Origin of the sequence: Microbacterium capsulatum, from assembly GCF_030865425.1 — a bacterium.
In the GTDB taxonomy this organism is placed as follows: Bacteria; Actinomycetota; Actinomycetes; order Actinomycetales; family Microbacteriaceae; genus Microbacterium; species Microbacterium capsulatum.
This window is the reverse complement of record NZ_JAVFCB010000008.1, coordinates 34,465-91,926: the sequence shown is the minus strand read 5'-3', so window position 1 is coordinate 91,926 and position 57,462 is coordinate 34,465. Positions and strand designations below refer to the sequence as shown.

Annotated in this window: 48 protein-coding genes (1 of these 48 only partly in view); 27 read left to right on the top strand and 21 right to left on the bottom strand. The window is 71.6% G+C overall.

What is annotated here, in order from left to right:
- The 3 genes in view from RBR11_RS14010 to RBR11_RS14000 are tightly spaced (at most 1 nt apart) and all read left to right on the top strand, a layout consistent with a single transcriptional unit that may run on beyond the window.
- A protein-coding gene (locus tag RBR11_RS14010) for a sugar phosphate isomerase/epimerase family protein (protein ID WP_308489985.1) crosses the window boundary here: on the top strand, positions 1–976 show its 3' portion. 98 nt of this gene lie to the left of the window's left edge; only the last 976 of its 1,074 coding nucleotides appear in the window; the start codon falls outside the window, past its left edge; the stop codon is at positions 974–976.
- Positions 973–2,205, top strand: coding sequence for a M24 family metallopeptidase (locus RBR11_RS14005; protein ID WP_308489984.1), 1,233 nt, complete (start codon positions 973–975; stop codon positions 2,203–2,205). The genes RBR11_RS14010 and RBR11_RS14005 overlap by 4 nt, the downstream gene beginning before the upstream one ends.
- A 1-nt stretch (position 2,206) precedes the next feature.
- The gene (locus RBR11_RS14000; protein WP_308489983.1) at positions 2,207–2,929 is read left to right on the top strand and encodes an EthD domain-containing protein; all 723 of its coding nucleotides are present in this window, start codon (positions 2,207–2,209) and stop codon (positions 2,927–2,929) included.
- Between the two features lie 281 nt (positions 2,930–3,210).
- On the opposite strand, the gene RBR11_RS13995 is transcribed toward RBR11_RS14000, so the two are convergent.
- Positions 3,211–3,573, bottom strand: coding sequence for a zinc ribbon domain-containing protein YjdM (locus tag RBR11_RS13995; protein WP_308489982.1), 363 nt, complete (start codon positions 3,571–3,573; stop codon positions 3,211–3,213).
- Between the two features lie 38 nt (positions 3,574–3,611).
- Between RBR11_RS13995 and RBR11_RS13990 the strand changes: the two genes are divergently transcribed.
- Entirely contained in the window at positions 3,612–4,046 is a 435-nt protein-coding gene (locus RBR11_RS13990; protein ID WP_308489981.1) for an ArsR/SmtB family transcription factor, read from the top strand.
- Complete coding sequence (locus RBR11_RS13985) at positions 4,043–5,692, top strand: SulP family inorganic anion transporter (protein WP_308489979.1); 1,650 nt, start codon at positions 4,043–4,045, stop codon at positions 5,690–5,692. The genes RBR11_RS13990 and RBR11_RS13985 overlap by 4 nt, the downstream gene beginning before the upstream one ends.
- A gap of 202 nt (positions 5,693–5,894) precedes the next feature.
- On the opposite strand, the gene deoD is transcribed toward RBR11_RS13985, so the two are convergent.
- Positions 5,895–6,608, bottom strand: coding sequence for a purine-nucleoside phosphorylase (gene deoD, locus RBR11_RS13980; protein ID WP_308489978.1), 714 nt, complete (start codon positions 6,606–6,608; stop codon positions 5,895–5,897).
- Between the two features lie 295 nt (positions 6,609–6,903).
- Here deoD and RBR11_RS13975 point away from each other — a divergent pair, with 295 nt between their 5' ends.
- A complete protein-coding gene (locus RBR11_RS13975; RefSeq protein WP_308489977.1) occupies positions 6,904–7,344 on the top strand; it encodes a hypothetical protein in 441 nt (146 codons plus the stop codon).
- A gap of 9 nt (positions 7,345–7,353) precedes the next feature.
- Here the strand turns inward: RBR11_RS13975 and RBR11_RS13970 are convergent, their stop codons facing one another.
- Positions 7,354–8,016 (bottom strand): DNA alkylation repair protein, encoded by a 663-nt coding sequence (locus RBR11_RS13970; RefSeq protein WP_308489976.1) that lies wholly within the window; start codon positions 8,014–8,016, stop codon positions 7,354–7,356.
- Between the two features lie 171 nt (positions 8,017–8,187).
- Between RBR11_RS13970 and RBR11_RS13965 the strand changes: the two genes are divergently transcribed.
- The gene (locus tag RBR11_RS13965) at positions 8,188–9,942 is read left to right on the top strand and encodes a glycoside hydrolase family 35 protein (RefSeq protein ID WP_308489975.1); all 1,755 of its coding nucleotides are present in this window, start codon (positions 8,188–8,190) and stop codon (positions 9,940–9,942) included.
- Between the two features lie 161 nt (positions 9,943–10,103).
- Here the strand turns inward: RBR11_RS13965 and RBR11_RS13960 are convergent, their stop codons facing one another.
- Positions 10,104–11,141 carry an FUSC family protein gene (locus RBR11_RS13960; protein ID WP_308489974.1) on the bottom strand — a complete coding sequence of 346 codons (1,038 nt, stop codon included), beginning with the start codon at positions 11,139–11,141 and terminating at the stop codon, positions 10,104–10,106.
- Positions 11,142–11,324: 183 nt separating this feature from the next.
- Between RBR11_RS13960 and RBR11_RS13955 the strand changes: the two genes are divergently transcribed.
- Positions 11,325–11,645 (top strand): hypothetical protein, encoded by a 321-nt coding sequence (locus RBR11_RS13955; protein ID WP_308489973.1) that lies wholly within the window; start codon positions 11,325–11,327, stop codon positions 11,643–11,645.
- Between the two features lie 212 nt (positions 11,646–11,857).
- A complete protein-coding gene (locus tag RBR11_RS13950) occupies positions 11,858–14,695 on the top strand; it encodes a helix-turn-helix transcriptional regulator (RefSeq protein WP_308489972.1) in 2,838 nt (945 codons plus the stop codon).
- Between the two features lie 217 nt (positions 14,696–14,912).
- On the opposite strand, the gene RBR11_RS13945 is transcribed toward RBR11_RS13950, so the two are convergent.
- The 6 genes from RBR11_RS13945 to kdpF form a co-directional block, all read right to left on the bottom strand.
- Positions 14,913–15,590, bottom strand: coding sequence for a response regulator (locus tag RBR11_RS13945; protein WP_308489971.1), 678 nt, complete (start codon positions 15,588–15,590; stop codon positions 14,913–14,915).
- Positions 15,587–18,214, bottom strand: coding sequence for an ATP-binding protein (locus tag RBR11_RS13940; RefSeq protein ID WP_308490099.1), 2,628 nt, complete (start codon positions 18,212–18,214; stop codon positions 15,587–15,589). The genes RBR11_RS13945 and RBR11_RS13940 overlap by 4 nt, the downstream gene beginning before the upstream one ends.
- A 60-nt stretch (positions 18,215–18,274) precedes the next feature.
- Entirely contained in the window at positions 18,275–18,919 is a 645-nt protein-coding gene (gene kdpC / locus RBR11_RS13935) for a potassium-transporting ATPase subunit KdpC (protein ID WP_308489970.1), read from the bottom strand.
- Between the two features lie 147 nt (positions 18,920–19,066).
- The gene (gene kdpB, locus RBR11_RS13930; protein ID WP_308489969.1) at positions 19,067–21,358 is read right to left on the bottom strand and encodes a potassium-transporting ATPase subunit KdpB; all 2,292 of its coding nucleotides are present in this window, start codon (positions 21,356–21,358) and stop codon (positions 19,067–19,069) included.
- Complete coding sequence (kdpA, locus tag RBR11_RS13925; protein WP_308489968.1) at positions 21,355–23,040, bottom strand: potassium-transporting ATPase subunit KdpA; 1,686 nt, start codon at positions 23,038–23,040, stop codon at positions 21,355–21,357. Before kdpA ends, kdpB begins: the two co-directional genes overlap by 4 nt.
- Positions 23,040–23,129, bottom strand: coding sequence for a K(+)-transporting ATPase subunit F (gene kdpF, locus RBR11_RS13920; RefSeq protein ID WP_308489967.1), 90 nt, complete (start codon positions 23,127–23,129; stop codon positions 23,040–23,042). Before kdpF ends, kdpA begins: the two co-directional genes overlap by 1 nt.
- A 218-nt stretch (positions 23,130–23,347) precedes the next feature.
- On the opposite strand from kdpF, the gene RBR11_RS13915 reads away from it, so the two are divergent.
- Positions 23,348–23,575: a hypothetical protein gene (locus RBR11_RS13915; protein ID WP_308489966.1), complete on the top strand. Its 228-nt coding sequence runs from the start codon at positions 23,348–23,350 to the stop codon at positions 23,573–23,575.
- 15 nt (positions 23,576–23,590) lie between these two features.
- Here the strand turns inward: RBR11_RS13915 and RBR11_RS13910 are convergent, their stop codons facing one another.
- Positions 23,591–24,046, bottom strand: a complete 456-nt coding sequence (locus RBR11_RS13910) for a hypothetical protein (protein ID WP_308489965.1) — start codon at positions 24,044–24,046, stop codon at positions 23,591–23,593.
- Between the two features lie 506 nt (positions 24,047–24,552).
- Positions 24,553–26,637: an APC family permease gene (locus RBR11_RS13905; protein WP_308489964.1), complete on the bottom strand. Its 2,085-nt coding sequence runs from the start codon at positions 26,635–26,637 to the stop codon at positions 24,553–24,555.
- A 149-nt stretch (positions 26,638–26,786) separates the two neighbouring features.
- Between RBR11_RS13905 and RBR11_RS13900 the strand changes: the two genes are divergently transcribed.
- Positions 26,787–27,482 (top strand): GTP pyrophosphokinase, encoded by a 696-nt coding sequence (locus RBR11_RS13900; RefSeq protein ID WP_308489963.1) that lies wholly within the window; start codon positions 26,787–26,789, stop codon positions 27,480–27,482.
- 99 nt (positions 27,483–27,581) lie between these two features.
- Here the strand turns inward: RBR11_RS13900 and RBR11_RS13895 are convergent, their stop codons facing one another.
- Positions 27,582–28,796, bottom strand: a complete 1,215-nt coding sequence (locus tag RBR11_RS13895) for an amidohydrolase (protein WP_308489962.1) — start codon at positions 28,794–28,796, stop codon at positions 27,582–27,584.
- 108 nt (positions 28,797–28,904) lie between these two features.
- On the opposite strand from RBR11_RS13895, the gene RBR11_RS13890 reads away from it, so the two are divergent.
- The gene (locus tag RBR11_RS13890) at positions 28,905–30,128 is read left to right on the top strand and encodes an MFS transporter (RefSeq protein WP_308489961.1); all 1,224 of its coding nucleotides are present in this window, start codon (positions 28,905–28,907) and stop codon (positions 30,126–30,128) included.
- A gap of 111 nt (positions 30,129–30,239) precedes the next feature.
- Here RBR11_RS13890 and RBR11_RS13885 read toward each other — a convergent pair whose 3' ends face one another.
- From RBR11_RS13885 to RBR11_RS13870, 4 genes are all read right to left on the bottom strand, one after another.
- On the bottom strand, positions 30,240–31,901 hold the full coding sequence (locus RBR11_RS13885; protein WP_308489960.1) for a glycoside hydrolase family 13 protein: 1,662 nt from the start codon (positions 31,899–31,901) through the stop codon (positions 30,240–30,242).
- A gap of 143 nt (positions 31,902–32,044) precedes the next feature.
- The gene (locus tag RBR11_RS13880) at positions 32,045–33,727 is read right to left on the bottom strand and encodes an ABC transporter ATP-binding protein (RefSeq protein WP_308489959.1); all 1,683 of its coding nucleotides are present in this window, start codon (positions 33,725–33,727) and stop codon (positions 32,045–32,047) included.
- On the bottom strand, positions 33,708–34,877 hold the full coding sequence (locus tag RBR11_RS13875; RefSeq protein WP_308489958.1) for a P-loop NTPase family protein: 1,170 nt from the start codon (positions 34,875–34,877) through the stop codon (positions 33,708–33,710). Before RBR11_RS13875 ends, RBR11_RS13880 begins: the two co-directional genes overlap by 20 nt.
- 170 nt (positions 34,878–35,047) lie before the next feature.
- The gene (locus RBR11_RS13870) at positions 35,048–35,968 is read right to left on the bottom strand and encodes an NAD(P)-dependent oxidoreductase (RefSeq protein WP_308489957.1); all 921 of its coding nucleotides are present in this window, start codon (positions 35,966–35,968) and stop codon (positions 35,048–35,050) included.
- Positions 35,969–36,099: 131 nt separating this feature from the next.
- Here RBR11_RS13870 and RBR11_RS13865 point away from each other — a divergent pair, with 131 nt between their 5' ends.
- From RBR11_RS13865 to RBR11_RS13835, 7 genes are all read left to right on the top strand, one after another.
- A complete protein-coding gene (locus tag RBR11_RS13865; protein WP_308489956.1) occupies positions 36,100–37,407 on the top strand; it encodes an ABC transporter substrate-binding protein in 1,308 nt (435 codons plus the stop codon).
- Between the two features lie 2 nt (positions 37,408–37,409).
- The gene (locus tag RBR11_RS13860) at positions 37,410–38,363 is read left to right on the top strand and encodes a carbohydrate ABC transporter permease (protein WP_308489955.1); all 954 of its coding nucleotides are present in this window, start codon (positions 37,410–37,412) and stop codon (positions 38,361–38,363) included.
- Positions 38,360–39,301, top strand: coding sequence for a carbohydrate ABC transporter permease (locus RBR11_RS13855; RefSeq protein ID WP_308489954.1), 942 nt, complete (start codon positions 38,360–38,362; stop codon positions 39,299–39,301). The genes RBR11_RS13860 and RBR11_RS13855 overlap by 4 nt, the downstream gene beginning before the upstream one ends.
- 16 nt (positions 39,302–39,317) lie before the next feature.
- Positions 39,318–40,979, top strand: coding sequence for an amylo-alpha-1,6-glucosidase (locus RBR11_RS13850; RefSeq protein WP_308489953.1), 1,662 nt, complete (start codon positions 39,318–39,320; stop codon positions 40,977–40,979).
- Positions 40,980–41,187: 208 nt separating this feature from the next.
- Positions 41,188–42,510, top strand: a complete 1,323-nt coding sequence (locus RBR11_RS13845; RefSeq protein WP_308489952.1) for an ABC transporter substrate-binding protein — start codon at positions 41,188–41,190, stop codon at positions 42,508–42,510.
- Between the two features lies 1 nt (position 42,511).
- Positions 42,512–43,441 (top strand): carbohydrate ABC transporter permease, encoded by a 930-nt coding sequence (locus RBR11_RS13840; protein WP_308489951.1) that lies wholly within the window; start codon positions 42,512–42,514, stop codon positions 43,439–43,441.
- Complete coding sequence (locus tag RBR11_RS13835) at positions 43,438–44,346, top strand: carbohydrate ABC transporter permease (RefSeq protein ID WP_308489950.1); 909 nt, start codon at positions 43,438–43,440, stop codon at positions 44,344–44,346. Before RBR11_RS13840 ends, RBR11_RS13835 begins: the two co-directional genes overlap by 4 nt.
- 159 nt (positions 44,347–44,505) lie before the next feature.
- Here RBR11_RS13835 and RBR11_RS13830 read toward each other — a convergent pair whose 3' ends face one another.
- Positions 44,506–45,162, bottom strand: a complete 657-nt coding sequence (locus tag RBR11_RS13830; RefSeq protein WP_308489949.1) for a GntR family transcriptional regulator — start codon at positions 45,160–45,162, stop codon at positions 44,506–44,508.
- 124 nt (positions 45,163–45,286) lie between these two features.
- On the opposite strand from RBR11_RS13830, the gene RBR11_RS13825 reads away from it, so the two are divergent.
- The 8 genes from RBR11_RS13825 to RBR11_RS13790 all read left to right on the top strand — a co-directional run bounded on the left by RBR11_RS13825 (position 45,287) and on the right by RBR11_RS13790 (position 55,338).
- Positions 45,287–47,356, top strand: coding sequence for a beta-galactosidase (locus RBR11_RS13825; protein WP_308489948.1), 2,070 nt, complete (start codon positions 45,287–45,289; stop codon positions 47,354–47,356).
- Positions 47,357–47,382: 26 nt separating this feature from the next.
- Entirely contained in the window at positions 47,383–48,771 is a 1,389-nt protein-coding gene (gcvPA, locus tag RBR11_RS13820) for an aminomethyl-transferring glycine dehydrogenase subunit GcvPA (RefSeq protein ID WP_308489947.1), read from the top strand.
- On the top strand, positions 48,768–50,408 hold the full coding sequence (gene gcvPB / locus RBR11_RS13815) for an aminomethyl-transferring glycine dehydrogenase subunit GcvPB (RefSeq protein ID WP_308489946.1): 1,641 nt from the start codon (positions 48,768–48,770) through the stop codon (positions 50,406–50,408). Before gcvPA ends, gcvPB begins: the two co-directional genes overlap by 4 nt.
- A 4-nt stretch (positions 50,409–50,412) precedes the next feature.
- Positions 50,413–51,696, top strand: coding sequence for an ATP-NAD kinase family protein (locus RBR11_RS13810; protein ID WP_308489945.1), 1,284 nt, complete (start codon positions 50,413–50,415; stop codon positions 51,694–51,696).
- A gap of 48 nt (positions 51,697–51,744) precedes the next feature.
- Positions 51,745–52,503 carry an SDR family NAD(P)-dependent oxidoreductase gene (locus RBR11_RS13805; RefSeq protein WP_308489944.1) on the top strand — a complete coding sequence of 253 codons (759 nt, stop codon included), beginning with the start codon at positions 51,745–51,747 and terminating at the stop codon, positions 52,501–52,503.
- A gap of 207 nt (positions 52,504–52,710) precedes the next feature.
- Complete coding sequence (locus RBR11_RS13800; protein WP_308489943.1) at positions 52,711–54,240, top strand: SDR family NAD(P)-dependent oxidoreductase; 1,530 nt, start codon at positions 52,711–52,713, stop codon at positions 54,238–54,240.
- Positions 54,241–54,302: 62 nt separating this feature from the next.
- Complete coding sequence (locus RBR11_RS13795) at positions 54,303–54,743, top strand: hypothetical protein (protein WP_308489942.1); 441 nt, start codon at positions 54,303–54,305, stop codon at positions 54,741–54,743.
- Positions 54,744–54,909: 166 nt separating this feature from the next.
- Positions 54,910–55,338 carry a DUF1761 domain-containing protein gene (locus tag RBR11_RS13790; protein WP_308489941.1) on the top strand — a complete coding sequence of 143 codons (429 nt, stop codon included), beginning with the start codon at positions 54,910–54,912 and terminating at the stop codon, positions 55,336–55,338.
- A gap of 220 nt (positions 55,339–55,558) precedes the next feature.
- On the opposite strand, the gene RBR11_RS13785 is transcribed toward RBR11_RS13790, so the two are convergent.
- The 3 genes from RBR11_RS13785 to purS form a co-directional block, all read right to left on the bottom strand.
- Complete coding sequence (locus RBR11_RS13785; RefSeq protein ID WP_308489940.1) at positions 55,559–56,146, bottom strand: dihydrofolate reductase family protein; 588 nt, start codon at positions 56,144–56,146, stop codon at positions 55,559–55,561.
- A 207-nt stretch (positions 56,147–56,353) separates the two neighbouring features.
- On the bottom strand, positions 56,354–57,061 hold the full coding sequence (gene purQ / locus RBR11_RS13780) for a phosphoribosylformylglycinamidine synthase subunit PurQ (RefSeq protein WP_308489939.1): 708 nt from the start codon (positions 57,059–57,061) through the stop codon (positions 56,354–56,356).
- Positions 57,058–57,306 (bottom strand): phosphoribosylformylglycinamidine synthase subunit PurS, encoded by a 249-nt coding sequence (gene purS / locus RBR11_RS13775; protein WP_308489938.1) that lies wholly within the window; start codon positions 57,304–57,306, stop codon positions 57,058–57,060. The genes purQ and purS overlap by 4 nt, the downstream gene beginning before the upstream one ends.
- Between the last annotated feature and the right edge of the window lie 156 nt (positions 57,307–57,462).

Here is a 57,462-nt window from a genome sequence, read left to right as displayed (position 1 = left end):
GTACTTCCGCTCGGTGCTGGAGCTCAGCCCCACGCTCGACGAGGGAGAGGTGCGCGCCGCCGCGCAGTGCGCGGCGGACCTCGGGCTCACGCTCGAGGCGGGGGTCGGGAAGGTGAACCCGTTCTCGACCCCCGAGGCCCCGGCGATCCGTCGGCTCGGCGGGGACTACCGGGCCGGGATCGTGCGGATGATCGAGAGCTCGGCCGCAGCCGGGATCCACGAGCTGTGGAGCGCGCTGAGCAACTACCAGTTCCGGCTGGCGGAGAAGGGCCGCTTCGCGTTCGACCGGTTCCGCACCGACGTGGACTGGCCGGACCAGCTCGTCGCCACGGAGCGGTTCCTGCACAGCCTGGCGCCGGTGCTGCGCGCGCACGGCACGCACCTGAACATCGAGACGCACGAGGAGATCACCACGTACGAGCTCGTCCGCCTCGTCGAGGAGGTCGGGCCGGACGTGCTCGGGATCACCTTCGACAGCGCGAACGTGGTCGTGCGCGGGGAGGATCCTGTCGCCGCCGCCAGGCGGGTCTCCCCGTACCTGCGGGCGAGCCACATCCGCGACGTCGCCCTGATGTTCACCCCCGAGGGGCTCAGCCGGTTCCTCCTGCCGGTCGGCGACGGCGTGCTGGACTGGCCCGCGCTGCTCGCCGCGCTCGGTCCGCACCAGGACGTGATGCTCTCGATCGAGGGGATCATCTCCAACCGCGCCGAGATGGGCATCCACCTCTACGACGAGCAGTGGCGCGAGGGGCACCCCGACCTGTCCCTCGACGAGGTCGTCGAGCTCGTGCGGCTCGCCCGCGAGTATGAGCAGAAGGCCGCCCGCGGCGACGCCCTCTCCCTCGACGAGCTGCGCGCGCCCGCCGCCGAGGGGGCGGCCCTCGACTTCATCGTCCGCAGCGCCGTGCGGCTCCGCGAGGAGCTCGCCGCGCTCGGGAGCACCGAAACCGAAGCAGTAGTGAAGGAAGAGCAATGACCGACATCCTGACGACCACGTACCCGACGCTGAGCCTCGCCGAGCGCGACCGGCGCTGGGCGGCGATCCGCGGCCTCATCGCGAAGGAGGGGCTGGACGGCATCGCCGTGTTCGGCACCGGCCGCGACATCGCCGACTCGTACCTCACCAACGAGGGAAAGCGGGGAGTCGTGCTGCTCACCGCCACCGACGACCCGACGTACTTCATCGGCGACGTGCCCCTCGAGCGCTACGACGCGCAGGGCCACCGCTGGGAGCGCTGGGTGGAGGACTGGGTGCCCGGCAACGCGATCGCGAACCTCGCCGCGACGCTCAAGGAGCGCGGCATGGAGGACGCGCGCCTCGGCGTCGTCGGCCTCACCAGCCGCATGGTCTCGCAGTGGGCCGGAACCATCTCGCACCGGCAGTGGGAGAACGTGCTCGCCGCGATGCCGCACGTGAAATGGGTCGACGTGTCCGACCCGTACGAGTCGATCGTCATCATCAAGAGCCTCGAGGAGCGGGTGCTGCTGCGCAAGGCCGCGTCGCTCGGCGAGGCGGCGTGCGAGGCGTTCGTGGAGACCGCGCGCGCGGGGGGCAGCGAGCACGAGATCGCCGCCGCCGCGTTCCACGCGGTGATCGCGGGCGGCGGCTGGGTGCGCTGGCCGTTCATGCTGGAGCGCGCCGGCGAGAGCATGTTCGCCTGGTCGGTGCCGGAGTGGTTCGAGATGGGCGGCGCCCCGCGGATCCTGAAGACCGGCGACACGATCGCGGCCGAGATCTTCGCGTTCTACGGCGGCCAGGAGTCGCAGCAGCAGATCGACGTGTCGTTCGGCGAGCCGAGCCCGCTGCTGCGCGAGCTCGAGCAGGTCGCGGTGGACTCGTACCGGGCGGGCGTCGAGGCGCTCAAGCCGGGCATGCTGTTCTCCGAGCTCGCGGCGATCATGGAGGAGCCGCTGCACCGCTCGAAGACGTGGAACACCGGCCCGATGGTGCAGACCGTCTCGCCGATCTACAACAGCGCCACCCGCCTGAACCCGGGCGTCGACCCGGCGCTGTCCGGCCTGCCGAAGCTGCCCAGCGGAGTCGCGCTCGACGGCGACTTCGTCATCCAGGAGGGCCACGCGTTCGCGTTCGAGCCGAACGCGCTGCGCGACGGCCAGCGCGTCTGCATCGGCGGCACGGTCCTCGTCGGCGAGAACGGCGTCGAGGAGCTCAATGACATCCCGAACCGCCTGAACGTGGTTTGAGATGGTGCGATCCGGCGCCGCCTTCACCGACGTCTCGCTGCGGCACAAGAGGGTCCGGATCCTGCGCGGCCCGCAGGATGCCGAGGTGCTGCGCGAGGTCGCGCGCTCGCTCGTGGGGGGCGGCGCGGCGACGGAGGTGGCGCTGGATCTGCGCTCCCCGGGGCCCGGACCGGACGTTCCGGCCGGCCCCGGGGAGGTCGCGGCACTGCTGCACGTGTACGGTTCGGCGGCGTCTTCGGACCCGGACCGGGCGCTCGCCGGCCTCGCCGGCCTCGCCGGCCTCGCCGATCTCGGGGGCGAGGAGCACGGGATCCTGGAGCGGATCGTGTTCGACCGCCGGGAGCGTCCCGGCCAGTGGGACTGGACCGAGGGCTGGATCCGGATCGGCACGCAGGTGCGTCGGCCGCACCTCGACCGAGCGGGTTTCGTCGCGCACTGGGGCGGGATGCACGCGGAGCTGGTCCGCGCGCACCACCCCGGCGCAGTCCGATACACGCAGAGCTACCGGCTCTGGAGCAGCCCCGGCGCGACGGAGTTCGACGGCTTCTACGAGTCGTACTTCCCGACCGAGGCGGACTGGACGGATCGGCTGTTCGACTCCGCCGAGGGCGAGCGGCTGCTGTCCGACGACGCCGACGGCTTCCTGCAGGAGAGCGGCAGTGAGCGGCTCTGGGTCACGAAGGAGCGGTTCGGTCTCGGCTGGGACGAGGTCCTGCCGGCGTAGGTTGCGGTGTGCACGGTGCGGGCGTGCACAGTGCGGGCGTGCCGGACTCAGTCGGAGAGGGTCCTTCGGGCCGTTGGACCGTCGGGGCGCGCCGGATCGACTGAGTTCGGGACAGTCTGATCGGGGCGCGGTGAGGGGCCGGCGTGGGCTGTCGCATCGATGGGCGTGCGCCCGGGCGGTGCTGAACTCAGTCGGACACGATCCTTCGGGCGGATTTGCGCTCGGCGCGGGTGGGATCGACTGAGTTCGACGCGGTGCGGCCCTCCACGTGGGCCGCCCGGTCAGGCCTTCTTGACGAGGCTGGACTTCAGCAGCATCGCGCCGAAGCCGTCGACCTTGCAGTCGATGTCGTGGCCGTTCACGGGGTCGACGAGGCGGATGCCGCGCACCTTCGTGCCCGCCTTGATGCCCTGCGGGGATCCCTTGACCTTGATCGTCGTCGTCACGACCACCGTGTCTCCATCGGCGAGCACGTTGCCGACGGCGTCCTTGACGACCCGGGTGCCGTCGGACGCGCTCTCCACCGCAGCATCGTCCGCGGCGGGCGACCACTCGTGGCCGCACATCGGGCAGACGAGCAGCGCGCCCATCTCGTAGGCGTGCTCGCTCGAGCACTCGGGGCACAGGGGCAGCGCAGCGGACATGGGTTCACCCTATCTCGATATGATGAATCCATCACACCATGAACCCGCCCGCGGAGTCCGCCCTCGCGCGAGCGATCGGAGAGGAGCGCCCCGTGCTCAGCGACCCGAACCGTCCGCTGTACGAGGTGAAGGCCGGCCTGTTCAAGGGGCTCGCGCACCCGATCCGGATCCGGATCCTCGAGGTGCTCTCCGCCGCGCCGGAGGCCTCGGTCTCCGAGCTGCTCGCCGCGACCGAACTCGAGGCCTCGCACGTCTCGCAGCACCTCGCAGTGCTGCGCGGCAACCGCCTCGTCGTCTCCGAGCGCCGCGGCAGCCTCGTCTACTACCGGCTGGCCTACCCGCAGGTCGCCGACCTGCTGCGCGTGGCGCGGGCCCTGCTCGGCGAGATCCTGCAGACCACGCAGCAGCAGCTCGTCGAGCAGAACGGCCTTCCGGAGATCCCGGACGCGGAGCCCGTCGGCGCCGACCGATGAGCACCTCGGCCCGCTCCCGCTCGGCCGTGCGATCGCTGCTGCCCTCGCCCGCCGACTACCGCGAGCTGCCGCGCTCCTGGAAGGGCGACCTGCTCGCCGGGGTCACGGTCGGCATCGTCGCCCTGCCGCTCGCTCTCGCGTTCGGCGTCAGCTCGGGCGCGGGCGCGGAGAGCGGCCTGGTCACCGCGATCATCGCCGGCGTGGTCGCCGCGGTTTTCGGCGGATCCAACGTGCAGGTCTCCGGCCCCACCGGGGCCATGGTGGTCGTGCTCGCGCCGATCATCGCCGCGCACGGCACCGGCGCCCTCGCCCTGATCTGCGTGCTCGCCGGGCTCATCGTGCTCACGGCGGGCGCGCTGCGCCTGGGTCGCACGATCTCGTACATCCCGTGGCCCGTGATCGAGGGGTTCACGCTCGGGATCGCGGTCATCATCTTCCTGCAGCAGGTGCCGACGGCGACCGGATCCCACGGACACAGCACGAACGCCGCGGTCGCCGCGGTCGAGACCCTCCTCGCTGCGCAGTGGCCCAAGATCGGCTGGTCGCTGCTGCTCGTCGCGATCGTCGTGGTCGTGATGCTCGTGTCGCTGCGGATCCACCCGCGTTTCCCCGGATCCCTCGTCGCGATCGTGATCGCCGCGCTCGTCGCCGCCCTGTTCGGGCTGCCGGTCGACACGATCGGCAGGCTGCCCGCGGGTCTGCCCGCGCCCGTGCTGCCGTCGTTCGACCCCGGCGCGATCGCGACGCTGCTCGGATCCGCCGTGGCGGTGGCCGCGCTCGCCGCGATCGAGTCGCTGCTGTCGGCCCGGGTCGCGTCGACCCTCGCCGACACCGGGCCCTACGACGCCGACCGCGAGCTCGTCGGCCAGGGGCTGGCCTCGATCGCCGCCGGGCTGTTCGGCGGCATGCCCGCGACCGGGGCGATCGCCCGCACCGCGGTCGGGGTGCGGGCCGGCGCCCGGACCCGCGTCACCGCGATCACGCACGGCCTGCTGCTGCTCGTGATCGTGCTCGTGGGGTCGGCCGTGGTCTCGCGGGTCCCGCTCGCCGCGCTCGCCGGAGTGCTCATGGTCACGGCATCGCGGATGATCGCGCTGCGCACCGTCCGCACGATCCTCGGCGCGTCGCGGGCCGACGCCGTCGTGTTCTGCCTCACCGCGATCGTCACCGTGAGCGTCGACCTCATCTACGCGGTGCTCATCGGCCTGCTCGTCGCCGGGTTCTTCGCGCTGCGTCAGCTCGCCCGCACGAGCGGCGTGCACCGCGAGGAGTTGCCCGGCGCCGCGCAGCCCGGCGACGAGCGGATCGCCGTGTTCCGGCTCGAGGGCGCACTGTTCTTCGGCGCGGCCGAGCGGACGCTGGAGCGGGTCGCCGCCTTGCGCGACGTCGAGGTCGTGATCCTGCGCATGTCGCAGCTGCAGCTGCTCGACGCGACCGGAGCCCAGGTCGTCACCGAGCTCATCGCCTCGCTCGAACGGCGCGGGATCACCGTGCTCGTGAAGGGGATCCGCCCCGACCACCGCGAGATCGCCGAACGGGTCGGCGTGATCTCGTCGCTGCGGCACCAGAACCACCTGTTCGACGACCTCGGCTCGGCCGTCGCCCACGCCCGCAGTCACGTGGTGCGCGGGCCCTGGGTGCGCTGACGGGGGCTTTGCCGGTCGCTGACGGGGACGGGACCTCGCCGTCGGCGTCACCGCCGGTACCGAACTCAGTCGGACAGGCTCTGCTCCGGCCTTATCGGTGCGAATCGGGCGGAATCGACTGAGTTCGGTACGCGTGGCCGGGGATGAAGCGCGCGGCGCGCCGGAGCCTCAGACCGCGGTCGCGGCGCGGCGCACCGGAACCTCAGACCGCGGTCGCGGCCTCCAGGGCGATCCGGATCATGTCGCCGAAGGTCTGCTCGCGCTCGAGGGCCGTGGTCTCCTCGTGCGTGACGAGGTGGTCCGACACCGTGCAGATGCTGAGGGCCCGGCGGCCGTGGAACGCGGCGAGCGTGTACAGGGCGCTCGTCTCCATCTCGACCGCGAGCGCGCCGTGGGCGACGAGCGGCTCGGTGAGCTCGGGGCGGGTGTTGTAGAACTGGTCGCCGGAGAACAGCAGCCCGACGTGCACGGCGCTCGACAGCGGGATCCGCTCGCTCGCCTCGACCGCGGCGCGCAGCAGCGGGAAGTCGGCGACGGGCGCGTAGTCCATCCCGTGGAACCGGAGCCGGTTGATCCCGGAGTCGGTGCAGGCGCCGTTCGCGATGATGATGTCGCGCATGCCGACCTTCTCGGTGAGCGCGCCGCAGGATCCGACCCGGACGATGGTCTGCACGTCGTACTCCTGGAACAGCTCGTTCGCGTAGATCGACATCGACGGCTGGCCCATGCCGGATCCCTGCACCGAGACGCGGTGGCCGTTCCAGGTGCCGGTGAAGCCGAGCATGCCGCGCACCTCGCTGTAGCACTCGGCGTCGTCGAGGAAGTTCTCCGCGATCCACTGGGCCCGCCGAGGGTCGCCCGGGAACAGGACGATGGGGGCGATCCGACCGGGCGCGGCGGCGATGTGCGTGCTCATCGCACCAGGGTATCGAGGCGCGCTCGGACGGCGAGGTCGGTGCTCGGATGCGCGCTCGCGCGGCCTCTGCGGTGGCGGATCGCGCGCCGAGCGCACCGGATCGCGCGCCGAGCGCACCGGATCGCGCGCCGGGCGCACCGGATCGCGCGCCGAGTGTGCCGGATTCCGTCGTCAGGGCCACGGGGCGGCGCCTCGACGGGCGACCGGGCCGGATCGACGGAGTTCGGCACCGCATCGGCCGGCGACGGAACGGATCCCTTGCCCGGCGCATCACTCATACCTAGACTGTCTGGGTATGAGCATTTCTTCCTCCTCCTCCGCGAGGGCCGGCGACACCCGCGCGGCGATCCTCGTCCGGCTCGGCATCGCCGTGGTGCTCGCGCTCGTGCTCGGCGTCGTCAGTGCGCTGTGGCTCCCGCAGGGCACGGCTCTCGTCACCATTCCCTGGGGGCTGGCCGCGCTCCTGCTCGGGGCGTCCATGCGGCGGGCGCGCCCTGCGCTCCTCGTCGGGGGCGTGTTCGGGTTCGTGGCCGCGTACTCCTACCTCTGGGCCGACGACCGGGCGCTGCCGAGCGGGGTGCGGCTCCTGCAGCTCGCGCTGGTCATCGTGCTCCCGGCCGCATTCGGGTTCTGCTGCGGCGCCGCCGCGGCCTGGGTCGGCGGCCTCGCCGCACGCCCGATCCGCCGGCGCCTCGGCCGGCCGGCGCCCGTGACGGCCGACCCCCGCACCGACTGACCCGCGGGCTCAGACCTGGCGGCGCACCATCTCCGCGATCCAGAGGGGCGCGAACGGCGAGGTGCAGTTCGGCGGCACGGGATAGTCGGCCAGCACCTGCAGCCGCTCGCCGATCGCGATCGCGCGGTCGCGCAGCGCCGGGTGCTGGATGCCGATCTGCGCGAGTGTCTCGTTCATCGCCCACTGCTCGCGGCCCGGGGCGTCGGCGAGCTCGCGTTCGATCCGGTCGAGCAGGGCGTCGAGGTCCAGGCCCTCCGGGCTCTTGACCACCCGCACCGTGGTGAGCGACCAGGCCCCGGCGCGCGCATCCGGATCCGGATCCTCGTTCCACCGCTCGCGCAACTCCTCGGCGCGCGGGGACTTCTTCACGAGATACGCCACCACCCAGTCGTGCGCCTTGGCGCTGAGGGTGCCGCGGACCATCGCGTCGAGCTCGTCCGCGGAGAGGTCGCGCGGCTTCGCGAGCAGGATCCCGAGCAGCTGCCCCGCCACATCGCCGGACGACCACAGTTCTCGGGCGAGCGCCGGATCCGTGCCGATCCGCTTGGCGAGGCCGCGCAGCTTCGTGAGGTTCACGCCGTGCGCGTCGCCGTGCCGCTCGTTGATCGCGCGGGACTTCGGGTCCTCGAGCGCGGCGAGCTCGGCGAGGGCGTCGGGCAGCGACGTGGGCATGCGGCCAGCCTACGGCGGTGCTCCGGACTCAGTCGATCGGGGCCGCCGTGCACCCCAAGCCAGCTGGAACGGCGGAATCGACTGACTCCGGCACCGAGCCGCATCGGCAGGTGCGGCGCCGGTCGTCGTACGCAACAATGGTGACGTAAACATCCGCCATCCTGGAGAGCCATGACCGTCACCGACACCCCGTCCCCCGCGCTCACCTACGGCGACGGCGGCCTGCTCCGACACGGCCGTCCGTTCCGGATGCTGTCGGGGGCGGTCCACTACTTCCGGATCCACCCGGACCAGTGGGAGGACCGCCTGCGCCGACTCGCGGCTATGGGCGCGAACACGGTCGACACGTACATCCCGTGGAACTTCCACGAGCGGGTCGAGGGCACGGTCGACTTCACCGGCTGGCGCGACGCGGAGCGGTTCATCCGGCTCGCGGGCGAGGTCGGGCTGGACGTGTTCGTCCGCCCCAGCCCGTACATCTGCGCCGAGTGGTCGAACGGCGGCATCCCGTTCTGGCTGAGCGGTCGCACCCGCGCGCTGCGCACGAGCGACCCCGTGTTCCTCGCCGCGGTCGACGCCTGGTACGACGAGCTCATCCCGCGGCTCGCGGCGCTGCAGGCCGCGCACGGCGGACCGATCACGGCGATCCAGATCGAGAACGAGTACGGATCCTTCGGCAGCGACCACGACTACCTCGCGCACCTGCGCGACGGGCTGCGCGCCCGCGGCATGGTCGAGCTGCTCACCACGGCCGACGGCACGACCGCGGACATGGTCCGCAACGGAAGCGTCGACGGGGCCATGGGCACGTTCACGTTCGGCACCGGGGTCGCCGACGCGGTGGCGCTGCGCAGGCCGGGGCAGGCGCTGCTGTGCGCCGAGCTGTGGGGCGGCTGGTTCGACCACTGGGGCGAGCAGCACCACGTGCGCTCGGCGCAGAGCATGATCGGCACGGTCGAGGAGCTGCTCGCCGAGGGCGGATCCGTGAGCCTCTACATGGCGCACGGCGGCACGAACTTCGGCCTGTGGGCCGGCGCGAACCACGACGGCGTGCTGCAGCCGACGGTGACCAGCTACGACTCCGACGCGCCGATCGGCGAGGACGGATCGGTGAACGCCAAGTTCCACGCGCTGCGCGCCGCGTTCGCGCCGTTCCACCCCGGCGACCTGCCGCCGGTTCCTGAGGCGCCGCGCCGGCAGTCCGCCGCGTCCGCCCCGCTCTCACGGATCGCATCGCTGCTCGACGTCGTGCGCGCGGTGCCGGCGGGGGAGCCGGCGCCGATGCCGCTGTCGTTCGAGGAGGTCGGCGCCGAGGACGGCCTCGTCGCCTACGAGGCCCGGATCTCGTACGAGCCGGGCACGGCCCTCACCGTCGACGTGCTGCACGACCGTGCCGTCGTGTTCCTGGACGGGGTGCGCCTCGGCGTGCTCGAGCGGGACGGCGAGCGCTCCCTGCCGCTGCCGGGAGCGAGCGGATCCGCGGTGCTCACGCTCGTCGTGGAGAGCCTCGGCCGCGTCAACTACGGCCCGCACACGGGCGAGCACAAGGGCATCCTCTCGGGCGTGCGGATCGGCCGGCGCTTCGCGCACGGCTGGACGCACCGCGTTCTGGGACTGGACGCGCCGTCGCTGGCGGGCTCCGGCGACGCGACGGACGGTCTCGCCGAGGCGGCGTTCGAGGTCGCGGATCCGGCCGACGCCTGGCTCGCCTTCCCGGGCGGCGTCAAGGGCTTGGTGTGGCTGAACGGCTTCCTGCTCGGCCGGTACTGGGAGATCGGCCCGCAGCGCACGCTCTACGCGCCCGCGCCGCTGTGGCGTGAGGGCCGGAACGTCATCCGGGTGCTCGACACGGACCGGCTCGGATCCGCCGTGGAGATCCGCGAGGAGCCCGACTTCGGTCCGGTGGAGGAGTTCATCGGGGAGTGAGGCGCGCCTGCCCGTCCGGTCGTTGAGCGAGGACGGAGCGACGCGACGATCGAGACGAAACGCGGTGGTCCGTCGGGAGACCGCGTCTCGTCTCGCGGAGACCCGCGCTGAGCGAGCGCCAGCGAGTCGAAGCGTCGCTCAACGACCGGGAGCGGCCCGGCTCACACCTCGTCGCGCAGCTCGCCGCGGATCCTGCGCAGGTCCTCGCTCAGCGATCCGATCAGCACCCAGTGCCCGGAGGCGGGCGGCCGGATCTCGAGCGGCGACGTCAGCGCCGGGATCACGGAGGTGAGCGCGGCGGGCTCCGGCTGGATCTCGGCGGTCTGCACGGCGAGCCGCACGTCGTGGCCGGCGCGGCGCAGCTGCTCGGCGATCGGGGCGACCGCGGGCTCGGCGGGCAGACCGCCGTCGTAGTGGTCGACGTAGGCGCGGGTCATGCCGATCACCTGCGTGACGATCGGGCTCAGCCGGTCGAGTAGCTCGCGCATGGCGGCGAGCTCGGCGCGGTGCGATGCTCCGCGCGGGTTGAGCGTGAGCGATTCCTCGCCCGCGGTCAGCGCCGCCTCGGCCGCGTCCTTCATCGGCCGCAGCAGCCGCGCCTCGAGCATGAGCTCCTGCAGACGTTCGGGCGTCGACTCGGCGGGGAGCGCGTCGGCCAGCCGGTCCAGGCTCCCGGCGAGCTCTGCGCCGAGCAGGGCCAGGTCGCGGCGGACCGGTGCGACGAGCACCGGCGGCACGACGGCGATGTTCACGACGAAGCCGATGACGGCGCCGATGAGCGTCTCCAGGATCCGGTCGACGGCGTAGTCGGGGCTCGACGAGCCCAGCGCGAGCACGAGCATCGCCGAGATCGCGACCTGGTTCGCGGTGCCCGGAGTGGCCTTGAACGACCACGCCACGACCATCGCCACGACGACCGAGAGCAGCACGACCCAGCTCAGCCCGCCGAGGGCGAGGGTGAGCAGCACCGCGATCACGACGCCGGCGATCACGCCGATGCTGCGCTCGACCGCCTTCGCGAGGGACTGGTTGACGCTCGGCTGCACGACGAGCAGGGCGGCGATCGCGGCGAACACGGGCAGGTGCCCCGGCACGAGCCAGCCGGCGATGAGCCAGGCGGCGATCGTGGCCGCCGCCGACTTGGCGACCTGCAGCAGCGGTGCGCGCCGGGCGGCGCGGAGGGCGGCGAGCGTGCGCATGCCTCCACGGTAGTCCGGACGGCTGTGCCGGGCGGATCCGGCCGGGGCGTTCCTGCAGAACGGCACCACGTCGCAGGAGCCGATCCGGATCTGAGGCGCCTCATCCGGAAGATAGGGCATCTGCCGGATGGGGGCGAGGGGCCTTAGCGACGAGCGTAGAGGTACCGGAGAAGGAGAGAGATCATGGACCTGCACCCCGCACTGAGCTACCGCGTCAGCACCCTCGAGCTCGAGGAGGCGGCCGTCCGCGCCGAGCGCGCGAGGATGGCGGCGGAGCACCCCGACCAGTTCGTGCGCCGCGACGGCGTCATCCGCCGGGCGCTGCGCGCGCTCGCCGCACGCCGCACCGTGCGCACGACCGCCGCGGTCCCCGCGGCCCCGGCCCGCGAGGCCGCCACTCCGGGGGCCGCCGACGCGGCCCCCGTCCGCCTCGTCGTCGCCGCGGCGGAAGCCGAGCCCGCCGCCGAGCGCGAGCTCGTCGGCTGCACCCCGCACGCCGCGTGACGCGCGCGAGCGCCCCCGGATCCGCCACGGAACCCGGGAACATCCGGCGGGAGGAATCCCGATCGGCGGAGGATCCGACAGCAGGTCGTCCGCCGATCGGAGTTCCTCCCGCCGATCGTGTCGCGCCCGGCGGCGGACCCGCCGTCTCTGCCGAGAGCGGCGAGCCGTCGGCCACGGCCCCGGATGTCGGTGGTGGATGGCACGATGAAGGCATGTCCCTCGCCACCACGTCCGCTGCGATGGTGGGACGCGACGCCGAACTCGCGCTGCTCCACGACGCACTGAGCCGTGCGCGCGCCGGCGAGCCCGCGTCCGTGCTCGTCGGCGGCGAGGCGGGAATCGGCAAGTCCCGGCTGAGCGGGGAGTTCCGCCGTCGGATCGCCGACGAGACGACCGTGCTGACCGGCTGGTGCCTGGACTACGGATCCACGCCCGCGCCGTTCGGGCCGCTGCCCGCGATCCTGCGCGGCCTCCTCGACGCCCTCGGCGACCGGGCCGACGAGGCCGCAGGACCCGGCCGCGACGCGCTGCAGCTGCTGCTCCCCGAGCGCGCCGCGGGCCCCGTCGACCGCTCGGCGATCCGCCCCGAGGGGCTGCGCGAGACCATCGCGAACCTGCTCGAGGCGGCCGCCGCGGAACGTCCCGTCGTCGTCGTGATCGAGGATCTGCACTGGGCCGACGCCGCCACCCTGTCGATGCTGTCGTTCCTGCTGCGCGCGCTCGCCGGGCGATCCGTGCTGTTCCTGATGACCTGCCGGATCGACGAGGTGCGCCGCGGCGGCGCCGTGCGCACCTTCCTCGCCGAGGCCGAACGGGCGCGCCTGCTCGACCGGATCACCCTGAACCGGCTCGACGAGATCGCTGTGCGCGACCTCGTACAGGGGCTGCGCGGCTCGGTCGACGACGCCGCGCTCACCCGCCTCATGGAGCGCAGCGAAGGGGTGCCGTTCTTCGTCGAGGAGCTGCTCTGCAACGTCCGAGGGCCGATGCCCGACACCCTCCGCGACGTGCTGCTGGCCCGGTTCGACGCGCTCGGCGACGACGCGAAACGGGTCGTGCGCCTGGCCTCCGGATCCGACGGCGCGATCGCGCACGAACTGCTCGCGACACTCGCCGGCTTCGACGGCGAACGGCTCGACGAGGCCCTCCGCGAGGCGATGGGCACGGGCGTGCTCGCCGTGCGCGACGACGAAAGCTACGGCTTCCGGCATGCTCTGCTGCGCGAGGCCGTGCACGACGACCTGCTCCCCGGCGAGCGGTCCCGGCTGCACTGGGCCTACGCCGAAGCGCTCGAGGCGGCCGGCGGATCCGCGTCGGCGCTCGCCTTCCACTGGCACCGCGCGCACGACGCGCCGCGGGCGCTCGGCGCCGCCGTCGCCGCGATGCAGCAGGCGAAGGCCAGCTACGCGTTCTCGACGGCCGCGCGCTTCGGCGAGCTCGCGCTCGAACTGTGGGATCAGGTGCCCGACGCCGCCCCCGTGGCGGGCATCGACCGGATCGCGCTGCTCGCCCAGCTCGGCTCGATCCTGCGCAACGGCGGCGACGGGGAGCGCGCGCTCGCCGTGGTCTCGCTCGCGCTCGACGAGATCCCGCCCGACGGCGAGCCCGCCGTGCTCGCCCGCCTGCTGCGCGACAAGGCGCTGTACCTGCAGAACCTGGGCCGTCCGGGATCCGTCGAACTGCTCGTCGAGGCCCTGCAGGCGCTCGACGGCAGCGACGACGACCACCTGCGGGCGACCCTGCTCGGCTATCTCGCGGGTCGATACCTCACCGGTGCCCGCTTCGCGGAGACGATCGAGACCGCCGACGAGGCGTACCGGATCGCCGAGCGCGTCGGCCTGTCCGCCGCGATGTCGGTCGCCGCGAACCTGCGCGCGAGCGCCCGGATCCATCTCGGCGACGTCGAGGCCGGCATGGACGACTTCCGCCTCTCCTGGCAGCACGCCGACAGCCACGACGCGCAGCTGCGCTACCGGGTCAACTACGCCGACGCGCTGAACATCCTCGGCCGGTTCCGCGAGGCGGTCGAGGTCGCCGAGGCCGGGGTGGCGCACTCGCGCTCGCTCGGTGTGGAGCGGGCGACCGGGTCGATCCTGTCGCACAACATGGTCGAGCCGCTGCTCGAGCTCGGCGAGATCGACCGCGCCGAGGAGACGATGGCGAAGGACCTGACGATCCGCACGCTGCGCATCTTCCGCGTCTACACGACCATGTCGCGGATCCGCGCGCTCGTGTGGCGCGGTCGGATCGCGGAGGCGGCGGAGCTGCTGCGCGACTGGCGCGGCACGGTCGAGGCCGCCGCCGAGGTGGAGCGCCAGGTCTGGTATTCGCTGCGCGAGATCGAGGTGCTGCTCGCGCTCGGCGCCGGCGACCCGGTGCGGGCGGGCGAGACGCTCACCGCCGCCCTCGCCGATGCCGGCCCCCGGCTCGCGCTGCGGTGCCGGCTGCTGCTCGAGGGCGCACGGGTGGTCGCCGACCTCCGCGCCGACGGCGAGGCCGGGCGGGCCGCCGAGACGGCGCAGTCCGTGCGCGCGGCGTGGGCCGAACTGCCGTCCGAGCTGCAGAAGGAGAGCTGGGGCGCTGTGCTGTTCGCCGTGCTCGACGCGGACGCCGACGTGCTGCGCGCCGTGATCCCGGTCGCCGACCAGGACGACGTGCCGGCGTCGCTGCGCCCGCTCGTCCGGCTCGAAAGGGCGCGGGCGCTCGTCGCGGCGGGTGACCGGGTCGCGGCGGCGGAGCTCGCGGCCGAGGCGGCGCGCCTCGCCGATCGACTCGATCACGACCGGCTGCGGCGCCGCACCGCCGAGTTCGTCGGGGCAGCCGGGCTCGCCCGCGACCAGGGCGCCGCACGCGGGTCCGACTCGGCGGGCATCGAGCTGACGGCCCGCGAGCAGCAGGTGCTCGATCTCATCGCCGACGGCCTGAGCAACCGGCAGATCGGCGAGCGTCTGTTCATCAGCGGCAAGACCGCGAGCGTGCACGTCTCCGCGATCCTGCGCAAGCTCGGCGTCGCCACCCGCACCGAGGCCGCGGTCGCAGCTCGGCGCTGAGCTTCTCCGGCGGGGATCGGACACCGCGCCCCAGTCCGCCGTCGACGGATCCGCTCCGAGACCCCGCTCCGCTCAGGCCGATTCTGGGGTCGAACGCTGCTCGCTGGTCGCGACACGCCCTCATCGGGGCGCCAGAACGGCGTGTCGCGACCAGCGAGCGGATCCTTCCGCCTGGCGAGGGGCGACCCCCCTCGCCAGGCGGGGAGCTCGGGCGCGGCTACGGCTCCAGCACCAGCCGGTACCCCATGCCCTGCTCGGTGAGGAGGTGCTCGGGAGAGCCCGGCGTGCGCTCCAGCTTCTTGCGCAGCTGCGACAGGTACAGCCGCAGGTAGCCGGTGTCGGTGACCTGCTCGGTGCCCCAGATCTCGCGCAGCAGCTCCTGCCGGGTGACCAGCACGCCGGGGTGCCGGGCGAGGTGCTCCAGGATCTGCCACTCCGTCGGGGTCAGGTGCACCCGGGATCCGCCCCGCGTCACCGCCTTCGCCGCGAGATCCACCTCCACGTCGCCGAACAGGACGGACGACTCGGCCGGCCCGCCCGTGCGACGGCGGGCGAGGGCGCGCAGGCGGGCGAGCAGCTCGTCCACCTGGAAGGGCTTCGTGACGTAGTCGTCCGCCCCGGCGTCGAGGGCGTCGACCTTGTCGGCGGATCCGGTCCGTCCGGACACGACGAGGATCGGCACGTCGCTCCAGCCGCGGAGGGCTTCGATGACGGCGATCCCGTCGAGCTTCGGCATGCCGAGGTCGAGCAGCACGATGTCGGGGTGCAACTGGGCGGCGGCGGCGATCGCGGCGGCGCCGTCGGCGGCGGCGATCACCTCGTAGCCGTGCGCGGCGAGCGTGATGCGCAGAGCCCGCACGAGCTGCGGGTCGTCGTCGGCCACGAGCAGTTTCATCGCGGTTCTCCGTCCAGGTCGTCCCCGTTCGAAGTGCGCAAAGCGTCGAATTCCGCCTCCGGATCCCCCACTTTGCGCTCTTCTAAACCGGGGATGGGGGCGTCGGCCAGGGGCAGCGACACGACCATCGTCAGGCCGCCGCCGGGGGTGTCCTCGGCGGTGAGCGTGCCGCCCATGCCCTCCGCGAACCCGCGGGAGAGCGCCAGGCCCAGGCCGAGCCCGGTCGTGTTGTCGGTGTCGCCGTGCCGCTGGAACGGCAGGAACGCGCTCTCGCGCTGGCTCTCCGGGATCCCCTCGCCGCGGTCCACGACCCGGATCTCGGCCTGCCCGCCCAGGCTGCTCGTGGACACGATCACGCGGCGCCCCGTGGGCGAGTGCTTCATCGCGTTCGTGAGCAGGTTCACGAGAACCCGCTGCAGCAGCACCGGATCCGCCTTCAACGGCGGCAGGTTGGCGTCCAGGGCGAGCTCCACGTCGGCCGGGCCCAGCGACAGCTCGTCGAGCGCGGCGACCACGACCCCGCCCGCATCCACCCGGCCGAGCGACACCGCGAGCACCCCGGCCTGCACCCGGCTCACGTCGAGCAGATCCGTGACCAGCTGCGACAGCGTGGCGAGGCTCTCGTCGGCCGTGGCGAGCAGCTCTGCCCGGTCCTCCGCCGACAGGCGGTGCGCGCCGCGCAGGCCGCCCACCGCGGCGACCGCGGCGGCGAGCGGCCGGCGCAGGTCATGACTGAGCGCGGAGAGCAGGGCGCTGCGCACCTGATCCGTCTCCGCGAGCACCGCCGCCTCCTTCGCGGTCTCGCGCAGATCCGTGTGCTCGATCGCCGCGGCGAGCTGCGCGACGATCGCGTCGAGCAGGCGACGGCCGGCGGCGTCGAGGTCCGCGCCGTGCAGCTCGAGGAATGCGCGCGGGGATCCGTCGGCGGCAGCGCCGACCGGCACGGACTCGGTGGGCCCGTCCGGCAGCGGCTCGCCGTCGACCGCGATCGTCTCGCCGTTCGGGGAGAGCAGCCGGATCCCGCTGAGCCCGAACGCCTCGCGGGCGCGGCTGACCAGGGCGGTCGGGGCGCTGTCCCCTCGCAGCACGTTCCCGGCGACGGCCGCGAGCAGCTCGGCCTCGCTCGACGCGCGCCGGGCGGCCCTGGCGCGCCGCGCCGCCTGGTCCACGACGATGCTGACGAGCACGGCGTTCACGACGTACAGTGCGAGGGCGAGCGCGTGCAGCGGATCCGCGATGGTCACCGTGAACAGCGGCTCGACGAAGAGGAAGTCGAGGGTGAAGCCGCTGAGGATCGCCGCGAACAGGGCGGGCCGGATCCCGCCGATGAGCGCGACGACGACCACGAGCAGCTGGTACGAGAGGACTTCGGACGTGATGGATCCGGGCGCCCGGAGGGTGAAGAGCAGCCACGACAGCAGCGGTCCGCCGACGAGCGCGACCCCGAGGCCGATGAGCTGGCGGCGCCAGCCCAGCGCCCCGCCGGTGATCGCCGGGAGGGCCCCGCGGCGGCCGGCGGCCGCGTGCGTGATGATGTGCACGTCGATGTCGCCCGAACGGCGGATGATCTCGGCGCCGATGCCCGGGCCGGTCAGGGCCGCGGCGATGCGGCTGTGCCGGCTCACGCCGATGACGATCTGGCTGGCGTCGACCGACTGAGCGAATTCCACCAGGGTGCCTGCGACGTCGTCGCCGACGAGCTGGTGGTAGCTCCCGCCGAGCGATTCGACGAGACCCCGCTGGGCGGTGAGCGCGCCGGGGCGGTCGGCGCGCAGCCCGTCCTGGGTGGTGACGTGCACCGCGAGCAGCTCGCCGCCGGCGGAGCGCGCCGCGATCCTGGCACCGCGACGCAGCAGCGTCTCGCCCTCCGCACCGCCGGTGAGGGCGACGACCACGCGCTCCCTGGTCTGCCAGGCGCTGTCGATGCCGTGCTCGGTGCGGTACGTGCGCAGCGCGCTGTCGACCTCGTCGGCGAGCCACAGCAGCGCCAGCTCGCGCAGCGCCGTGAGGTTGCCGAGCCGGAAGTAGTTCGACAGCGCGGCGTCGATCCGCTCGGCCGGATACACCTGCCCGGCGGAGAGCCGGTCGCGCAGCGACTGCGGCGCGAGGTCGACGACCTCCACCTCGTCCGCATCACGGACGACCGCGTCGGGCACGGTCTCCTGCTGCACGACGCCGGTGATCTTCTCGACCACGTCGTTCAGGGACTCGATGTGCTGCACGTTCACCGTCGTCACCACGTCGATGCCCGCCGCGAGCAGCTCCTGCACGTCCTGCCAGCGCTTCGCATTGGGGGATCCTGGCGCGTTCGTGTGCGCGAGCTCGTCGACGAGTGCGAGCCCGGGCCGGCGGGCGAGCACCGCGCCCAGATCCATCTCCTCGAGCGACACCCCGCGATGCGTGAAGACCGCGCGCGGCACCTGGGCGAGACCGCTGGTCTGCGCGAACGTCGCCGCCCGTCCGTGCGTCTCCACGAACCCGATCACGACGTCGCGGCCCTGTTCGGCGAGGTGCCGGCCCTCCGTGAGCATCTCGAACGTCTTGCCGACACCGGGGGCCGCGCCGAGCAGCACGCGCAGCCGACCGCGCGAGGTGGATCCGACCTCTCGCGTCTCGTCCGGCATCTCGGGCCTCTCCCTGCTCACGGGCGCCCCGTCACGGGTGCGCCGTTCCTGCGCCTGTCATCATCCCACCGGATGCAGGGCATCGAGCGCCAGATCGAGGTCGAGGACGTTCACCCGCGGCTCCCCGAGGTAGCCCAGATCGCGTGCCTGGATCTTGGATTCCACGAGGGACCGCACGACCGCGGGATCCATTCCGCGCGCCGCGGCGATCCGGTTCACCTGCAGCAGGGCGTACGCGGGGCTGATCTGCGGATCGAGCCCGGATCCCGAGGCGGTCACCGCGTCGGCGGGGACGGCGGACGGATCCACCTGCTCGCGCGCGGCGATCTCGGCGCGGCGCTGGGTGACGGCCTTCACCAGGTCGGCATTGTTCGGGCCGAGGTTGCTGCCGCCGGAGGCGCTGGGGTCGTAGCCCTTCTCGCCGGCCGCGGACGGCCGGGGCTGGAAGTACTGCGGCAGGGCCTCGCCCTTCGCATCGGCGAAGGTCTGCCCGAGCAGGAGACTGCCGGCGGGGGCCCCGCCGATCCAGCCGCCGACGGGGCGGTCCTTCGTGTCGACCATCGAGCCGTTCGCCTGCCAGGGCAGGGCGAGCTGGCCGATGCCGGTGATCGCGAGGGTGTAGCCGACGCCGAGGACCAGCGTGAGCACGAGCATCGCACGCAGGGCGACGCCGGCGAGGCGGAGAGTGCCGCGCAGATTCGACATGAGGTGCCTTTCAGGATTGTCGGTCGTCGGGGTCGTTGCGCGAGGGCGCGAAGCGACCGGGACGAAACGGGGTGCATCGAGCCAGACCGCGTTTCGTCTCGCTCCGCCTGCGGCGGCGCTCGCTCAACGACCCCGGGATGCGCATGGTCAGAAGCCGGGGATGAGGCCGACGACGAGGTCGATGAGCTTGATGCCGATGAACGGCAGGATGATGCCGCCGACGCCGTAGATCAGCAGGTTGCGTTGAAGGATCTGCGCGGCGCCCGCGGGCCGGTACTGCACGCCGCGCAGTGCGAGGGGGATGAGGAACACGATGACGATCGCGTTGAAGATGATCGCGCTCGTCACCGCCGAGGCGGGGGAGTGCAGCTGCATGATGTTCAGCACCCCGAGGCCCGGGTAGGCGCCCGCGAACATGGCGGGGATGATCGCGAAGTACTTCGCGATGTCGTTCGCGAGCGAGAACGTCGTCAGCGCGCCGCGGGTGATGAGCAGCTGCTTGCCGATCCGCACGATGTCGATGAGCTTGGTCGGATCCGAGTCGAGGTCGACCATGTTCCCGGCCTCCTTGGCGGCCGAGGTGCCGGTGTTCATCGCGACCCCGACGTCGGCCTGGGCGAGGGCGGGGGCGTCGTTCGTGCCGTCGCCGGTCATCGCGACGAGGCGGCCGCCCTCCTGCTCGCGGCGGATGAGGGCGAGCTTGTCCTCCGGTGTGGCCTCGGCGAGGTAGTCGTCGACGCCCGCCTCTGCGGCGATCGCCTTCGCGGTGAGCGGGTTGTCGCCGGTGATCATCACGGTGCGGATGCCCATGCTGCGCAGCTCGCCGAACCGCTCGGACAGCCCCTCCTTGACGACGTCCTTGAGGTGGACGACGCCGAGGATCCGGGTGTGTCCAGCATTGCTCGTTGAGCGAGCGGAGCGAGACGAAACGCCTTCACCGTCGGGCTGCCGCGTTTCGTCTCGGTCGGCTCCGCCGTCCTCGCTCAACGACCCCGAAGAGGCGATCGCCACCGCCAGCGGTGTCCCGCCCGAGGCGGCGATCCCGTCGGCGAACCTCGTCGCCTCGTCGACGGACGGACCGGATCCGGCGCCCTCCTCCGCGAGCCAGGAGCGGATCGCGGACCCGGCCCCCTTGCGGATCCGGGATCCGTCGGCGAGGTCGACGCCGCTCATCCGGGTCTGCGCCGTGAACGGCACGGTCACGGCGCCCTCGGGGGCGGCCACGACGATGCCGCGGGCGGCGGCGAGCTCGACGATCGAGGCGCCCTCCGGGGTGGGGTCGGCGAGCGACGACAGCGCGGCGGCCTCGAGCAGCTCCTCAACGGACACCCCGGTGACGGGGAGCACCTCGGTCGCCCGGCGGTTGCCGTAGGTGATCGTGCCGGTCTTGTCGAGGAGCAGCGTGGTGACGTCGCCCGCGGCCTCGACGGCGCGGCCCGACATCGCCAGCACGTTGCGCTGCACGAGCCGGTCCATCCCGGCGATGCCGATCGCGGAGAGCAGCGCGCCGATGGTCGTCGGGATGAGGCAGACCAGCAGGGCGATGAGCACCGGGATGCTCACCGGCGATGCGGAGTACGACGCGATCGGGTTCAGCACGAGCACCACGACGACGAAGACGATCGACAGCGCGGCGAGCAGGATGTTCAGCGCGATCTCGTTCGGGGTGCGCTGCCGGTTCGCGCCCTCGACGAGCGCGATCATCCGGTCGACGAAGGTCTCGCCCGGCTTCGAGGTGATCTGCACCACGATCCGGTCCGAGAGCACCCGGGTGCCGCCGGTCACGGCACTGCGGTCGCCGCCGGACTCGCGCACGACGGGGGCGCTCTCGCCCGTGATCGCCGACTCGTCGACGGTCGCGATGCCCTCGACGATGTCGCCGTCGCCGGGGATCGGCTCGCCGGCCGCGACGATCACGACGTCGTCGCGTCGCAGGTCCGCGGACGAGACCTCCTCGGTCTGCGCATGCTCGGCGGACGGATCCGCCAGAGGGTCGTAGCCGATCACGCGGCGGGCCATCGTGCTGGTCCGGGTCTTGCGCAGCGTGGCGGCCTGCGCCTTGCCGCGGCCCTCGGCCACCGACTCGGCGAGGTTCGCGAACAGCACGGTGAGCCACAGCCAGATCGCGATCGACCAGGTGAACCCTGCCGGGACCTTCGTGCCGCCGGAGGTCGCAGTGCCGATTGCGGCCGCTGTGCTGCTGCCGAGGAACGGCTCGGCGATCGCGAGCGCGGTGGTCATCGCAGCTCCCGCCCAGACGAGCAGGATGACCGGGTTGCGCAGCAGCATCGTCGGGTTCATGCGGCGCAGGGCGCCGGGCATGGCCTGCACGAGCTGCGACCAGCCGAAGGCGCGCTGCGTGCGAGGAGCGTGGTGGTGTTCCGGCTCGAGCCCTGCGACAGGCTCGGGAACCGGGCTTTCGGTGTCGACGACGGTCATCGGACGAGTCCTTCCGCGAGCGGCCCGAGCGTGAGCACGGGGAAGTAGGTGAGCGCGGTGACCACGATGGACACGGCGACGAGCAGCCCGACGAACTGGCTGCGGTGGGTGGGCAGGGTGCCCGCGGTCTCCGGGACGTGCTGCTGCGCGGCCAGGGATCCGGCCAGCGCCAGCACGAACACGATCGGGATGAAGCGCCCGAGCAGCATCGCCACCGCGAGGGCGGTGTTCAGCCAGGGCGTGTTGGCGGTGAGGCCGGCGAAGGCGGATCCGTTGTTGTTCGCAGCCGACGTGAACGCGTACAGCACTTCGCTGAGACCGTGCGGGCCGGGGTTGAGGATCGACGTCTTCTCGACGTCGGCGCGGACGGCGGGGATCGCGAAGCTCAGCGCCGTTCCGGCCAGCGCGAGCGTCGGCGTGACCAGGATGTACAGGCTGGCGAGCTTGATCTCGCGCGCCCCGAGGCGCTTGCCGAGGTACTCCGGGGTACGGCCGACGAGCAGGCCGCCGACGAACACGGCGATCACGGCGAGGATGAGCATGCCGTACAGGCCCGATCCGACACCGCCCGGTGCGACCTCGCCGAGCATCATGTTGAGCATCGGCATCATGCCGCCGAGCGGCGTGAACGAGTCGTGCATGCCGTTCACCGCACCGGTCGAGGTGAGCGTGGAGGACGTGCCGAACAGCGCGGTGCCGAGGATCCCGAAGCGCTGCTCCTTGCCTTCCAGGGCGGCGCCGGCGAGCTGCGTCGCGGTTCCCCCGCCGCCGAGCTCGAGGCCGCTGAGCGCGAAGGCCGACACCAGGGCCATGGATCCCATCGCCGCGACGATCGCGTAGCCCTGCCGGTCGTCGCCGATCATCCGTCCGAATGTGCGCGGGAGGGAGAACGGGATGGCGAGGATCAGCACCATCTCGAGCAGATTCGTCCACGGCGTGGGGTTCTCGAACGGGTGCGCCGAGTTCGCGTTGTAGAAGCCGCCGCCGTTCGTGCCGAGGAGCTTGATCGCCTCCTGCGAGGCGACCGGCCCGCCCGGCACCGCCTGGGTGGCGCCGGCGATCGTGTGCACCTCGGTGAAGCCGGACAGGTTCTGCACCGCCCCACCGGCGATCAGAGCGATCGCGGAGACGACCGCGAGCGGCAGCAGCAGCCGGAACAGCCCGCGGATCAGATCGACCCAGAAGTTGCCGACCGTGGCGCTGCCGCGGTGAGCGAACCCGCGCACGAAGGCGATCGCGATCGCGATCCCCACCGCGGCGGACGCGAAGTTCTGCACCACCAGACCGGCGAACTGCACCAGGTGGCCCATGGTCTGCTCGGGCGTGTACGACTGCCAGTTCGTGTTCGTGACGAACGAGACGGCGGTGTTGAACGCGAGCCCCTCGGGCACCGGCGGCAGCCCGAGCGAGAGCGGCAGGACCTGCTGCACGCGCTGCAGCAGGTAGAGCAGCAGCACTCCGATCGCGGAGAACACGATCACGCTGCGCGCATATGCCCGCCAGGTCTGGTCGGAGGCGGGGTCGACGCCGATGAGGCGGTAGATGCCGCGCTCGAAGCGCAGATCCTTCGCGCTCGTGAAGATGCGCCCCATGTAGTCGCCGAGCGGGCGGTAGAGGAGGACCAGGGCGGCGATGAGGGTCGCGGCCTGGAGGACGCCCAGCCAGATGTCGGCGGCGCCCATCAGAACCGCTCCGGCGAGAGGAGGGCGACGACGAGGTAGCCGATCGCGGCGATCGCGAGGACGGCCGCGATGATCTCGAAGACGATCACAGCCGTTCCACCCCCTTCGCGATCAGCGCGACGAGGGCGAACAATGCGAGCGCCAGGGCTGCGTAGATGATGTCGAGCACGGATCCGATGCAACTCGCCCTGTCCGGGCGGCGACGGCTTCCTCACGGATCCCTTACGACGTCCCCGGAGGATCCATGCGGCTCCCACACGCCGGCCACGCCGGAGAAGGATAGAAGGGTGACAGAGAGCCACCCTCGATGAGGGAACGCGGTCGGCGCCGGAGCGCCGCCGATGAGGAGTACCGTCGCTCGAGCAGGGCGATCGGGTGGCAGGTCGTGACGGTCTCGGCGGCGCTCGTCGTGGTCGGGGCCGCGCTCGCGATCGCGTACGTGTTCCGGCAGACCCGGCCCGCCGAGCTCGCCCGACCTCCGGATCTCATCCAGACCATCCGAGGGGCGGGCTGCCGTCTGGGCGCGCCGGCTTGACCGGTGTTGGTGAGGTCAGGGCGTCGCCGGGGCCTGGCGGGAGGCGGGCCGGGCGAAGAACCGGTGCGACGGCGGCAGATACAGCAGCACGATCACGGCGAGGTCGCCCGCGAGGACCAGGGTGAGCAGCCCCAGGGGTCCTGGCGTCTCAGGGGCCAGGCCTCTGGTCAGGATGTTGAACAGGATCAATCCCGGGAACGCCGCCCCGATCCCGGCGCTGACCGTCGCGATGACACGGCTCCAGCGGTGCTGCCAGCATGCGATGACAGCGAAGATCGCGGTGACCGGCGCGAAGCCGCCCCACAGCAGACTCGCGGGCTGGGCCGTGAACCAGGTCGTCATGGCTCGCACCGGATCGAAGCCGCCCGAACTCACCACGGGAAGGAAGAAGATCTCCGCCAGTCCCAACGCCGTGGCGACGCCCGCGGCGACCAGCACCGTCAACGGTGTACGGGTTCGATTGCGCGCCACGGTTCCTCCGCAGGACGAGTTCCGCCTACTCCTCGGATTGTCCCACCGCGGCGCGCCCGGGGAAAGATGGAATGCCGAATCGGCCGGGAGCCGCCCGGGGTCATCGCCCGGGCGCCGGCCGGATCCTCTGCCGGATCCCGGCTCGCGCCCGGATCCGGCGCTCCGCCGATCCAGAACCAGACGGTGACCTCGGGCACCTTGTTCAGCAGGCGGCGCGGGGTTCCCGTGCGTGCGGCGGCGGTCGTCGATGTCGTCATGGGTCGAACGCCAACCATGCCGCGCCAAGGACCCGCCAAGAATCCGTGCGTGCGGCCGCCGCCGCTGTCGGAAAACCCGCCGCCGCTGTCGGAAAACGGAGAGCCCCCAGATCGTGCGCGGCGTGTCGGAGCCGCGACACGCCATACACGCACGAACCCCTCTCCGTTTTCCGACGGGGGAGGGGTTCGTGGCGCGGGCGAGGGGCGCGGGCGCGGGCGCGGGTGCAGCGCGAGTGCGTGGTGCGGAGCTCAGTCCTGCTCGGGCGGGCCGGCGGGGCGCTGGGCGCGGCGGGAGTGTGCGGACGCGGCGTCGGCGTAGAGCACGACGGGGCGGCCGGCGCGCTGCTGGCCGGGGACCGGGCGGGACCGGCGGCCGTAGATGAGCTCCGAGGAGTCCAGCAGCCACGGGACCAGGGTGATCGTCACGCCGTGGATGAGCATGAGCTGGTTGGCCATGCGGCGGGCGCGGCGGTTGTGCAGGATCGACTCCCACCAGTGCCCGACGATGTACTGCGGCAGGTACACCGTGACGACGGCCGGGCCGTGCTTGGCGCGGTACTTCTTGATGTACGCCTCGACCGGAGCCGCGTAGTGGCGGAACGGCGACTCCACGATCACGAGCGGGATCGGGATCCGGTGGTGCTGCCAGTCCTTCTGCAGCTGGACGCCGTCCTCGGGGTTCGCGGCCACGTGCAGGGCGACGGTCTTCTCGTGCCGGGCGGCGATGGCGTAGTCGATCGCCTTGATGACCGGCTTCTGCAGCCGGTTCACGAGCACGATCGCCATGTCGCCCTCGGATCCGAAGTGCGTGGTGTCGTTGACCGCGATCTCGTGTTCCACGTCGCGGTAGTAGCGCTTCACGCCCGCCATCAGCAGAGCCAGCACCGGGATCGCCAGGAACACCATCCAGGCGCCGTGCGTGAACTTGGTGATCGTCACGATCACGAGCACCGCGATGGTCATCGACGCGCCGAGCGAGTTGATCACGAGGCCTGTGCGAGCGGTGCGCCGGTCGGCCGAGGCCTCCTCCGGGCTCTTCTCCCGGGCGTCGCGGATCATCCGCCGCCAGTGCCGCACCATGCCCAGCTGCCCCAGCGAGAACGACACGAACACGCCGATGATGTACAGCTGGATGAGGTTGGTCAGGTTCGCCTGGAACACGACGAGCACGCCGACCGCGGCGATGCCGAGCAGGATCATGCCGTTCGAGAACACGAGGCGGTCGCCGCGGGTGTTCAGCGCCTTGGGGGCGTAGCCGTCGCGGGCGAGCACGGCGCCGAGCAGCGGGAAGCCGTTGAACGCGGTGTTCGCGGCGAGGAGCAGGACGGCCGCGGTGGCCGCCTGGATGATGAAGAACGGCAGGGATCCGTTGCCGAAGACGGCCGACGCGATCTGCGCCATGAGGCTCTGCTGCGGCAGCCGGCAGTCGAAGCCGACCAGGTTGCACGGGTTCTCGGCGTAGTGCACGCGGGTGATGAGGCCCAGCGCGGTGAGGCCGGAGAACAGCAGGATCGCGATGCCGCCCATCATGGCGAGCGTCTTCTGCGCGTTGCCGATCTTCGGGATCCGGAACGCCTGCACGCCGTTCGAGACGGCCTCGACGCCGGTCAGCGCGGAACAGCCGCTGGAGAACGCCCGCAGCACGAGCAGGATCACCGCGGCGTCGGCCAGGTGCTCGCCCTGCATCTCGTAGTGCGAGCTCTCCGCGACCGGCGGGTGGCCGAGCAGCACCTGCACGAAACCCGTGATGATCATGACGCCGACGGATCCGACGAAGATGTACGTCGGGATCGCGAAGAACGTCGACGCCTCGCGCACGCCGCGCAGGTTCACCACGACGATCAGGATCACGAACCCGACCGCGAGCTCGACGCGCCACGGGTTCAGCTGGGGCACCGCCGAGATGATGTTGTCCACGCCCGACGCGATCGACACCGACACGGTCAGGATGTAGTCGACCAGGAGCGCGGACGCGACGACGACGCCGGGGATCTCGCCCAGGTTCTTCGACGCGACCTCGTAGTCGCCGCCCCCCGAGGGGTACGCCTGGATCAGTTTGCGGTAGCTGAGCACAATGACGACGAGCAGCAGCACGACAGCGGCGGCGACCCACGGCGCGAACGTCAGGAACGCGAGTCCGCCGAGCCCCAGGGTCAACAGCATCTCCTGCGGACCGTAGGCCACGGAGGAGAGCGCGTCGGACGCGAAGATGGGAAGCGCCATGCGCTTCGGGAGGAGCTGCTCGTTCGCCTTCTCGGTGCTCAGCGGTTCCCCGAGGAGGATCCGCTTCGCTACTTGCGGGGCGTCGGCGTTGTCACGGCTGTCAGGTGCCACGAGCCGCTAAATTACGCCTGGTTCCCTGTGGATGCAAAGCGAGATCATGTGGATTTCACAACTGTTCGATCACAACGGGAATACGGGGCTGAATCAGCTCAGGACGAACACGCAGGAGATCCGTACCCCGACTGCGTAGCGTCGCGGGTATGAGTACGGCTCCGGTGGAAGACGATGCGCTGAACCAGACCATCACGGAGGCGCGGGAGCTCCGCGACGAGTTCCAGCGATTCCTGCACGAATACGAGTTCGGGATGCGGGAGATCGAGACGAAGATCTCGATCCTGCGCGACGAGTTCGCGCACCACCACTCGTACAACCCGATCGAGCACGTGAAGAGCCGGCTGAAGACGCCGGACAGCATCGTGGAGAAGGTGGCCCGCCGCGGCATCGAGCCCGACTTCGACTCGATCCGGGAGCACATCACCGACATCGCCGGCGTCCGCGTGACCTGCAGCTTCGTCGCCGACGTGTACCGGCTGTTCGACCTGCTCACCGCGCAGGACGACATCACCGTCAGGATCGTCAAGGACTACATCGCCCGCCCGAAGGCGAACGGGTACCGCAGCCTGCACGCGATCCTCGAGGTGCCGGTGTTCCTCTCCTCCGGGCCGATCATGGTGCCCGTCGAGGTGCAGTTCCGCACGATCGCGATGGACTTCTGGGCGAGCCTCGAGCACAAGATCCACTACAAGTTCCAGGGGCAGGTGCCGGCGCACCTCGTGGACAGCCTGACCGCCGCGGCCGACGCGGCGACCGAGCTCGACGAGCGCATGGAGCAGCTGCACCGCGAGGCGCACAGCACGACGCTCACCGCGCTGCCGAAGCCCCCGATCGAGGTCTGACGCCTTCCGGTCCCTGAGCCCGTCGAAGGGACTCGCCGCGTTTCGTCTCGGTCGTCGCTGCGCTCCGTCCTCGCTCAACGACCGGGGCGGACCCGGCTCTCAGCCGAGGAACTCCCGGGCGGCGACCGTGAGGGCCTGCACGCCGACCTCGATCGTGGGGTGGATCTCGATCGCGAAGTACGGGGAGTGGTTGGTCGGGATGTCGCTGTCGACCGTTCCGTTCGCCACTGCGGCGGCATAGCGGGCCGGGTCGATCCCGCCCCAGAACCAGAACACGAGCGGAACCCCGGCGTCGCGGGCGAACCACGAGACGTCCTCGCTGCCCGTGAACAGGCCAGGGTCGACCACCATCTCGTCGCCGAACGCGGCGCGGAACGCCGCCGTGGCCCGCTCCGTCGCCGACTCGTCGTTGATCGTCGCCGGCAGCGTGTGCAGGGTCCGGATCGTGGGATCCGTCGTCGCCCCCGACGCCATCGCCTCGGCCCTGATGACCCGCTCGACGCTCGCGAGCACCTTCTCCCGGAGCGCCTCGTCGGGGTAGCGAAGGCTGAGGTCGAGGGTCGCCTCGGCGGGGATGATGTTGTTCTTCGTGCCGGCGTGGATCGCACCCACCGTCACCACGGCGAGCTCGTGCGGGTCGACCTCGCGGGAGACGACGGTCTGCAGGCGCATCACCGTCGCCGCCGCCATGACGACGGGGTCGATCGTGGCTTGCGGGCGGGACCCGTGCCCGCCGCGGCCGTGCATCACCACGTGCAGGCCGTCGGAGGCCGACATCTGCGGCCCGGGGCGCACGCCGATGATGCCCGTGGGGAAGGGGGTGACGTGCTGGCCGATCACGACGTCGGGACGGGGGAACCGGTCGAGGGCGCCGTCGTCGAGCATCGCCCGGGCGCCGGCGCCGTACTCCTCCGCGGGCTGGATGACGACGACCAGCGTGCCGGACCACTCGTCCTTCGTGCGGACCAGCTCCTCGGCGGCGCCGATCATCGCGGTCACGTGCATGTCGTGACCGCACGCGTGCATGATCCCGACCTCGTGCCCCTCGGGATCGATCCCCTTCGCCGTGCTCGCATACGGCAGTCCGGACTGCTCCACGACCGGCAGGGCGTCCATGTCGGCGCGCGCCCAGACGACCGGCCCGTCGCCGTTGCGGAGCACGCCGATGACGCCGGTCCTCCCGATCCCCTCGGTGACCTCGAGACCCAGGGCGCGCAGGTGGCCGGCGGCGATGCCGGCGGTGCGCGTCTCCTGGAACGACAGCTCGGGATGGCGGTGCAGGTCGATGAACAGCGCTTCGAGGTCGATCGTCATGCGGCCGAGCCTATCCCCGGGGGTGCCCGTGCGGGGGCCGTCCGATCATTCGTCCGGAATCCTTGCAAAACCGCGCACCGTGCGCATCCGCTCTGATTGGATGACCTGGTGCGAACGAGGGATGACGAGCGGGTGTACCGGCCCGGGGCGCTGATGTGGCTCGCCGTCGCGACCTTCTCCATGGGGATCGACGGCTACGTGCTGGCCGGGCTGCTGCCGCGGATCGCGACGGATCTGCAGGTCGATGCGGCCGCCGCGGGGCAGCTCATGAGCGTGTTCGCCGCGACCGGCGCGATCGCGGGGCCGGTGCTCGGCGCGCTCACCGGCCGTTGGGAGCGCAAGACCACGATCGTGCTCGCGCTGAGCGTCTTCGTGCTCGGCAATCTGCTCGTCGGCCTCGCCCCGACGTACTTCTGGGCGATGACCGGCCGGGTCGTCTCGGCGCTCGGCGGCGCCCTGCTGAACGCCGTGATCGGCTCGTACGTCATCGCGCGCACGCCCGAGGAGTACCGCGGCCGCGCGCTCTCGCTGGTGATGGGCGGGTTCCTCTTCGCGACCGCTCTGGGCGCCCCGGTCGGACTGGTGATCGGTCAGGCGGACTGGCGGATCCCGCTGTTCCTCGTCGTGGGCGTCGGGATCGCGGCGCTCGCCGGGATCCTCGTCAAGGTCCCGACCCTGCGCCTCCCCCCGCTGCCGCTGCGTCGAGCGCTCAGCCCGCTCACCCAGCCGGCCATCCTCGTCGTGCTGCTCGTGCCGATGGGGCTCATGTGCGCGAGCTACCTCTGCTTCACGTACGCCACGCTCATCATCGGTCCGCGCGTCGGCGTCGGGTACGCGATGATCGCGGTGCTGTTCGGCTACGGGATCGTCAGCCTGTTCGGCAACATCGTGTCCGGTCGCATGACGGACCGGCGCGGGCCGGTCGGCGTGCTCACGGTCATCGTGGCGACCGTCCTCGCGGGCGCCGTCCTCGGGTGGGCGGGCCTGCTGCTGCCGGGCATCGCCGGCGCCGTCGCCGCGATCGTCTGGTTCCTCGTGTGCGCCTTCTTCAACGGCGGATCCGGCGTGGCCGCGCAGGCACGGCTCGCCGGCATGGTGCCGGAGTCGGTCGCCGCCCTCGTGCTCGCCCTGAACAACAGCGCCATGATGCTCGGCAGTGCCCTCGGCAGCGCCCTGGGCGGTCTCGCCCTCGTCTCCGGTGCGCAGCCGGATCAGCTGCTGCTCGTGTCGGCCGCGGTCCTCGCGGTCACGCTCGCGGGGCACCTGCTCGCGGTGCGCAGCGCAGGAAGGAAGAGCCGGACCGTCGTCGAGGTCTCGCTCGAGGCGGCCTGACTGCTCTCGGTCGTTGAGCGAGCGCAGCGAGACGAAACGCGGCGCCCGTGAGATGACCGCGTTTCGTCTCGGTCGCCGGCGGCGCCCTCGCTCGACGACCGTGGATGAGCCTCAGCCCACCGTGTACCAGGCGGCGGTGTTCGGGGGCAGGGCGGTGCCGGCGAAGGGCTCGCTGTGCACGACGATCGCGGCCCCGGCCGGAAGTGCGATCGGGGTGGCGCCGAGGTTCGCCGCCACGTGCAGATCGCCCCGCCGGAACGCCACCGCCGCGTCGCCCAGCTCCTCCCAGACCAGGGATCCGGATCCGAGCCCCCGATCCTTCCGCAGCCGCACAAGCGTCTTGTAGAGCGCGAGCGTCGAGCCGGCCGCCGTCTCCTCGACGTCGCGGGCGTACTCGGCCCACTCCGCCGGCTGCGGCAGCCACGATGCGCCGGTGTCGTTGAAGCCGAACGCGGGGCCGGTCGCGGTCCACGGCAGCGGCACGCGGCAGCCGTCGCGGCCGTAGCGCGCCCCGTTCGTGCGGAACCAGGTCGGATCCTGTCGGAACTCGTCCGGGATCTCGATCGCCTCGGGAAGCCCCAGCTCCTCGCCCTGATAGATGTACGCCGATCCGGGCAGCGCCAGCATCAGCGTCGTCGCGGCGCGGCCGCGGGACAGGCCGATCGCGCGGTCGGGCTTGCCGGGGGAGTCCGGCCCGATGCCGTCGCCCTGCGGGCTGTCCACGGTGAGCGCGAGGCGGGAGGCGTGCCGGATCACGTCGTGGTTGGAGAGCACCCACGTGCTCGGCGCGCCGACGCCGCCGAACGCGTCGAGCGACTCCCGGATCACGCCGCGCAGCTTGGCCGCGTCCCACGTCGTCATCAGGTAGTTGAAGTTGAACGCCTGGTCCATCTCGTCCGGGCGCACCCAGAGCGCGGTCTTCTCCAGGGTCGGCAGCCAGGCCTCCGCGCACAGCGCGCGCTCGCCGTCGTAGTCGGCGAGGACCCTGTGCCAGTCGCGGAACACGTCGTGCACCCCGGGCTGGCCCCAGTAGGGCACGTCGTCCTCGACGCCGCCCATCGACCCGGCGTCGGCGGGCAGGGTGTAGTCGGGCAGGCCGTCCTTCTTGATCAGGCCGTGGGCGACGTCGACGCGGAAGCCGTCCACGCCGCGGTCGAGCCAGAACCGCAGCACACCGCGGAACTCCTCCCGCACGTCCTCGTTCGTCCAGTCGAAGTCGGGCTGGCTGACGTCGAAGATGTGCAGGTACCACTGGCCGGGGCGGCCGTCGGCATCCGTGACCCGGGTCCACATGCCGCCGCCGAACACGCTCTGCCAGTTGTTCGGGGGCAGCTCGCCGTTCTTCCCCTTGCCGTCGCGGAACAGGTAGCGGGCGCGCTCGGGGCTGCCCGGCGCGGCCCTCAGCGCCTCCTGGAACCAGCGGTGCTGGTCGGAGGAGTGGTTCGGCACGAGGTCGACGACGACCCGGATCCCGCGGGCGTGCGCTTGCTCGAGCATCGCGTCGAAGTCGGCGAGCGTGCCGAACAGCGGATCCACGCCGCGGTAGTCCGAGACGTCGTAGCCGGCGTCCTTCTGCGGGCTCGGCATGAACGGGCTCAGCCAGATCGCATCGACGCCGAGCTCGCTCAGCGCGTCGAGGCGGGACGTGATGCCGGGCAGGTCGCCCACGCCGTCGCCGGTCGAATCCGCGAACGAGCGGGGGTAGATCTGGTAGATGACGGCGGTCCGCCACCACTCGGAACCGGGTGCGGAACGCTGCTCGATCTCGGCCATCCGATCAGGGTACGGGATGGGCCGGTGTTCCCGGAATCCCGCGGATCGAATCGGTTCGATCCCGATCCGGATCCCGATCCGGATCCCGATCCACCGAGCCCCGTCCCCCGACGCGGCCGATCGCGGGCGCGTGGGCCGGGCGCTCAGGCCGGACGGTGCCGGACGCGGCGGGAGGTCGCCTCCGCGGCCTGCCACGGACGGCTCACCGCGAAGACGTCGTCGCCGTGCTCGCCGGCGTACAGGACGACACCGGGATAGTCCGCCAGCAGCTCGCGCAGCCGGATCCGTCCGGCCGGGTCGAGGTCGGCGTCGAGATGGTCGAGCACGAGCAGGGCGGGGCTCTCCATCAGGGCGCGCGCGAGCAGGAGCCGCGCGCGCTCCGGGACCGTGAGCGGATCGCCGCCGTGGCGCAGCACGGTCTGGTCGCCCTTGGCGAGACGGTCGACCCGCTCGCCCAGGCCCACCCGCTGCAGCGCCGCTCGTGCGTCGGCGTCGGTCGCCGCGGGGCTGCGATAGCGCACCGCGGTCAGGATCGTCAGTCTGCCGAGCAGCATGCCCTGGGCTGCGTATCCCACGATGCGGCGCAGCCGGTCGTCGCCGGCGGCGCGCAGATCCGTCCCGTCCACGAGGATCGCCTCCGTCGCCGTGGCGAGCCCGGCGAACTGCGACAGCACCTGCGCGGTGGTCGAACGGCTGCCGAAGTCCGCGACGATGCGGTCGCCGGGCGCGGCGGCGAGCCCCGGGATCGCCGTGCCGTCGGACGTGCTCCGGGGGGCGGCGAACACCCCGGCGGGGGCGGCCGAGGGCACTCCGGTCCGCCGCCGGGGGGCGTCGTCCGGTCGCCGGGGTCGCTCCGGCTCGGCGGGCAGCAGCGTCGCGGGGCCGACCATGCGCTGCGCCGCCCGGTACATCTGGCGGTACTCGACGGCGCGTCCCAGGTCGTGGACGGGCGCGACGAGGAAGCCGATCAGCGTCAGCGCGGCGGCTGTGGTCGAGGCGGGGATGGACCACAGCAGGCCGGCGCCGACCGTGAACGCGGTGATCAGCCCGGTCGTGGTGATCGTGCTGCCGCGCACCAGCCCGGAGAACCGTGCCCGGCGCACGGCCGCCTCGACCATCGCGTCCGAATACCGCCCCGCGCGCTTCAGCTCCCGTCGGATCCCCCCGCCGGAGCGGATCGACGGCGTCGCGAGCAGCATGTCCCCCAGGTGCGCGGACAGCCGGCCTCTGCTCCGGCGCAGCTCCATGGTCCGCCGGAACAGCGGTTCGGCCAGCAGGGCGAGCGCGCCCAGCAGCAGGGCCAGGGGCACGCCGATGCTGAGCAGGTAGGCGGGGTCCAGTACGACGACGATCGCACAGGTCCCCACGATCAGCGGCACGCCCACGAGCACCGGCACGATGCCGAGCGTGATCCAGTTCCGGATCGAGGTGAGGTCGTTGGACAGGCGCGTCACGGAGACTCCCAGCGAACTGGTGAGCCCCGCCGTCAGGTTGCGGCGCATCAGCCCGATCCGGATGTCGTGCACGTAGTCCTGGCTGAGCAGCTCGGACCACACCCGCACCCCGTACTGCAGCACGCCGACCAGCAGCAGCGCCGCGATGAGCAGACCGAACAGCGTCCAGACGGCCGGGGCGGGCCCGGCCGCGGCCGGTGCGCCCTTCTGGTACCGCTCCAGGGCGGTGCGGATCACGTGCGCGCCGGTGCCCGCCAGCAGCGCCTGGGCGAGGCCGCTCGCGACGAGGGCGACCAGGTACCGGCGTCGGCGGCCGCGCCACAGCGCGGGCAGCGACCCGGTCGCACCGGTGTCAGCTGGCGACGCGGACATCGGCGAGCGCCGGGAGATGCCGGACCACCTCGGCGGTGGCGATCTCCTGCACCGTGAGGACGGGGAGGCTCAGCGCGGCCCGCGCCTCGGCCGTCGCCAGCGGGGACATCGTCATCCGACCCGTCAGGAGGGCCGCGGTCCGGCCCGCCGCTTCCAGGCGGGCGACGCCGCCGACCGCGCCCATCGCGTCGCCCGAGGCGAACACGACGTGGTGCACGTGCCGCGCGAAGACGGCGTCCGCCACGAGGGCTGCCGTCTCGCGCTGGAACAGGCCGTCCGCGATCTCGACGACGACGACGTCGATCGGGTCCCCGGTCGGCAGCGGTGCGCCCGCCGCCGCGAGCATCGACGCGAACAGGTCCCGCACGGTCCCGTGGTCGAGCAGGTAGGTGGACGGGCATCCGAAATCCGTGAAGTCGAGCACGCGCGCGGCGCCCGAGTCGGTGAACTGTCCTGGGTCGCCCCCGGCGCCGGTCCCGGTGGCCTTGCATGCCGCCACGCGGTACCCGGCCGCGGAGATGCCGCGCACGAGGGCGGCCGCCGAGGTCGTCTTCCCCGAGTTCATCGACGTTCCCAGCACCGCCACCACTGCGGGCCTGCGCGGGGTGACCGGGGTCGGTGCGCCGACGTCGATGGTGAGAGGGGCGAAGTCGCCGAGGCGCAGGACGGCGCCCGCCCGCGCGAGCAGACCGACCGGTCGCAGCTGGGTGGCCTCCTTGATCGCGCTGTGCCGCGACAGGGCGCGCGATGCGATCCCTCCGGCCGCGACGAGGTGCGCCGGCCCCAGGTCGGCCGGCACCTCGGCCTCGAACTGGTCGGGCGCGTAGCGGTTGCCGTAGGCGACGAGGACCTCGTCGCCGACATGCAACAGGGACTTGCGGCCGCCGGGCAGCTCGATGCCGGTGTGATGGCCGATCTTCGTGACGGCCGCCAGGACGATGTCGCCCGGTCGCGGCGCCACCGCGTCGCCGCGGACGAGGGTGTAGCCGTCGGCGTCCCGTGCCAGCTCCTGCGCGAGGAACCGGGTGGTGTACGCGGGCTTCGCCGCACGCAGGCGCTGCGCGCTGATCTCCTCGTGCGCTCCGGCGGGGTGTGCGAACGATGCGGCGTCGCTGTCCGCAGTCGGGGTGGGGAGGGAGGTGAGAGGCATCGGCGTCCTTGGAGGGAGGGCAGGATCTCCTGGCGGAGCACGGTCTCTTCTCGCCAGGTACCGGAAGCGGCATCTCAGTATGGTGGGCGGCGGACCGGCGTTTCTGGACGGAAATGCTGATATTTCTAAGTGTTCACCGAGAGCAGGCTGTGACTGGGCTGAGCGAAGTCTTAGCGCGGGATAACGTTCAGCGGGGGTTCGCCGGCCAGCATGCGGTCGATCTGGGTGCGGATCAGAGCGGCGATGCGGGGGTGCATCGCGGCCGAGGCGCCGCCGATGTGCGGGGTGAACAGCACGCCGGGCATCGTCCAGAGGGGGTGCCCCTCGGGGAGCGGCTCCGGATCCATGACGTCGAGCGCGGCGCGGATCCGCCCGCCCTCCGCCACCAGCGCCTCGGTGTCGACCACGGTGCCGCGGCCGACGTTCACGAGCAGAGCGTCGTCGGGCATGCGGGCGAGCATCGCGGCGTCGAAGAGCCGGTGCGTCTCGGATCCGCCCGGCAGGGAGACGATCACGATCTCCGCCTCGGGCAGCAGCGCGGGCAGGGCCGAGAGCGGGTGCACGGCGATCTCGCCGACGCCCTCCACGGTCTCGGTGCGGGCGCTCTGCGCGACGGCCGTGATGGACGCCTCGAAGCCGCCCAGCCGCCGGGCGATCCCGCGGCCCACGCCGCCGAGGCCGACGAGCAGCACGCGGCGGTCAGCGACGCACGAGGTGAAGCCGCGGTCCCAGACGCCGGCGTCCTGCGCACGCACGAACCGCGGCAGCTCGCGCTGTGCGGCGATCACGAGCCCCACGGCGAGCTCGGCGGTCCCGGTCTCGTGCACGCTCGCGGCGTTCGCGAACGGGATCCCGGCGGGCACCCGGTCGATGATCGTCTCGTACCCGATCATCTGCCCCTGCACGAGGCCGACGCTGATGTTCGCGAGCGACGACAGGTGCTGCCGGCCGAGGTACGAGGGGACGACGATGTCGATGCGCTCCGCCGGGGGCGGGGTCGCCATGTCCCAGACCTGCACGTGCACGCCCTCGGGCAGCGGCAGCAGGTCGGCGGCGAGTTCGGCGGTGGGGACGGTGACGAGGAGGCTCACTCCTCGAGAGTAGGGCGCGAGGAGGCTCCGCGGCAGATCAGGATTGACAGATCTGCGTTCTGTATACAGAATACGAAGTGCGTTTCTCCCGAACCCGATCGAGCCCTTCCAACGACGAAAGAGGTGGCGACATGTCTCGCTCCCACACCCGCATCACGCGCTCCCTCGCGCTCGCTGCGGCCGGCGCCCTCACCCTCGGCCTCGCGGCATGCAGCGGCGGAGGAGGTGCAGCAGCAGCTGACGGCAAGGCCACCGTGGTCTGGTCGACCTGGGGCAGCGCCGACGAGCTCAAGCGCTATCAGGACTTCGACAAGGAGTTCATGAAGAAGCACCCGAACATCACGGTCAAGCTGCAGCCCGTCGCCGGATACGACGACTACCACTCGAAGCTCCTCGCGCAGCTGACCAGCAACACGGCTCCGGATGTGTTCTACGTCGGCGACGACAAGATCGGCCAGTTCGTCGACTCCGGTCGCCTGATGTCGATGAAGCCGCTGATGGAGAGCTCGGCGAGCAAGACCAAGCCGAGCGACTTCTACCCCGGCCTGTTCGGCGCCGCGCAGAAGGGCGACGACCTCTTCGCCGCTCCGAACGACTCCAACCCCGACGTGTTCTGGTACGACAAGCAGGCCCTCAAGGCCGCGGGAATCACCGATGACCCGGCCACGCTCGCCAAGGAAGGCAAGTGGACGACGGCGACCTTCCTCGACATGAACAAGAAGCTCAAGGACGCCGGCCTCATCGGCAGCATGTACTGGAACTACTGGTCGACGCACTGGAGCTGGCTGAACGCTCAGGGCGTCAAGGCTCCGTACGACGGCAAGGGCGACTTCACCGCGGGCCAGGACCCCGCCGCCGAGAAGGCGGTCGCCCAGCTCGGCTCCCTGTTCCAGGACGGCACGTTCGTGGCGGCGGACAACATGCCCAAGGGAGCGGGATCCGACAGCGTCTTCGTCGCCCACAAGGCCGGCTTCTACGTCCAGGGCCGCTACACCATCGCGACCATCGAGGCCGCGGGCGACAAGCAGGACTACGACATCGCGCCGTGGCCGACCGCCAGCGGCAAGGCCGCGCCGACCGGTGTCGCGACCTCGTACCTCGCCATCAACGCCCGCACCAAGGTGAAGGACGCCGCGTTCACGTTCTGGACCGAGTTCCTCTCCGCCGAGGGGCAGACGTTCCGCCTGCAGGGCGCGGGCAACGCCGTGCCGTCGATCAAGGGCGCCGACAAGGTCGTCCTCGAGGGTGACTACCCCGCGCACGCGCAGACCTTCCTCGACATGCGCGACGTCGGCTTCGAGGACTACGCGCCCGAGGCCCGCGTGCCCGGTGTGTCGACCGGCATCAGCGACGAGTTCATGAAGCTCTACCAGGGCAAGCAGGACGCCAAGGCCACGCTCGCCGCGACGGCCAAACTGGTCAAGAACGGCGCGAACTGACCGTGAGCGCGCCGAGCATCGAAGCGCGGGTGCCGTCGTCCTCGACGGCGCCCGCGCTGCGGAAGGAAGCCGCATGGCGGCGGAGGGACCGACGGTGGGGCTACCTCTTCGTGGGCCCGCAGCTGATCGGCATGGGGCTGTTCGTGCTCCTGCCGTTCACCGCCAGCCTCGTCCTCGCGTTCGCGAAGTGGGACGGGCTCGGCGCGCTCACCTGGGTCGGACTGGACAACTTCGGCAAGGAGGTGTCCGATCCGCTGTTCGGCCGGGCGATCCTCAACACTCTCCTGATCGCCCTCATCACAGTGCCCATCGGGCTCGGGCTGGCGGTGGTCATCGCCGTCGCCCTCGAGCGGCTGAAGACCCGCACCCTCTACCTCGTGCTCTTCTTCGCCCCCGTCGTGACCTCGACCGTCGCGGTGGCGATGATCTGGCAGCAGATCTTCCGCGGCGACGGGATGCTCTCGGCCGCGATCTCGAAGACCTTCGGGATCGCGCCTCCGGACTGGCTGCAGGATCCGCGCCTCGCGCTGATCGCCGTGTGCATCGTCACGATCTGGTCGTCGCTCGGACTGAACGTCGTGATCTTCCTCGCCGGTCTGCAGAACATCTCGCCCGCGGTCATCGAGGCCGCGCGGATCGACGGCGCCGGCGCCTGGCGGCTCTTCACCGCGATCCGCCTGCCGCTGCTGTCGCCGATCGTGTTCTTCTCCTCGGTGATCGCCTTCATCTCGTCCCTGCAGACGTTCGACACGGTGTACGTGCTCGTCGCCAAGGGCGGGCCGGACAACGCCACCCGCACGATCGTGTACCACATCTACGAGCTCGGCATGCGGGACTTCAAGTTCGGCCTCTCCAGTGCCGCGAGCATCATCCTGCTCCTGCTGACGCTCGTCATCACGGCGATCCAGTTCGCCGCTCAGAAGAAGTTCGTGCACTACGAGGACGATCCCGCATGAGCATCGAGACTCCCAGCATCACCCGGGGCGACATCGCGCCCGCCACCAGCTCCACCGTCGCGCTCGTCGCGCCCGGCCGGCGCTTCCGCCCGAGGCCCGCGGGGCGCGCGCGCCGCAGCGCCGGCACCGTGCTGCTGCACACCGTGCTGATCCTCGCCGGCATCGGGATGGTCTTCCCCTTCATCTGGATGCTGCTGACGTCGCTCAAGACGCTCCCGCAGCTGCTGAAGGATCCGCTCTCGCTGCTGCCGAGCCCCGCGACGCTCGACAACTACGTCAAGGCCTGGCAGGCGGTCCCGTTCGCGCAGGCGTATCTGAACAGCGCCTACATCACGGTGCTCGTCGTCGTCGGCACCCTGATCACCGCCTCGATGGCGGGCTACGCGTTCGCGCGGATCCGGTTCCGCGGATCCCGGGTGCTGTTCATCGTCTTCCTCGCGACCCAGATGATCCCGGCGCAGGTGACGCTGATCCCGTTCTATCTGCTGATGACGCAGATCGGATGGGTGGACTCCCACCTCGCGCTGATCGTCCCCGGCATGATCGCGAACCCGTTCGCGGTGTTCCTCATGCGTCAGTTCGTGCTCGCCCTGCCGAAGGAGCTGGAGGAGGCCGCGCTGGTCGACGGCGCGGGCCGGTGGCGGATCTTCTGGAGCGTCATCCTGCCGAACCTGACTCCCGGCCTCGCCGCGCTCGCCATCATCACGGCGATCGGCGTGTGGAACTCGTTCCTCTTCCCGCTCGTGCTGCTGAACACCCCTGATCTGTTCACCGTGCCGCTGCTGCTCACGGCGTTCCAGGGGCAGTTCGGATCCGTCAACTACGGGCTCGTGATGGCCGCCTCGGCGATCTCGACCGTGCCGATGCTCATCGTCTTCGTGATCGGGCAGCGGCGGATCCTGAACAGCATGGCCGCGTCCGGGCTCGGGGGGCGCTGACGTGAGCATCGCACCGATGGCGACCGCCACCGACCTCGCCGAGGCCGCGGGCCGCCACCTGGACCTCGCGACGGCGCCGTTCACGATGCCGCGCTCGCGTCTGCTCGTCTTCCGCGAGGGGGAGGGCGTGCGCGTGCACACCTCCGAGTACGAGCGGGGGCTGGCAGAGTGCCGCGTGCTGGACGAGGTGGTCCTGCACGATGCGGAGGGCCGGGTGCTCCCGATCCTCGACGTGCAGCCGCACCGCGTGTCGTTCGGCGCCGTGACGCTGACGTTCGACGGGCTCGGCACGCTGAGTCTGGGCGGGGATCCGGCGGCGACCGTTTCGCTGCGGCGCCCGGACGGATCCGTGGCCGTGCACACGATCGGCGCCGGCCTGCGCATCGACGTCGCTCCGGACCGCACCGCCACGGTGTCCGGGCGGCACGAGGGCACGCACGCCGCCGCGGAGGCCGCCCTGCGCGAGCTCTGGGCGGACTGGTTCGCGAAGTGCCCGCGCGTGCGCGCCGATCTGCAGGACATGGCCGCGTTCTGCTGGTGGGTGCTCGGCGCGAACATCGTCGAGCTGCCCGCGCTCGCAGGCGCGCGGGCGATCGTCCCGTCGAAGATCGGCTACGTCGGGCTCTGGCAGTGGGACGCGTACTTCATCGCCGTCGGCCTGCGCCACGGCGACCCGGCGCTCGCCCGGGAGCAGCTCGAGCTCGCCTTCCGGTTCCCGCGCGAGAACGGGCAGCTGCCCGACGTCGTGCACGAGCGCGGCGTCCTCGCGACGAGCGACGACCTGCCCGAGTCCGACCGGGCGAACCTGCGCCGCGCCGGATCCCAGGTCGCGGATCCGTCCGCCCCTGTCCCGCTGACCAAGCCCCCGCTCGCCGCCTGGGCGCTGCGCAAGGTGCTCGAGGTCGAGGACGCGCCGGAGTGGGCCGCCGAGCAGCTGCGGCGCGTGATCCGTTCGCAGGACTGGTGGTTCGCCGGGCCCGAGCAGGGCGGATCCGACCTCGACCGCGACGGCATGCCCGAGTACGGGCACCCGTACTCTTCGGGCCTCGACGACAGCCCGGTCTTCGACGGGCCGATCCCGACCGCCGCCCCCGACCTCGCCGCGTACCTCGTGCAGCAGGACCGGGAGATCGCCGCGCTGGCGCACCGCTACCTGCCCGGGTACGACACCGCTCCGCATCGCGCGCGCGCCGAACGCACCGCCGCGCTCCTGCTCGAGCAGCTCTGGGATCCGGACGCCCGCCGATTCCTCGCCCGCGGCGCGGGGGAGCGCATCTGGAGCGACACGGTGCTCGGCCTCATGCCGCTGCGCACCGGAACACTGCCCGCGGATGTCGCCGACGCCCTCCTCGACGCTCTCGACGATCCGGAGCGGTACGCGCTGGAGTGGGGGCTGCCCACGGTCGCAGCCTCGGATCCCGACTTCTCCGCCGAGAGGATGTGGCGCGGACCGATCTGGATCAACACGAGCGCGCTGATCGCCGAGGGGCTGGACAGCTCCGGATGGCCCGAGCGCGCGACCGCGCTGCGCGAGCGGACCGTCCGCCTCGTGATCCACGGCGGCGGCCCGCACGAGTACTTCAACCCGCGGACGGGCCTGAAGGCGCCGCGCGCCACGACGGCGTTCGGCTGGTCCGCCGCGCTGTTCATCGACCTGGCGGTCACACTCAGCGCCTGAACGTCCTTGCCCCCTCTGATCGCCGGAGCCCCCTCGCAGATCCGCCGCTATGAGGGGGCCTCGGCGTTCAGAGGGGGCGCCGGCGTCGCCCGTGCCAGGGGCGTGCGCAACAGGGCGAGCTCGAGCGCGCGCGAACCAGGAGACGGTCCCTGGTGTTATCGCAAACATCCGTGTACTGTATGCAATATCCAATTCTGACGAGGAGGTCATGATGAAGCGACGCGGGATTCTCGCGGCGGCGATCACGGCGACGGCGGCCGTCGCCCTGTCCGGATGCGCGTTCGGCGGCGGTGCCCCGGCGGCGGGCGGGGGCCAGGCCCTGAAGGCCGACGGCAACGCCACCGGCACGATCACGATCTGGTCCTGGGACGTCGCGGCGACCGCGCTCAAGCGCCTCGGCGCCGACTACGAGAAGGCGCACAAGGGCACCACGATCAAGGTCGTCGACATCGGCTACGACAACGCCTACGACAAGATCTCCGTCGGCCTGCAGGCCGGCACCGGGCTGCCCGACCTGATCACGCTCGAGACCGACCACGACCAGAGCTACATCACGAAGTTCCCCAAGGGTTTCACCGACCTCTCCCCGGTGCTCGGCGCGCACAAGGCCGACTTCGACCCGTTCAAGTGGAGCGCCGGCACCGACAAGGGCGGCGCGCTGCGGATGGCGCCGTGGGACTCCGGCACCGTCGGGCTCTACTACCGCACCGACTACTTCCAGACCGCGGGGGTGGATCCGTCCTCCGTCAAGACCTGGGACGACCTCGTCGCGGCGGGCGAGACCATCAAGGCCAAGACCGGCAAGACCCTGCTCACCGCGGATCTCTCCGCCGGCGGCCCGTTCTCGATGCTGCTGCAGCAGCAGGGCCAGGGGCTCTTCGACAGCAAGGGCGACATCACGGTCAACTCCCCGCAGGCGGTCAAGGTCCTGACGCTGCTGCAGACCATGCAGCAGAAGGGCCTGATCAAGAACGCCAAGGGCTGGGATGCGAGCGTCACGAGCGCCAAGGACGGCGACTCCGCCGTCACGGCCGAGGCGGTGTGGTGGATCGGCACGCTCGAGAGCGAGGCGAAGGAGCTGTCCGGCAGCTACGGCGTGCGCGACCTTCCCGTGTTCTCCGCGGGCGACGCTCCCACGTCGAACAACGGCGGGTCGGGACTCGCGATCCCGTCGCAGGCGAAGAATCCGCAGCTGGCCGCCGACTTTCTGTCGTACGTGCTCGCGAACGGCGACAACCAGTCGAGCATGATGCAGAAGGAGGGGCTCTTCCCCGCCTACCTGCCCGCGCTGAAGTCCGGCTTCTTCCAGCAGGGCGACCCCTACTTCGGCGGGCACAAGGCGTTCCAAACGTTCGCCGAGCTCACGCCGAAGATCCCGTCGATCACGTTCACGTCCGACCAGTCCGCCGCGAGCGACGCCGTCGCGAACGCCGTCGGCGCTGCGGTGCTGAACGGGGCCGACCCGAAGAAGGCCCTCGACGACGCCGCGCAGCAGATCGCGACCTCGACCGGCCGGAAGATCGCCGGCTGACATGAGTGCGGCCAGCACCACCGGGAGCCGCGGCGTCGATCGCCGCGGCTCCTCGCGCATCGGGCGTCGCTACGCCGCCCGGCTCCAGCGCCCCGGCCTGTGGTTCGCCCTGCCGGCTGCGGCGCTGCTCGCGATCTTCTTCGCGTACCCGCTCGCGGTGTCGCTGCTGCAGAGCTTCTTCCGCGGATCCGGCGGCGAGAACACCTTCGCCGGGGTCGACCAGTACGCGCGGCTGTTCCGCGATCCGATGATCCTGAAGAGCCTCGGCAACGCCGTGCTGATCCTCGTCGTGCAGGTGCCGATCATGATCGCGCTCGCGGTCGGGATGGCGTACCTGCTGAACCAGGCCTGGCTGCGGTTCCGCGCCGGGTTCCGGCTGCTCACGTTCCTGCCGGCGATCACGACGCTGGTGGCCTACTCGGTCGTGTTCCGCGTGATCATGACGACCGACGGCGGCCTGCTGAACCAGGCGCTCGCGCTGTTCGGCGCCGCCCCGATCGACTGGCTCAACAACGAGTGGTGGGCGCGCGTCGCGGTGATCGCCTCGATCACCTGGCGCTGGACCGGCTACAACATGGTCATCATCCTCGCGGGCCTCCAGGCGATCCCGGCCGAGCTCTACGAGGCCGCGCGGATCGACGGCGCCGGGCGCTGGCAGACGTTCCGCCACATCGTCGTGCCGCAGCTGCGGCCGGTGCTGATCTTCACGATCGTCACCTCGACGATCGGCGCGCTGCAGCTGTTCGACGAGAACTTCATCCTCACCGGCGGCGGGCCGAACAACGCCACGCTCACGCCGGTCCTCTACCTCTACAAGGTCGGCTTCCAGCAGTTCGACTTCGGCTACGCGTCGGCGATCGCGTGGATGCTCGTCATCCTCACCGGGATCATCGCACTCGTCCAGTTCCGCGTCCTCAGGGAGAAGCCGTGACCGAATCCCTCACCACCCGGCTCGTCGTCACCGGGCGGGCGCGCCGCGACGGCATACCGGCTCACCGGATCCGAGAGCCGCTGCTGCGCCGGATCGTGCTGCGCAGCCCGGTCTACCTCGCCCTGATCGGGGCGAGCGTGCTCGCGGTCGTCCCGTTCCTGTGGATGGTCATCGCGTCGACGCACACGACCTCGGACCTGTTCGTCACCCCGCTGCCGCTGCTGCCGGGCGGCGAGTTCTGGCAGAACCTCGGCCGGCTGCAGGCGTCGATCGGGTTCGGGCAGGTCATGCTCAACAGCGTGCTCGTCGCCGTGGTCTACACGGTGTTCAGCTCGATCGTGAGCATCATGTGCGGCTACGGCCTCGCGACCTACCGGTTCCGCGGGCGCGGGATCCTGCTCGGCGCGATCCTCGTCACGATGATGATCCCGATGCAAGTGCTGCTCGTGCCGCTGTTCCAGATGATGGCGAACGCCGGCTGGATCGACTCCTACCAGGCGCTCATCGTGCCGTTCCTGGCGAACGCGTTCGGCATCTTCCTCATGCGTCAGGGCTTCCTGGACTTCCCGGTGACGCTCATCGAGGCGGCGCGGATCGACGGCGCCAACGAGCTGCGCACGTTCTACCGGATCGTGCTGCCGGTCGCGCGCCCGCAGATCGCGGCGCTGATCATCTACACGTTCATCAGCCAGTGGAACGCGTTCATCTGGCCGCTGCTCATGCTGAACTCCGAGGATCGCTACACGGTGCCGGTGGCGCTCAACACGATGATCGGGCTCAGCCACGTGGACTACTCCGGCCTCATGCTCGGGTCCCTCCTGGCCACGCTGCCGCTGTTCGTGCTGTTCCTGGTCTTCCAGAAGCAGTTCGTCGCGGGCCTGCTCGGCGGCGCGGTCAAGGGCTGACCGTTCATGCGGCGCTACCAATGCCCGCGAGACCGAACCCGTATCGCGAGACCGAGGATTTCACGCACGGTCTCGCGACGCAGGTTCGGTCTCGCGGACAGAGGGCGCGGACAGGGGGCGTGGACAGGAGGCGGGTAGGCGGTGGGCGAGGGCGGCGGCTCAGGCGCTGAAGTATGCGCTGGAGGCGTTGTCCAGGATCCGGCGCATGCCGTACAGCCAGTTCACCTTGAGCGCCTCGATCGCGCTCGGGATGTCGCCGTCGGCGAGCGCGTGCGCGATCGCCGCGTGCTCGGCGGCGACCCGGTCGACCTTGACGTCGTCGGCGACGAGCAGCGCCTCGTAGCGGTGGAACGAGCCGCGCACGCTCTCGATCACGTCGATCAGGCGCTTGTTGGGGCACGCCGAGAGCATGAGGGCGTGCCACTCGTCGTCCTTGGTCATGACGAGGCCGTGCTCGACGTGCTCCTCGGTGAACGCGTCGGCGAGCTCGACCAGGCGGGCGCCGATCCGCTGCAGCTCGTCGAGCGGGCTGAGCTCGAGCGCGAGGCTCTCCAGGTTCGCCATGACCGGCGCGAGATCCTCGAACTCGCCGGCGCTGAGCGGCACGAACCGGAACCCCTTGCCGTTCTCGCTGGTGATCTGCCCCTCGGACTCCAGGGCGATCAGAGCCTCGCGCAGCGGCGTGCGACTCACGCCGAGCTCGCCCGCGAGCTGCACCTCGTTGATGCTCTCACCGGGCTTGACCAGGCCGGTGCGCATCCGCTCGAGGAGCTCCTCGCGCACCTGCGAGCGGAGGTTCTTTCGCTCGATCGCCATGTTCTTCCCTTCGGCCCTGCGGTCAGCTTAGGGCTTGACCCGGGTGATCATTGCCTCTAATGTTCTGTATACAGAATACATTGAACAGTGCTTCTGTACACCCCCGAAGTCGAGAGGAATCCGCGTGACCCAGCACCGCGACGGCGACCGGATCCGTTCCGTCCGCATCGACGCGCTCGCGTTCGGCGGCGACTACAACCCGGATCAGTGGTCCGAGGACGTGTGGCGCGAGGACATCCGGCTCATGCAGGAGTCCGGCGTCACGATGGTGAGCCTGCCGATCTTCAGCTGGCCGCAGCTCGAGCCCGAGCCCGGCGTCTACGACTGGGGCTGGCTCGACCGGATCCTCGACCTGCTGCACGACGCGGGGATCCGCATCGACCTCGCGACCGCGACCGCGACCCCGCCGTCGTGGCTGCTGCGGGCGCACCCGGAGATGGCGCCGTGGGACTCCGACGGGCACCGCCTGGAGTTCGGCTCACGGCAGACCTACTGCCCGTCCTCGCCGATCTGGCGCGAGAACGTCGCCCGGATGACCCGCGCGATCGCCGAGCGCTACGGCGAGCACCCTGGCCTGGCGATGTGGCACATCTCGAACGAGTACGGCGACCACGTGTCGCGGTGCTGGTGCCCCGAGTCCGCCCGGCACTTCCGCCGCTGGTTGAAGGACCGCTACGGCGACCTCGACGGCCTCAACGAGGCGTGGGGCGTGAACGTGTGGGGCCAGCGCTACACCTCGTGGGAGCACATCGAGACGCCGAAGAAGGCGCCGGGGCCGGTCAACCCGACCAAGCTCCTCGACTTCGAGCGGTTCTCCTCCGACGCGATGCTCGAGCTCTTCCAGATCGAGATCGACGTGCTCCGCGAGATCACCCCCGACATCGCCGTGACGACCAACTTCATGAGCATGTTCCGCGACCTCGACTACTGGCGCTTCGCCGAGCGCGAGGACGTGGTGACCGACGACGCCTACCCCGACCCGATGGATCCCACCTCGCACGTCGGGGCCGCGCTCAACTACGGCCTCATGCGGGCGCTCAAGGACGGCCGGCCCTGGCTGCTGCTCGAGTCGTCCGCGAGCGCGACGAGCTGGCGCGACATCAACGTGCCCAAGGCGCCCGGCAAGATCCGGGTGGAGAGCCTGCAGGCGGTCGCGCACGGATCCGACGCGGTCATGTTCTTCCAGTGGCGCCAGGCCAAGTACGGCCAGGAGAAGTTCCACTCGTCGATGCTCGGCCACCGCGGCGAGCGTTCGCGGAGCTTCCAGGAGACCAAGGCGCTCGGGCTGGAGCTGAAGCGGCTCGAGCCCGTCCGCGGCACCCGCGTCCGATCCCGCGTCGCGCTCGTCGTCGACTGGGACTCGTGGTGGGGCTCGAGCGCGCTCGAGTCGCTGCCCTCGCAGCGGCTGCAGTGGGCGCAACAGGCCCGGGCCTGGCACCGCGCCCTGTACACGCTCGGGCACCCCGTCGACGCGGTGCGCGTGACCGGACCGTTCGACGCCTACGACGTCGTCGCCGTGCCGAACCTCTATGTGCTCGAGGAGCCGCAGGCCGCGGCCCTGCGCGCGTTCGTCGCCCGTGGCGGCACGCTCGTCGTCGGACCGTTCTCCGGCGTCGTCGACGCGACCGAGAAGGTGCACGACGGCGGCGCCCCCGGCCCGCTCCGCGACGTGCTCGGCGTCGAGGTCGACGAGCAGTGGCCGATCGCCGACGGCCTCGTCGAGCGCCTCGCCTACGCCGGCGAGCAGCTGGACGTGCCGCACTGGAGCGAGTGGATCGAGGCCGCCGCCGACGTCGAGATCCGCGGGGCGTACGCCTCCGGAGTGCTCGCCGGCCGCCCGGCGGTCACGCGGCGCGCGCACGGCGAAGGATCCGCCTGGTACGTGAGCGCGATGCTCGAGCCCGAGGGCCTCGTCGCCGTCTTCCGCGACATCGTCCGCACCGCCGGCCTGCCGGCCCGGGACGACGTGTCGGTCGACGCCGAGGCCGTGACCCGCGCCGACGCGAGCACCGACTACACCTTCCTGCTCAACCACGCGGCGGATCCCGTCGCGTTCACCCTGCCCGTACCGGGGCGGGATCTGCTCACCGGATCCGAGGTCGCGGGCACCGTGACGCTCGGCGCGTACGGCGTCGCCGTCGTCGCCGCACCCCGATCCGCGGAGATCCCGTTCCTGGCCCTGACCACCCCCTGACCTCCCATCCCGTCGAAGGAGACAGCATGACGCAGACGTTCGTGCACCCCTACATCCCGAACACGGCGCCCGAGACGCGCGCGGCCATGCTCGCCGCCGTCGACGCGGCGTCCGTGGACGAGTTCTACGCCGACGTGCCCGACGGCCTGCGGCTGGACCGGCCGCTCGACCTGCCGGCTCCGCTCGTCGCCGAGCAGGACCTGGCCCGGCACGTGCGGGGCCTGCTCGCGAAGAACCGGTCGACGCAGGAGCGCCTGAGCTTCCTCGGCGCCGGCACGTACAACCACTACGTCCCCGCCGTCGTCGACGAGGTCATCAACCGCAGCGAGTTCCTCACCGCCTACGCGGGCGAGCCGTACGAGGACCACGGCCGCTTCCAGGCGCTGTTCCAGTACCAGTCGCTCATGGCCGAGCTGCTCGAGATGGACGTCGTGAACGTGCCGGTCTACGACGGCTACCAGGCCACCGCGACCGGCCTGACGATGTCCGGCCGGCTCACCGGACGCTCCCGGATCCTCGTCGCGAGCGACGTGCTGCCCGCCAAGCTCTCCAAGGTGCGCGATTACGTCCGCGCCCACGTCGAGCTCGTCGCCGTGCCGACCGTGGACTGCACGGCCGACGTCGAGGCCGTGCGCGCCGCGCTGGGCGCCGACGTCGCCGCCGTGTGGATCGAGACCCCGAGCGCGACCGGAGCGGTCGAGGCCGCGATCCGCGAGATCGCCGACGCCGCGCACGCGGCAGGCGCGGTCGTCGTGGTCGGCACGGATCCGATCGGCTACGGCGTGCTCGCCACCCCGGCCTCGGCCGGCGCCGACATCGTGACGGGCGACATCCAGTCGCTGGGCATCCACCAGTGGTTCGGCGGCGGGCACGGCGGCTTCATCGCCGTGCACGACGAGCCTCGCTTCGTGATGGAGATGCCCTCGCGCCTGTTCGGCCTCGCCACGACCGACGTCGAGGGCGAGTACGGCTTCGGCGACGTCGCCTACGACCGCACCTCGTTCGCGCACCGCGAGCAGGGCAAGGAGTGGGTCGGCACCGCCGCCGCGCTCTGGGGGATCGCCGCCGGCGTGTACCTCGCACTCATGGGCCCTGCGGGCATGGCCGACCTCGGCGAGGTGCTGCTCGCCCGCACCCGGTACGCCCAGCAGCGGCTCGCGGCGATCGACGGCGTGCGCCTCGCCGACGCGGCCGTGCACCTGCGCGAGTTCGCCGTCGAGCTCCCGATCCCGGCCGCCGACGCCGTCGCGGCCCTCCGCGCCCAGGGCATCGAGCCCGGCGTCGTCATCGGCGAACGCACCCTGCTGGTGTGCGTCACCGAGGTCATCAGCCAGTCCGACATCGACCGCCTCGCCGTCGCGCTCGCCGCGGCCGTCTCCCCCGTGGTCGCCTCTGCAGAGGAGCAGATCCGATGAGCCTTCCCGTCGCCCCGAAGCCCGCACTGCGCCGCTTCCACCAGGCCCGCTGGGACGAGCCGGTCATCTTCGAGCTGTCCACCCCGGGCGAGCGCGGGGTGCTGGTCAGCCCGCTCGAGGACGGCGTGCGCGCCCAGGTGGGCGACGTCGTCGCTGACCTGCCCGCGTCGCTGCGCCGCGTCGCCGCGCCGAAGCTGCCCGAGATGGGCCAGATGCGGGTGCTCAAGCACTACCTGCGCCTGTCGCAGGAGAACCTCGGCGCCGACTTCAACGTCGACATCGGCCAGGGCACCTGCACCATGAAGTACTCGCCGAAGATCAACGACCAGCTCATCTCGGTGCCGCAGCTGGTCGACATGCACCCGCTGCAGGATCCGGCCGACGCACAGGGCGTCCTCGAGATCGTCTGGCGGCTGGAGCGGATGCTCGCGGAGATCAGCGGCATGGACGAGGTGTCCCTGCACACCCAGGGCGGATCCGCCGCGATCTGGTCGAACATCGCGATGATCCGCGCGTACCACGAGGCCAACGGCGAGGGGGAGCAGCGCCGCGAGGTGATCACGACGATCTTCAGCCACCCCTCCAACGCCGCCGCCGCCAAGGCCGCCGGGTACGAGGTCATCACGATCTTCCCGGACGCCGAGGGCTACCCGGACCTGGCGGCGCTGAAGGCCGCGCTGTCGCCGCGCACCGCCGCGATCATGGTCACCAACCCCGAGGACACCGGGATCTACAACCCGGCGATCCGGGAGTGGGTGGACGCCGCGCACGCCGTCGGCGCCCTCGCCTCCTACGACCAGGCCAACGCGAACGGGATCCTCGGGATCACCCGTGCCCGGGACGCCGGCTTCGACGTCTGCCACTTCAACCTGCACAAGACGTTCTCCACCCCGCACGCGTGCGGCGGCCCCGGCGGCGGTGCGAACGCCGTCAGCGCCGCCCTCGCGCCGTTCCTACCCGGTCCCCGGATCGTGCGGGAGGATGACGGATCCTTCTCCGTCGCGGAGGCGGGTGCGCAGTCGATCGGATCCGTCGCGCCGTTCCACGGCGTGATCCCGAACCTCGTCCGCGCGTACTCGTGGATCATGGCGCTCGGCGCCGACGGCCTCCTCGCGGCCGCCGAGATCGCGGTGCTGAACAACAACTACCTCCTGAAGAAGGTCACCGACATCCCCGGGGCCTCGGCCCCGTACGCCACCGGGCGTCGCCGGATCGAGCAGGTGCGCTACTCGTGGGAGGAGCTGTTCCAGGAGACCGGCATCTCGTCGGAGGAGATCGGGGTGCGCCTGAGCGACTTCGGCATGCACTACTGGACGAGCCACCACCCGTACGTCGTGCCGCAGCCGTTCACGCTCGAGCCGACCGAGTCGTACTCGAAGGCCGAGATCGACGAGTACGTCGCCGCGCTCGCCGAGGTCGCCCGCGAGGCCCGGGAGACGCCCGAGGTCGTGCGCACCGCGCCGCACAACCAGACCGTGCACCACACCCACCACGACGACCTGGACGACCCGGAGCGCTGGGCCATCACCTGGCGCGCCTACCGCCGGAAGTACTTCGGCGAGCAGCCTGTCGGCGCGATCGCGAGCGGCCTGCCCGGCTCGACCGCGGCGCCCGCCCCGGCCGTGTGGGGGCACTGATCCCGTGATCGGACTGGTCGTCAACCCTGTCGCCGGAGTCGGCGGGCCCGCGGGCCTCGCCGGCTCCGACGGCGGGGCCGTGCAGGCCCGGGCGGCGGAGCGCGGCTCCGTCCCCCGGGCGCACGAGCGCGCCGTGCAGGCGCTGACGATCATCGCCCGCTCGCATCCGGGGGAGCGGATCCTGACGGCGGCGGGGCCCATGGGCGAAGCTGCGGTCGCCGCGGCGGGGCTGGTTCCGGCGGTCGTCTTCGCCCCGGGCCTGCCGACGACCGCCGACGACACCGCCGCCGCGGTCGCCGCGGTCGCCGCCGCGGGGGCGTCGCTCGTGCTCGTCGTCGGCGGTGACGGCACCCTGCGCGACGCCGTGCGCGGGCTGGCGTCCTGCACGTTCTCTTCGGAGTCGTTGAGCGAGGCAGTCGACTCGTCGGGGTCGTTGAGCGAGGCCGCCGAAGGCGACCGAGACGAAACGCAGCGCCCCGCAGACGACCGCGTTTCGTCTCGCTCGGTCCCTGAGCCTGTCGAAGGGCGCTCGACGACCGGGATCGTGGTCCTCGGCATCCCCGCGGGCGTCAAGATGTACTCCCCGGTCTTCGCCGTCAGCCCGGTCGCGGCCGGATCCCTCGCGGTCGACTGGCTGGGATCGGATCCGGTCCCCACGGCCGAGCGCGAGGTGCTCGACGTCGACGAGGCGGCGCTGCGCCGTGCCCGTGTCGAGCCCGTGCTCTACGGCACCCTCCGCGTCCCGCAGCGTCTCGGCCGCACCCAGGCGCGCAAGGCGCCGACCCCGGTGACCGAGGAGGCCGCCGTCGCGTCCGCCGCGCGCGGGGCCGTCGGCGCGATGCGCCCGGGCGTGCGCTACCTGCTCGGCCCGGGCGGCACCACCGCCCGGATCGCCGCCGAGCTCGGCGTGGCGAAGACGCCGCTCGGCGTCGACGTCGTGCTGGACGGCGCGGTGATCGCGGCCGGCGCCGACGAGCGCACCCTGCTCGACCAGGTCGCCGCCGGTCCGGCGAAGGCCGTCGTCACCGTGATCGGCGGGCAGGGCTTCCTGCTCGGCCGCGGCAACCAGCAGTTGTCCGCCCGGGTGATCCGGGCGCTGGGCGACGATCCGCTGCTCGTCGTCGCCCCCGAGCAGAAGCTCGTCGATCTCGGCGGACGGCCCCTCCTCGTCGACACCGGCGATCCCGCGCTCGATGCGACGCTCGCCGGACACGTCCGCGTCATCACCGGCGCTGAGGCCACCGCGTTCTACGCTGTCGCCGCACCCGAAGCATCCCTCTCGGTCTGACCCGACCGATCCCTCAGCCCCTCCACCCGATCCCCGAAGGAATCCACCATGCGTCTGCAGAACAAGAAGGCCATCGTCACCGGCGGCGCCGGCGGCATCGGCCGCGCCACCTCGCTCGCCTTCGCCGCCGAGGGCGCCGCGGTCGCGGTCGTCGACCTGAACGCCGCCGCCGCCGAGGCCGTGGCCCAGGAGATCCGCGCCGCGGGCGGCACCGCGATCGCGATCGCCGCCGACGTCTCGAGCGAGGCCGACATCGAGCGCGTCGTCGCCACGACCGTCGACGGCCTGGGCGGCGTCGACGTCGTCTTCAACAACGCCGGCATCATCCGCCGCACCACCGCGGTCGAGACCAGCGTCGAGGAGTGGGACCGCGTGTTCGGCGTGAACGTGCGCGCGATCTTCCTCATGTGCAAGCACGTCGTGCCGATCATGGCGGGGAACGGCGGCGGATCCATCGTCAACACGGGGTCCGGCTGGGGCCTCAAGGGCGGCGGTCAGGCGATCTCGTACTGCGCCTCGAAGGGCGCGGTCGTGAACATGACCCGCGCGCTCGCGATCGACCACGGCCCGCAGGGGATCCGGGTCAACTCGGTCAACCCGGGCGACGTGAACACCGGCATGCTCCGCGACGAGGCACGCCAGCTCGGCCAGGACCAGGCCGGCTTCCTCGCCGAGGCCGCCGACCGCCCCCTCAACCGCATGGGCGAGCCCGAGGAGATCGCGGCCGCCGTGGTCTGGCTCGCGAGCGACGAGTCGTCGTACGTGACCGGATCCGCCCTCGTCGTCGACGGCGGCGGGATCGCCTGATCCGACGCCTCCCCCTCGGGGTTGCTCCCTTCGGGGTCGTTGAGCGAGCACCGAGCGCAGCGAGGAGCGAGACGAAACGCGGTTTCCCGCGAGCTCTCCGAAGCGCCGCGTTTCGTCTCGGTCGCCTTCGGCGTCCTCGCTCAACGACCCCGGGCGGCAGGGATCCGGACCGGCGGCCGTTCAGGTCGCTCGCGTAGAATCGGCCCAATGACCGACCGCCCCGCCGACCAGCCCGACCTCGGCGACGCCGGCGGATCCGGCATCGATCCCGCCGACCTCGCCACCACCCTCCGCGTGCTCGCCGCCCTGCACGAGATCGACCAGGATCACCCCGACTTCATCACGGTGCGCCGCGCGACCTCCGCGATGTTCAAGGCCGCGAAGCGCGTGCGCCGCCGCGAGATCCGCGATGCGATCGCCGCGGCGGACCGCGCCGTCATCGCCGCGACCGCCACGGGCGCCCCGGACCGGATCGACGACGAGACGCGGGGACTGGATCTGGCAAGCAGCGTCGTCGACGCCCCGATCGCCGGCGAGCTGCTGAAGCCGCGCAACTGCTACATCTGCAAGCAGCCGTTCACGGTCGTCGACGCCTTCTACCACCAGCTCTGCCCGGACTGCGCCCGGTTCAGCCACGGCAAGCGCAACGCCCGCACCGACCTCACCGGCAAGCGCGCGCTGCTCACCGGCGGCCGCGCGAAGATCGGCATGCACATCGCGCTGCGCCTGCTCCGCGACGGCGCGCACACGACCATCACCACGCGGTTCCCGCGCGACGCGGTGCGCCGCTTCGCCGCCCTGCCCGACTCGGCCGATTGGCTGCACCGGCTGCGCGTCGTCGGCATCGACCTGCGCGATCCGGCCCAGGTGATCGGCCTCGCCGACTCGGTCGCAGCTCAAGGCCCCCTCGACATCCTCATCAACAACGCCGCGCAGACCGTGCGCCGCTCGCCCGGCGCCTACTCGCTGCTCGTCGACGCCGAGCTGCAGCCGCTGCCGGCGGGGCCCCTGCCCGAGATGGAGACCTTCGGACACACCGCCGACCCGCACCCCGAGGCGCTGCAGGCGTCCGTTGACGCGCACCCGCTGCTGTCGATCGCGTCCCTCGGAGGCACGATCGCCGAGCAGGGCGGGCAGGCGCTCACCGCTGACGAGCTCGCACGGCTCGCGATGGCCCCCGGATCCTCGTCGCTCGCGAAGCACGCGGACGGCACCGCGATCGACGCGGGCGGGCTCGTGCCGGACGTCAACCGGGTGAACAGCTGGGTGCAGAGCGTGGATCAGGTGGATCCGCTCGAGATGCTCGAGGTGCAGCTCTGCAACACGACCGCGCCGTTCCTGCTCATCAGCCGGCTGCGCCCCGCGATGGCCGCCTCGCCGGCTCGGCGCAAGCACATCGTGAACGTCTCGGCGATGGAGGGCCAGTTCTCCCGCCGGTACAAGGGCCCCGGCCACCCGCACACGAACATGGCGAAGGCCGCCCTGAACATGCTCACCCGCACGAGCGCCGGCGAGATGCTGGAGACCGACGGGATCCTGATGACCGCCGTCGACACCGGCTGGATCACCGACGAGCGCCCGCACTTCACGAAGGTCCGCCTGGCCGAGGAGGGCTTCCACGCCCCGCTCGACCTCGTCGACGGCGCCGCCCGCGTGTACGACCCGATCGTGCGCGGCGAGGCCGGCGAGGACGTGCACGGTGTGTTCCTCAAGGACTACGAGGCCAGCCCCTGGTGAGTCGCGGATCGACACGCGGAAAGAGGGCGACCGTCGAGCTGACCGACGGCACCCGTCTCGTCGTGGCTTCCGACTGGCGCGTGCTCGGCGTGCTGGGGATCGACTTGCTCGTGATGGTGCCCGGGATCGTCTTCGTCGCGATATGGCGCGTCCACTTTGATGCCACGAGAGCGGCGCTGCTCACGGCAGCGATCGTGTGGCCGGTGTTCGCCTTCTGCTATGGCGTGTGCAGCGCCGGCGGTCGCTCGCTGGGCGGGCTCGCGTTCGGCACCCGCTTGGTCCTCGTGCCGAGCGGCCGATCGCTCGGTCCGTGGTGCCGGGGATGGCTCGCGTTCCTGCTGGGCGTGCTGCTCGTGCTGCTGGTCGCCAGCGAAATGGGGCCTTGGGGGCGGGCCCGTCGCGCGGATCCGGAGGAGCAGTTCACCGGCAAGACCAGATTCATCGACGTCGCCGCGTCGCGCGGACTCGATCCCGTCGGGAGTCCTCAGCCTCGCATCGAGTAGTGGCGCATCGGGGAGGCCCGCCCGAAAGGGGAATGCTCGAGTGTGCCTCGCCGTGGCGGAGGCTCGGGCGCGCACCGTTTCGGCGGAAGAAGCCGCTTGCGGGGGCACCCCGGCGGTACCCTGAGCGCACCGGATCGCGGATGCGAGCGGGGAGAGGAGCACCACGATGATTCCCGAGATCAACTACTGGGCCGTCCTGCTGGCGACCGCGTCGAGCATGGTCGTCGGAACGATCTGGTACGCCCGCGGCGTGCTCGGCGCCCGGTGGGCCCGCCTCGCCGGCGTGAATCTGGACAAGCCCGCGGGCAACCCCGTCCTCGCGATCATCGCGACCGTGATCGTGAGCTTCCTCACGGCGTGGGTGCTCGCCGGTGCGTCCGCGATCGCCTGGCACTTCTACGGCCGGTCCTTCTTCCTGTCCGCCCTGGTGACCGCGATCACGCTGTGGCTCGGCTTCACGGCGGCCCGGTTCATCACGCACGACGCGTTCGAGGGCCGCCCGAGCTCGCTGACCGTGCTGAACATCTCGCACGAGCTCGTCACGGTCATCGTGATGGCCGTGCTCATCGGGGTGTGGCCGCCGGCGTTGCACTGAGCCACGGCACTCGCAGTCCGAGCGTGAGGCGCGTACCGATCCGTGCGATACCCGGACTCACGTCGCGCTGCCCGGTGTGGTGACTCAGCGGCACGGCGTGGGGTGACGGACTCAGTCGATCCGGCCGGGTCGGGGCTCTCACGGGCAGGAGCGGCGTTCTCCGACTGAGTTCGAAACTCGCGCGGCGGCATTCCGGCGCACGCGAGCGGCACTCGAGGCGTCACCGCCGCACGGCATAACGGTGCAGCGTGACGCCCTCGTCGAACGCCGCCTGCTCGAGCAGGTCCAGCTGCACCCGATGCGCCGGCTCGCCAGGAGCGGGCGGGTCGAACAGCTCACGACCGGATCCGAGGATCACCGGATGCGTGAACAGCAGCAGCTCGTCGAGCAGGCCGGCGTGCAGCAGCGCGGTCGCGAGGGTCGCTCCGCCGACCCCGATCGCGCCCTCGGTGGAGGCGCGGACCTCGGACAGGCGGGCGATCGCGTCCTCGCCGATCACCCGGGTGTTGTACGGCGCCTCGGTGCGGGTGCGCGACACGAGGATCTTCGGCGCATCGGTCCAGATCGCGCCGTACTCCCGCAGGAATCCCGGGAGCGAGGCGTCGTCCCGCGCGGCGGGCCAGAACCGCTCCATGATCTCGAACACGCGCCGCCCCTGGATCATGAGCGCCATCTCGCGTGCCCGCGCGTTGAACTCGCTGTGCAGCGGCTCGCCGATCCGCATCCAGTCGCCGCTGCCGTCCTCGCCGGGCGCGGCCTCGATCCGCAGATCGAGGGACACGTTCATCCAGTACACGAATCGGCCCATGCGATCCTCCGCTCCGCATCGAACGAGAACGACGCTAGACCGGGCGGGGGAGGCCCGCAACGGATCCGGGGCGGGTCGCACGTCGGCCGTGCCGTCCCGTCCCAACGCCGACGCCCCCTCGCAACGTCGATGCCCCCTCGCAGCGACGTCGCCCAGAGGGGGCGTCGACGTGCAGAGGGGGCGTCGATGAAGAGGTTGGTGTGGGGGTTACGCGGCGACCCGGGCGACCGCGGCGATCGCGCTCTCGAAGAAGCCGAGGCCGTCGACGCCGCTGCGCATCGCGACGCGGGTGTCCGGGCCGAAGCCGGGCTCGGTCGCATGCTCGGGGTGCGGCATCAGGCCGACCACGTTGCCCGCGGCGTTGGTGAGGCCTGCGATGTCGTTGAGGGATCCGTTCGGGTTGATCCCGGCGTAGCGGAAGGCGACGAGGCCCTCGCCCTCGAGCCGCTCGAGCGTCGGCGCGTCGGCGATGTAGCCGCCCTCGCCGTTCTTCAGCGGGATCGTGATCTCCTGGCCCCGCTCGAAGGCGCTGGTCCAGGCGGTGTCGGCGTTCTCGACCGTGAGCTTCTGGTCGCGGCGCACGAAGTGCTGATGGTCGTTGCGGATCAGGCCGCCCGGCAGCAGGTGCGCCTCGACGAGCATCTGGAAGCCGTTGCAGATGCCGAGGATCGGCATGCCCTTGGCGGCGGCGTCCTTGACCTCGGTCATGATCGGCGACAGCGCCGCGATCGCGCCCGAGCGCAGGTAGTCGCCGTAGCTGAAGCCGCCGGGCAGGATCACCGCGTCAACGCCGTCGAGGTCATGCGTGCCGTGCCAGAGCGCGACGGCCTCGGCCCCGGCGATGCGGACGGCGCGCTGCGCGTCGCGGTCGTCGAGGGATCCGGGGAACGTGACGACCCCGATCCGGACCGTCATTCCGCGACCTCGACGCCCACGACGTCCTCGATCACGGAGTTGGAGAGGACCTCTTCGGCGACCCGGCGGGCCTCGGCCAGGACGGCGGCGGTGACCTCGCCGTCCACGGTGAGCTCGAAGCGCTTGCCGATGCGGACGTCGCTGAACGCGGTCACGCCGGTGCGGGCGAAGGCGCCCGAGACGGCCTTCCCCTGCGGGTCGAGCAGTTCGGACTTGGGCATGACGTCGACGACGATGGTGGGCATGAACGGCTCCGGAAGTCGCGCGGGCGGGGGCGGCACCAGTCTACCGTGCGGAAATCCGCGGTCCGGCCGGGTTCCCGATCCTGTTCGCTGGTCGCGACCCGCCCCCCAAAACGGGGGCGGGGGGGGGGGGGGGCGCCACCCCCAGACGGGGGGGGG

Coding starts and splice junctions, on each gene's coding strand:
- RBR11_RS13975 (WP_308489977.1), top strand. CDS start 6,904: ATGAGCATTTCTTCCTCCTCCTCCGCGAGGGCCGGCGACACCCGCGCG.
- RBR11_RS13855 (WP_308489954.1), top strand. CDS start 38,360: ATGAGCATCGAGACTCCCAGCATCACCCGGGGCGACATCGCGCCCGCC.
- RBR11_RS13800 (WP_308489943.1), top strand. CDS start 52,711: ATGACCGACCGCCCCGCCGACCAGCCCGACCTCGGCGACGCCGGCGGA.
- gcvPB (WP_308489946.1), top strand. CDS start 48,768: ATGAGCCTTCCCGTCGCCCCGAAGCCCGCACTGCGCCGCTTCCACCAG.
- RBR11_RS13945 (WP_308489971.1), bottom strand. CDS start 15,590: ATGAAACTGCTCGTGGCCGACGACGACCCGCAGCTCGTGCGGGCTCTG.
- RBR11_RS13845 (WP_308489952.1), top strand. CDS start 41,188: ATGATGAAGCGACGCGGGATTCTCGCGGCGGCGATCACGGCGACGGCG.
- RBR11_RS13850 (WP_308489953.1), top strand. CDS start 39,318: ATGGCGACCGCCACCGACCTCGCCGAGGCCGCGGGCCGCCACCTGGAC.
- RBR11_RS13790 (WP_308489941.1), top strand. CDS start 54,910: ATGATTCCCGAGATCAACTACTGGGCCGTCCTGCTGGCGACCGCGTCG.
- purQ (WP_308489939.1), bottom strand. CDS start 57,061: ATGACGGTCCGGATCGGGGTCGTCACGTTCCCCGGATCCCTCGACGAC.
- RBR11_RS13995 (WP_308489982.1), bottom strand. CDS start 3,573: ATGTCCGCTGCGCTGCCCCTGTGCCCCGAGTGCTCGAGCGAGCACGCC.
- RBR11_RS13875 (WP_308489958.1), bottom strand. CDS start 34,877: ATGCCTCTCACCTCCCTCCCCACCCCGACTGCGGACAGCGACGCCGCA.
- RBR11_RS13990 (WP_308489981.1), top strand. CDS start 3,612: ATGAACCCGCCCGCGGAGTCCGCCCTCGCGCGAGCGATCGGAGAGGAG.
- RBR11_RS13960 (WP_308489974.1), bottom strand. CDS start 11,141: ATGCGCACGCTCGCCGCCCTCCGCGCCGCCCGGCGCGCACCGCTGCTG.
- RBR11_RS13880 (WP_308489959.1), bottom strand. CDS start 33,727: ATGTCCGCGTCGCCAGCTGACACCGGTGCGACCGGGTCGCTGCCCGCG.
- RBR11_RS13805 (WP_308489944.1), top strand. CDS start 51,745: ATGCGTCTGCAGAACAAGAAGGCCATCGTCACCGGCGGCGCCGGCGGC.
- deoD (WP_308489978.1), bottom strand. CDS start 6,608: ATGAGCACGCACATCGCCGCCGCGCCCGGTCGGATCGCCCCCATCGTC.
- RBR11_RS13965 (WP_308489975.1), top strand. CDS start 8,188: ATGACCGTCACCGACACCCCGTCCCCCGCGCTCACCTACGGCGACGGC.
- RBR11_RS13970 (WP_308489976.1), bottom strand. CDS start 8,016: ATGCCCACGTCGCTGCCCGACGCCCTCGCCGAGCTCGCCGCGCTCGAG.
- RBR11_RS13895 (WP_308489962.1), bottom strand. CDS start 28,796: ATGACGATCGACCTCGAAGCGCTGTTCATCGACCTGCACCGCCATCCC.
- RBR11_RS13885 (WP_308489960.1), bottom strand. CDS start 31,901: ATGGCCGAGATCGAGCAGCGTTCCGCACCCGGTTCCGAGTGGTGGCGG.
- RBR11_RS13785 (WP_308489940.1), bottom strand. CDS start 56,146: ATGGGCCGATTCGTGTACTGGATGAACGTGTCCCTCGATCTGCGGATC.
- RBR11_RS13955 (WP_308489973.1), top strand. CDS start 11,325: ATGGACCTGCACCCCGCACTGAGCTACCGCGTCAGCACCCTCGAGCTC.
- RBR11_RS13985 (WP_308489979.1), top strand. CDS start 4,043: ATGAGCACCTCGGCCCGCTCCCGCTCGGCCGTGCGATCGCTGCTGCCC.
- kdpA (WP_308489968.1), bottom strand. CDS start 23,040: ATGGGCGCCGCCGACATCTGGCTGGGCGTCCTCCAGGCCGCGACCCTC.
- RBR11_RS13865 (WP_308489956.1), top strand. CDS start 36,100: ATGTCTCGCTCCCACACCCGCATCACGCGCTCCCTCGCGCTCGCTGCG.
- RBR11_RS13950 (WP_308489972.1), top strand. CDS start 11,858: ATGTCCCTCGCCACCACGTCCGCTGCGATGGTGGGACGCGACGCCGAA.
- gcvPA (WP_308489947.1), top strand. CDS start 47,383: ATGACGCAGACGTTCGTGCACCCCTACATCCCGAACACGGCGCCCGAG.
- kdpB (WP_308489969.1), bottom strand. CDS start 21,358: ATGACCGTCGTCGACACCGAAAGCCCGGTTCCCGAGCCTGTCGCAGGG.
- RBR11_RS13900 (WP_308489963.1), top strand. CDS start 26,787: ATGAGTACGGCTCCGGTGGAAGACGATGCGCTGAACCAGACCATCACG.
- purS (WP_308489938.1), bottom strand. CDS start 57,306: ATGCCCACCATCGTCGTCGACGTCATGCCCAAGTCCGAACTGCTCGAC.
- RBR11_RS14005 (WP_308489984.1), top strand. CDS start 973: ATGACCGACATCCTGACGACCACGTACCCGACGCTGAGCCTCGCCGAG.
- RBR11_RS13840 (WP_308489951.1), top strand. CDS start 42,512: ATGAGTGCGGCCAGCACCACCGGGAGCCGCGGCGTCGATCGCCGCGGC.
- RBR11_RS14000 (WP_308489983.1), top strand. CDS start 2,207: ATGGTGCGATCCGGCGCCGCCTTCACCGACGTCTCGCTGCGGCACAAG.
- RBR11_RS13940 (WP_308490099.1), bottom strand. CDS start 18,214: ATGCCGGACGAGACGCGAGAGGTCGGATCCACCTCGCGCGGTCGGCTG.
- RBR11_RS13915 (WP_308489966.1), top strand. CDS start 23,348: ATGAGGGAACGCGGTCGGCGCCGGAGCGCCGCCGATGAGGAGTACCGT.
- RBR11_RS13830 (WP_308489949.1), bottom strand. CDS start 45,162: ATGGCGATCGAGCGAAAGAACCTCCGCTCGCAGGTGCGCGAGGAGCTC.
- kdpC (WP_308489970.1), bottom strand. CDS start 18,919: ATGTCGAATCTGCGCGGCACTCTCCGCCTCGCCGGCGTCGCCCTGCGT.